At 70.9% G+C, this 56986-nt stretch carries 47 protein-coding genes, 1 tRNA gene and 1 pseudogene (2 of these 49 only partly in view); 28 read left to right on the top strand and 21 right to left on the bottom strand.

The genetic code is table 11. The annotated features are described in order from the left end of the window. Positions 1-216: the 3' portion of a radical SAM protein gene (locus ACYVOO_RS02930; protein WP_461014065.1), read on the top strand. 966 nt of this gene lie to the left of the window's left edge; the window shows 216 of its 1182 coding nt (coding positions 967-1182); its start codon lies off the left edge, out of view; it ends in the stop codon at positions 214-216. Beyond that, positions 213-821, top strand: a complete 609-nt coding sequence (locus ACYVOO_RS02925) for a 3'-5' exonuclease (protein ID WP_461014064.1) — start codon at positions 213-215, stop codon at positions 819-821. The genes ACYVOO_RS02930 and ACYVOO_RS02925 overlap by 4 nt, the downstream gene beginning before the upstream one ends. A gap of 280 nt (positions 822-1101) precedes the next feature. Here the strand turns inward: ACYVOO_RS02925 and ACYVOO_RS02920 are convergent, their stop codons facing one another. The 4 genes from ACYVOO_RS02920 to ACYVOO_RS02905 form a co-directional block, all read right to left on the bottom strand. Next, positions 1102-2802 carry a relaxase/mobilization nuclease domain-containing protein gene (locus tag ACYVOO_RS02920; RefSeq protein ID WP_461014063.1) on the bottom strand — a complete coding sequence of 567 codons (1701 nt, stop codon included), beginning with the start codon at positions 2800-2802 and terminating at the stop codon, positions 1102-1104. Then, complete coding sequence (locus ACYVOO_RS02915) at positions 2799-3458, bottom strand: MobC family plasmid mobilization relaxosome protein (RefSeq protein ID WP_461014062.1); 660 nt, start codon at positions 3456-3458, stop codon at positions 2799-2801. The genes ACYVOO_RS02920 and ACYVOO_RS02915 overlap by 4 nt, the downstream gene beginning before the upstream one ends. Positions 3459-3561: 103 nt before the next feature. Beyond that, on the bottom strand, positions 3562-4407 hold the full coding sequence (locus ACYVOO_RS02910) for a DUF2637 domain-containing protein (RefSeq protein WP_461014079.1): 846 nt from the start codon (positions 4405-4407) through the stop codon (positions 3562-3564). A 201-nt stretch (positions 4408-4608) separates the two neighbouring features. After that, positions 4609-5802, bottom strand: a complete 1194-nt coding sequence (locus ACYVOO_RS02905) for a DUF3631 domain-containing protein (protein WP_461014061.1) — start codon at positions 5800-5802, stop codon at positions 4609-4611. Positions 5803-6107: 305 nt separating this feature from the next. Here ACYVOO_RS02905 and ACYVOO_RS02900 point away from each other — a divergent pair, with 305 nt between their 5' ends. The 3 genes and pseudogenes from ACYVOO_RS02900 to ACYVOO_RS02890 all read left to right on the top strand — a co-directional run bounded on the left by ACYVOO_RS02900 (position 6108) and on the right by ACYVOO_RS02890 (position 8652). Further along, positions 6108-6620, top strand: a complete 513-nt coding sequence (locus ACYVOO_RS02900; protein ID WP_461014060.1) for a helix-turn-helix domain-containing protein — start codon at positions 6108-6110, stop codon at positions 6618-6620. A 121-nt stretch (positions 6621-6741) separates the two neighbouring features. Further along, positions 6742-7098, top strand: a complete 357-nt coding sequence (locus tag ACYVOO_RS02895; protein WP_461014078.1) for a helix-turn-helix domain-containing protein — start codon at positions 6742-6744, stop codon at positions 7096-7098. 27 nt (positions 7099-7125) lie between these two features. Then, positions 7126-8652, top strand: a pseudogene (locus ACYVOO_RS02890) (LacI family DNA-binding transcriptional regulator). A gap of 66 nt (positions 8653-8718) precedes the next feature. Here ACYVOO_RS02890 and ACYVOO_RS02885 read toward each other — a convergent pair. Beyond that, entirely contained in the window at positions 8719-8967 is a 249-nt protein-coding gene (locus ACYVOO_RS02885) for a hypothetical protein (RefSeq protein WP_461014059.1), read from the bottom strand. An 843-nt stretch (positions 8968-9810) separates the two neighbouring features. Here ACYVOO_RS02885 and ACYVOO_RS02880 point away from each other — a divergent pair. Continuing rightward, positions 9811-14403 carry an ATP-binding protein gene (locus ACYVOO_RS02880; RefSeq protein ID WP_461014058.1) on the top strand — a complete coding sequence of 1531 codons (4593 nt, stop codon included), beginning with the start codon at positions 9811-9813 and terminating at the stop codon, positions 14401-14403. A gap of 133 nt (positions 14404-14536) precedes the next feature. Here the strand turns inward: ACYVOO_RS02880 and ACYVOO_RS02875 are convergent. Then, a tRNA-Pro gene (locus ACYVOO_RS02875) sits at positions 14537-14610 on the bottom strand. Between the two features lie 70 nt (positions 14611-14680). Further along, positions 14681-15610, bottom strand: a complete 930-nt coding sequence (locus ACYVOO_RS02870) for a metallophosphoesterase (RefSeq protein WP_461014057.1) — start codon at positions 15608-15610, stop codon at positions 14681-14683. Positions 15611-15682: 72 nt separating this feature from the next. Here ACYVOO_RS02870 and ACYVOO_RS02865 point away from each other — a divergent pair, with 72 nt between their 5' ends. Beyond that, positions 15683-16147: a GatB/YqeY domain-containing protein gene (locus ACYVOO_RS02865; RefSeq protein WP_453346610.1), complete on the top strand. Its 465-nt coding sequence runs from the start codon at positions 15683-15685 to the stop codon at positions 16145-16147. Between the two features lie 229 nt (positions 16148-16376). On the opposite strand, the gene ACYVOO_RS02860 is transcribed toward ACYVOO_RS02865, so the two are convergent. After that, positions 16377-18659 carry a transglycosylase domain-containing protein gene (locus ACYVOO_RS02860; protein ID WP_461014056.1) on the bottom strand — a complete coding sequence of 761 codons (2283 nt, stop codon included), beginning with the start codon at positions 18657-18659 and terminating at the stop codon, positions 16377-16379. Between the two features lie 412 nt (positions 18660-19071). Here ACYVOO_RS02860 and ACYVOO_RS02855 point away from each other — a divergent pair, with 412 nt between their 5' ends. Beyond that, a complete protein-coding gene (locus ACYVOO_RS02855) occupies positions 19072-19416 on the top strand; it encodes a WhiB family transcriptional regulator (protein WP_453346612.1) in 345 nt (114 codons plus the stop codon). Here the strand turns inward: ACYVOO_RS02855 and ACYVOO_RS02850 are convergent. Further along, positions 19398-20837, bottom strand: coding sequence for an ArsA family ATPase (locus ACYVOO_RS02850; protein WP_461014055.1), 1440 nt, complete (start codon positions 20835-20837; stop codon positions 19398-19400). The two genes, ACYVOO_RS02855 and ACYVOO_RS02850, sit on opposite strands and share 19 nt — an antisense overlap. Continuing rightward, positions 20834-21802, bottom strand: a complete 969-nt coding sequence (locus tag ACYVOO_RS02845) for an ArsA-related P-loop ATPase (protein ID WP_461014054.1) — start codon at positions 21800-21802, stop codon at positions 20834-20836. The genes ACYVOO_RS02850 and ACYVOO_RS02845 overlap by 4 nt, the downstream gene beginning before the upstream one ends. A gap of 44 nt (positions 21803-21846) precedes the next feature. Between ACYVOO_RS02845 and ACYVOO_RS02840 the strand changes: the two genes are divergently transcribed. The 4 genes from ACYVOO_RS02840 to ACYVOO_RS02825 all read left to right on the top strand — a co-directional run bounded on the left by ACYVOO_RS02840 (position 21847) and on the right by ACYVOO_RS02825 (position 24419). After that, entirely contained in the window at positions 21847-22005 is a 159-nt protein-coding gene (locus ACYVOO_RS02840; RefSeq protein ID WP_003991873.1) for a DUF4177 domain-containing protein, read from the top strand. Further along, on the top strand, positions 22002-22466 hold the full coding sequence (locus tag ACYVOO_RS02835) for a RidA family protein (protein ID WP_461014053.1): 465 nt from the start codon (positions 22002-22004) through the stop codon (positions 22464-22466). Before ACYVOO_RS02840 ends, ACYVOO_RS02835 begins: the two co-directional genes overlap by 4 nt. 187 nt (positions 22467-22653) lie before the next feature. Continuing rightward, on the top strand, positions 22654-23592 hold the full coding sequence (locus tag ACYVOO_RS02830) for an NUDIX hydrolase (RefSeq protein WP_461014052.1): 939 nt from the start codon (positions 22654-22656) through the stop codon (positions 23590-23592). After that, the gene (locus ACYVOO_RS02825; RefSeq protein ID WP_461014051.1) at positions 23589-24419 is read left to right on the top strand and encodes an MBL fold metallo-hydrolase; all 831 of its coding nucleotides are present in this window, start codon (positions 23589-23591) and stop codon (positions 24417-24419) included. Before ACYVOO_RS02830 ends, ACYVOO_RS02825 begins: the two co-directional genes overlap by 4 nt. A gap of 119 nt (positions 24420-24538) precedes the next feature. Here ACYVOO_RS02825 and ACYVOO_RS02820 read toward each other — a convergent pair whose 3' ends face one another. Continuing rightward, entirely contained in the window at positions 24539-25213 is a 675-nt protein-coding gene (locus tag ACYVOO_RS02820) for a Crp/Fnr family transcriptional regulator (RefSeq protein ID WP_016473040.1), read from the bottom strand. 292 nt (positions 25214-25505) lie between these two features. Between ACYVOO_RS02820 and nth the strand changes: the two genes are divergently transcribed. The 3 genes from nth to ACYVOO_RS02805 are packed head-to-tail and all read left to right on the top strand — an operon-like array spanning position 25506 to position 28637. Then, positions 25506-26603 (top strand): endonuclease III, encoded by a 1098-nt coding sequence (gene nth, locus ACYVOO_RS02815; protein WP_461014050.1) that lies wholly within the window; start codon positions 25506-25508, stop codon positions 26601-26603. Between the two features lie 50 nt (positions 26604-26653). Beyond that, entirely contained in the window at positions 26654-27424 is a 771-nt protein-coding gene (locus ACYVOO_RS02810; protein ID WP_461014077.1) for an NUDIX hydrolase, read from the top strand. 13 nt (positions 27425-27437) lie between these two features. Next, the gene (locus tag ACYVOO_RS02805; protein ID WP_461014076.1) at positions 27438-28637 is read left to right on the top strand and encodes a MarP family serine protease; all 1200 of its coding nucleotides are present in this window, start codon (positions 27438-27440) and stop codon (positions 28635-28637) included. 55 nt (positions 28638-28692) lie between these two features. On the opposite strand, the gene ACYVOO_RS02800 is transcribed toward ACYVOO_RS02805, so the two are convergent. The 6 genes from ACYVOO_RS02800 to ACYVOO_RS02775 all read right to left on the bottom strand — a co-directional run bounded on the left by ACYVOO_RS02800 (position 28693) and on the right by ACYVOO_RS02775 (position 34821). Then, positions 28693-28869, bottom strand: coding sequence for a hypothetical protein (locus tag ACYVOO_RS02800; RefSeq protein ID WP_453346619.1), 177 nt, complete (start codon positions 28867-28869; stop codon positions 28693-28695). Positions 28870-28995: 126 nt separating this feature from the next. After that, entirely contained in the window at positions 28996-29931 is a 936-nt protein-coding gene (locus tag ACYVOO_RS02795; RefSeq protein ID WP_461014049.1) for an alpha/beta fold hydrolase, read from the bottom strand. Next, on the bottom strand, positions 29928-30422 hold the full coding sequence (locus ACYVOO_RS02790) for a phage holin family protein (RefSeq protein ID WP_461014048.1): 495 nt from the start codon (positions 30420-30422) through the stop codon (positions 29928-29930). The genes ACYVOO_RS02795 and ACYVOO_RS02790 overlap by 4 nt, the downstream gene beginning before the upstream one ends. 292 nt (positions 30423-30714) lie before the next feature. Continuing rightward, entirely contained in the window at positions 30715-32688 is a 1974-nt protein-coding gene (gene acs / locus ACYVOO_RS02785; RefSeq protein ID WP_461014047.1) for an acetate--CoA ligase, read from the bottom strand. A 167-nt stretch (positions 32689-32855) separates the two neighbouring features. Beyond that, entirely contained in the window at positions 32856-33710 is an 855-nt protein-coding gene (locus tag ACYVOO_RS02780; RefSeq protein ID WP_461014046.1) for a ScbR family autoregulator-binding transcription factor, read from the bottom strand. Positions 33711-34170: 460 nt separating this feature from the next. After that, positions 34171-34821 (bottom strand): ScbR family autoregulator-binding transcription factor, encoded by a 651-nt coding sequence (locus tag ACYVOO_RS02775; RefSeq protein ID WP_453346624.1) that lies wholly within the window; start codon positions 34819-34821, stop codon positions 34171-34173. 483 nt (positions 34822-35304) lie between these two features. On the opposite strand from ACYVOO_RS02775, the gene ACYVOO_RS02770 reads away from it, so the two are divergent. Continuing rightward, a complete protein-coding gene (locus ACYVOO_RS02770) occupies positions 35305-36753 on the top strand; it encodes an IS701 family transposase (RefSeq protein WP_461014045.1) in 1449 nt (482 codons plus the stop codon). A gap of 56 nt (positions 36754-36809) precedes the next feature. Here the strand turns inward: ACYVOO_RS02770 and ACYVOO_RS02765 are convergent, their stop codons facing one another. Beyond that, a complete protein-coding gene (locus ACYVOO_RS02765; protein WP_461014044.1) occupies positions 36810-39635 on the bottom strand; it encodes a SulP family inorganic anion transporter in 2826 nt (941 codons plus the stop codon). A gap of 254 nt (positions 39636-39889) precedes the next feature. On the opposite strand from ACYVOO_RS02765, the gene ACYVOO_RS02760 reads away from it, so the two are divergent. Then, a complete protein-coding gene (locus ACYVOO_RS02760) occupies positions 39890-41122 on the top strand; it encodes a polysaccharide deacetylase family protein (protein WP_461014043.1) in 1233 nt (410 codons plus the stop codon). A 106-nt stretch (positions 41123-41228) separates the two neighbouring features. Here ACYVOO_RS02760 and ACYVOO_RS02755 read toward each other — a convergent pair whose 3' ends face one another. Continuing rightward, a complete protein-coding gene (locus tag ACYVOO_RS02755; protein WP_461014042.1) occupies positions 41229-42212 on the bottom strand; it encodes an ATP-binding protein in 984 nt (327 codons plus the stop codon). 90 nt (positions 42213-42302) lie between these two features. On the opposite strand from ACYVOO_RS02755, the gene ACYVOO_RS02750 reads away from it, so the two are divergent. Next, entirely contained in the window at positions 42303-43124 is an 822-nt protein-coding gene (locus ACYVOO_RS02750) for a Fic family protein (protein WP_461014041.1), read from the top strand. Positions 43125-43486: 362 nt separating this feature from the next. Here ACYVOO_RS02750 and ACYVOO_RS02745 read toward each other — a convergent pair whose 3' ends face one another. Further along, the gene (locus tag ACYVOO_RS02745) at positions 43487-44326 is read right to left on the bottom strand and encodes an HAD family hydrolase (protein WP_453346630.1); all 840 of its coding nucleotides are present in this window, start codon (positions 44324-44326) and stop codon (positions 43487-43489) included. Positions 44327-44779: 453 nt separating this feature from the next. Here ACYVOO_RS02745 and ssd point away from each other — a divergent pair, with 453 nt between their 5' ends. The 7 genes from ssd (at position 44780) to ACYVOO_RS02710 (ending at position 50549) form a co-directional block, all read left to right on the top strand. Beyond that, on the top strand, positions 44780-45934 hold the full coding sequence (ssd, locus tag ACYVOO_RS02740; RefSeq protein WP_461014040.1) for a septum site-determining protein Ssd: 1155 nt from the start codon (positions 44780-44782) through the stop codon (positions 45932-45934). 209 nt (positions 45935-46143) lie between these two features. Further along, entirely contained in the window at positions 46144-47346 is a 1203-nt protein-coding gene (locus ACYVOO_RS02735; protein WP_461014075.1) for a TadA family conjugal transfer-associated ATPase, read from the top strand. 68 nt (positions 47347-47414) lie between these two features. Then, positions 47415-48269 (top strand): type II secretion system F family protein, encoded by an 855-nt coding sequence (locus ACYVOO_RS02730; protein ID WP_461014074.1) that lies wholly within the window; start codon positions 47415-47417, stop codon positions 48267-48269. Next, a complete protein-coding gene (locus tag ACYVOO_RS02725; RefSeq protein ID WP_461014039.1) occupies positions 48266-49261 on the top strand; it encodes a type II secretion system F family protein in 996 nt (331 codons plus the stop codon). The genes ACYVOO_RS02730 and ACYVOO_RS02725 overlap by 4 nt, the downstream gene beginning before the upstream one ends. Before the next feature lie 317 nt (positions 49262-49578). Further along, positions 49579-49716: a DUF4244 domain-containing protein gene (locus ACYVOO_RS02720; RefSeq protein ID WP_453346633.1), complete on the top strand. Its 138-nt coding sequence runs from the start codon at positions 49579-49581 to the stop codon at positions 49714-49716. Beyond that, on the top strand, positions 49703-50131 hold the full coding sequence (locus ACYVOO_RS02715) for a TadE family type IV pilus minor pilin (protein WP_461014038.1): 429 nt from the start codon (positions 49703-49705) through the stop codon (positions 50129-50131). The genes ACYVOO_RS02720 and ACYVOO_RS02715 overlap by 14 nt, the downstream gene beginning before the upstream one ends. Continuing rightward, on the top strand, positions 50103-50549 hold the full coding sequence (locus ACYVOO_RS02710; protein ID WP_461014037.1) for an Rv3654c family TadE-like protein: 447 nt from the start codon (positions 50103-50105) through the stop codon (positions 50547-50549). Before ACYVOO_RS02715 ends, ACYVOO_RS02710 begins: the two co-directional genes overlap by 29 nt. Positions 50550-50642: 93 nt before the next feature. On the opposite strand, the gene ACYVOO_RS02705 is transcribed toward ACYVOO_RS02710, so the two are convergent. Beyond that, entirely contained in the window at positions 50643-53117 is a 2475-nt protein-coding gene (locus ACYVOO_RS02705) for a DEAD/DEAH box helicase (RefSeq protein ID WP_461014036.1), read from the bottom strand. A gap of 106 nt (positions 53118-53223) precedes the next feature. Here ACYVOO_RS02705 and bldG point away from each other — a divergent pair, with 106 nt between their 5' ends. The 3 genes from bldG to ACYVOO_RS02690 form a co-directional block, all read left to right on the top strand. Next, positions 53224-53565: an anti-sigma factor antagonist BldG gene (gene bldG / locus ACYVOO_RS02700; RefSeq protein ID WP_019547857.1), complete on the top strand. Its 342-nt coding sequence runs from the start codon at positions 53224-53226 to the stop codon at positions 53563-53565. A gap of 136 nt (positions 53566-53701) precedes the next feature. After that, complete coding sequence (locus ACYVOO_RS02695) at positions 53702-54181, top strand: ATP-binding protein (protein WP_461014035.1); 480 nt, start codon at positions 53702-53704, stop codon at positions 54179-54181. 432 nt (positions 54182-54613) lie between these two features. Beyond that, on the top strand, positions 54614-56986 hold the 5' portion of the coding sequence (locus ACYVOO_RS02690) for a sodium-translocating pyrophosphatase (RefSeq protein ID WP_461014034.1). The gene runs 36 nt beyond the window's last position; 2373 of the gene's 2409 nt are visible here — the first part of the coding sequence; the start codon lies at positions 54614-54616; its stop codon lies off the right edge, out of view.

The raw sequence follows: 56986 nt of genomic DNA, 5'->3' as shown, positions 1-56986 counted from the left end.
ATGACCGAGGTCAACCGGCAAGCGCGTCAACTGGGCGCAACCGCACCCGCCGAGCTGACCGAACGCGCCATCATCGTGGAGGGCCTCGACGAGCCGCCCCGTTACTACCTCCAGCACACCCACGGCTACCAGGTCCACGACCGCGCCAAGCCCCACCACCCCCACCGGCACGGCCGCGCCGACATCGGCTGGCCGACCGAGGAAGAAGGCCCGTGAACTGGAGCACCTGGCCCCAGCGGCTGCTCGTCGTCGACGTCGAAGGCAACGGCGCCTCCCCGCCCGACCTCGTCGAGGTCGCCGCCCTCCCCCTGCGCGACGGCCAGCCGGACACCACCACCGCCGGACACTGGCTCATCCGCCCAACCCACCCCGTCACCCCCCGCGCGGCCCGCATCCACGGCCTGACCAACGACACCCTCACCGACTGCCCGCTCTGGGAAGCCGTCGCCGCGGACGTACGGGCGATGCTGGAAGGAGCGTGGATCTGCGCCCACCACGCCCACACCGACTACCGCGTCCTCTCCCAGCATCTGCCCGACTGGAAACCCGCCGGAGTCCTCGACACCCTCCGCCTCGCCCGCACTGTCCACCCCCACGCCCCCGGCCACTCCCTCGACACCCTCATCACCCACACCCGCCTCGACCTGGCCGAAGCCCCCGCCCACCGCCACCGCGCCACCTACGACGCCTACGCCGCAGCCCTGTTGCTCCTCAGCCTGGCGCAGCGCTACGACACCTTCGACGCCCTCGCCGCCGACGCGGTACCGCCCGGCCTTCCCGGCACCCCGGCCCCACAGGACGACCAACCGACCCTTTGGTGAACGTCACGCTCTCCTCTCCTGCTGCGGCTGGTCGGGCTTCCTCTCCGGTGGAGGTCGCCGGGCTTGGCGAGCGCGTTGTTCATCCGGGTGACGAAGCGGGCGTGCCCCTTCCCCCGAGAAGGGCTGCCGATGGTCTCGGCGGTGAGTTGGCATGCGGAGGACGAAGCCTGGCTCGTGCTCGACTTCGAGACGGTCAGAGGCAGGATGGCTCGGCCGCTGAGGCCCGCACTTCGGATAGTTCCTCGCCTGAAGGCCGCCTGCGCCGCCCTGACTCGGCTCGTCATCGGTGGCGCCGGGTGACCTGCGGCTTGGCCGAGACGGATCCGGAGTGGGCCGCCTGCGGGGGTGAAACGCGGTGCGTGGCGGTGGTGCTGCGGGCCTGGGCGGCTCGGGCGCGTGGGTCGGGTGCGGGGTGCTGGCTCAGGCGGTTGATGCGCCAGGTCAGCACGTTGGCCGGGGCGCGGGCGTCACTCAGGGTGCGTTCGTCTGCGGCTTGTTCGAGGAGGCGGGCGGGGGCGTGCCCTGCGGTTTTCGCGTCAGTGAGGACAGCGGTGAGGGCTTCCCACCCGGAGCTGTTGATGATCTGGTCCGCGTGTGCGGGCAGCACGTCGCGAACGAGGGCGGCGTGCCGTTCCTGCGCCTGCTGTGGCGGCCTGCGTTCGGCGAGCGCGGCCAGGGGCGCGGCTGCGGCCTGCTCGTAGGCGGTCTGGAGAGGTGCCTGGGCCTGGCGGGCGGCGTTGGCTTGCTGCTGGTGGTGGCGCTGTACGTGCCAGTGTTCGGCGGCCAGGAGGACGAGGAGTGCCGCGTCGAGGAACATCGCGAGCGCGGCTCCGTCTTTCGGTGCCGGTTCGCGCAGCACGTTGCGGATGGCGTTGCGCAGGGCGCGGGCGTGGTGGTGTTCGGCTCGGGTGCGGGAGCGGGTGGCGCGTTCGAAGGCGGTGGCGGCTTGGTGGAGGTGAGGGCGGAGCGCTGGTGGTGCGACGAGGGGGAGGGCGTCGAGGGCTTCACCGAAGGCGGCGAGGTGAGCCTGGGCCGCCGCGTCGTCGCCGTGGTCGAGGTGTTGGGGGATGCGTTCGGTGGCGGCGCTCGCCTGGTGCCAGGGGTCGGGCGTGGGCTGGCTGGTGGGCGCGGGTTCGGTGGCGTCCAGGCGTTGTCGGATCTTGGGGAGGGACAGGTCGGGGGCGAGGGTGAAGCCGGAGAACCAGACGGGCTCCCCGGCCGCGTTGGTGTCGCCTTCGACGGCGATTTTGTAGCCGCGTACGTCGCCGGACGGGAAGCGGTGGACCTGGAGGGCGATGCCGTCGGTGCGGTCGAGCAGGTCGAGGAACTCCTCGGTGCTGGTGGCAGCGGCGATCATGGTGCGGACGGTGGTGCGCAGCCGCTCCCGGGCCGTCTGCGTGTGGCGGGTGCGGTGGGCTTTTTCCTGTTCGGCGCGGGTGGGGCGTTTGGCTGCGGTGCGGTCGCCGCGTACGAGCTGGCGCAGACCGTATTCGGTCTCGACGGCTTCGAGTTCGCGGTCCGCGGTGAGGTAGTCGTTCCAGTGGCGGGCGGGGCGCAGGTCGCCGCGCACGGTGGTAGCGGCGATGTGGATGTGGTCGGGCGCGTGGCGCACCGCGATCCAGCGGCAGCCGTCCGGGCCGTTGTCGGGGGCGATGCCGGTGGCGGCTACGACGCGGCGGGCGATGGTGGCCCAGTCCTCGTCGGTGAGGATGTGGTCGCTCTCGGCGGCGCGGAGGGAGCAGTGCCATACGTGGCGCTCGGGTGCGCGGCCGAGGCGACGGGCCTGTTTGAGGTGCAGGTCGAGGTCGGCCACGAGGAGTTTCTTGGTGGCGGTGAAGTCGTCGGTGCGGCCGGGGTCGGGGGCGAAGCCGTCCCAGGAGGCGACCAGATGGGGGTCGGTGTGTTCGTTGGCGCGGCCGGGTCCGTAGAGGTAGCCGATGAGTCCGGCGGTGCTCTTGCCGCTGCTGATCTTCGCGATCACCGGTCCGCCTTGCGGCCGAGGGTCTGGGCGGCGGCCTTGGCGATGGTGCCGACGGTCTGGCGGATGGTGTTCAGGGTGTGTTCGGTCTGGGCCAGGAGGGCGGTGCCCCCAGGTTGTGGAGAGCCGCCGGAGTTGAGCGCCCGGGCGATCTGGTTGACGTTGTTGCCGATCTTGACGATTTGGCTGCGCAGGGCGTTGAGTTCGTCGATGTAGTCATCGAGCTGGGTGCGCTGGCCGGGCAGGGCGAGGTCGCCGTGGACGTGGGCCATGACGACGGCGCCGACGTAGTGGGCGGCGGCAATGTTCAGTGAGCGGGCCTCGGCGAGGATCTCGGCCTTCTCACCGACGCTGTAGCGGACATCGACGCGTTCGCGGCGCTGTACGGGCTCGCGCTGACGGCGGCGGGCGACACGGTGCAGCGCGGCTTCGTCGGCGGCACGCGGCAACGCGGCAGGTGCAGAGGCATCGACATCGGTGGGCTGTTCCGGCTCGGGCGCCCCCTGGTGCCCGAACCCCTCCGCCACCCCCGGGGCGGAGGCATCCCCGTTGGACCGGCCCCTGGACGGTCCAACGGCATACCTTGCTGCGCTGTCGGTGTCTGGAGTGGTGGCCGCGTCCTGCTGGTCTGTGGCGGGCTCGTGGTGCGGGTCGTGCATGAGTGGTTCTCCGTGGGGCGTGGATGGTGGTTGCTCAGGTAAGGGCCTGGCGATCCCGTGCTCGTGCGCGCGTGTCTGCGGGGCGACCGGAGCGGCGGAGTGGTCAGGCGGTGCCGACGGGAGCCGTGCCGGTCTCCTCGCGCTGCGGGGCGGCTTCGTCGAGTTCGGCTTGAAGGGTGTCCTTGAGCTGGTCCGCTTCCTTCCTGCCGATGGTCAGGCCCTTGTCGCGGAAGGTGTCTTCGATGTGGCGGCGTGAGGCGCGGCCGTTACGTCCCCGGGGCGCGGTGCGTGCGAGAGCGAGCCGTTCGGGCGAGACGGGGGCGTGCTCCGGGCGCTGCGCTGTGGCGCCGGGATGCGGGACGTCGGTGTTCTTGGCGGGGTGTGGAGCGCCGGGTTGTGGCGCGGTGTCGGCGGGGCGGGGAGCCACGTCGGTGGCCGTTGGCTCCGGCACGTGGCGGATGGCGCCGGTGGGGGAGGCGGCTCGGGCATCGCCGGCGGTGTTGTGGCGGCGCGTGGCCTCGGGCTCCTGAGCGCGAGGCGTGGGGTGGCGGCGGATGACGATGTAGAGGTGGACGGCTCCGGCCAGGGCGAGTGGGGCGATGGCGGACAGGGCGCCGACGGGAAGGTCGTCGAGCCGGAGTCCGTCGCCCTGGCGGGCCTGCTGGTTGAGGCGGACGGCGTGCGGGGCGTTGGCCCAGATGCTCGTCGCCGTGGCCGCGCCGACGAGCGTCCACACGTATACGCGGGAGCGGGCCGGGGCGGTGCGCAGCATGAGCAGGACGCCGACGCCGATGGCGATGAACCCGTCGATCACAAGGGGGAAGGTGTAGGTGAGCAGCCCGCGGACGTGGATGGCGATGGCCATCTGCTGGAGGGCGTCGTAGGAGAGCGCGAAGGCGAAGAGGGCGAGCAGGGCGATGCCGGCACGGATGGCGTAGGTGCCGGGCATGGTGCTGGTGGTGGGGGTGTGGCCAGGCAAGGGGGCGTCTCCGGTGGGGGAGTCGGTGGTGGTGCCGTCGCACCCGTCCCACCCGTCGCGTCGCTGGTCAGCTTGGTACGGGTGACGGGGCAGGTACGGGTGGACTCGTCGCAGGGGGCGCACCCGTCCCGCGCTGACCTGCGCGGATACGGGTGCGACGAGTGGTACGGGTCAGCCGTTGCTGGCGGGCTCGGGCTCGGGGGCGCAGTAGCGCTGCCAGGCGTCGGCGAACTGGCTGCGGGCGAAGCCCTTGGCCTGCCGCTGCCCGCCGTCGAAGCGCAGGGTGCGTGAGGCGATGCCGAAGTCCTTCAGCAGCAGTCCGAGGTGGCGGGGTGTGAGCCCGGCGGTGCCGTAGTCCGCCCACGGTGCCTCGGCGTCCTGGCACAGTGCGCCGAGCAGGTCACGCGTCGGCAGTGTGGCCGGGTCGCCGTGCCGGGCGAAGATCTGCTGGATGTCGGCGAGCAGCCGGACCTTGAAGGTCGCGTCGTCGTCCTGCTCGGCCTCGTACGCGGTCATCGACTTGCAGGCGGTACGTGCCTGCTCCGGCCAGGTGCCTCCAGCCATGTCGGCGACCATGACGAGCGGTTCCCAGGTGTCGGCGGCCCGGTCGGTCACCGGCATCTGCGGGATGCACTCGGCGGCCTCGTCCAGCAGCGGCTCCAGCCAGGCGGCCAGCCGGTCGCGCAGCCGGTGCAGGTCCGGGATGTCGCGGCGGGAGCGGAACTGCTGCACCTTCTCGCCGGGTGCCCTGCGGCGCATGCGGATGACCACGGCCCGGTCCATCACGGTGTCGGGCAGGTCACCGATCCCGGCCAGTGCCGCCATGGCGAAGGTGGAGAAGGAGGTGGGGGTGTGCTCGGGCCCCGCGATCCGCAACACCGGTCGATTGCGCTGGTGCCCCGCGTTGAGCAGACCGCGCAGCTCCTCGTGCTTATCGGCGGCCTTCGCGGAGCCGAAGATCGTGTTGGCCTCGTCCACCAGGAGCGTCGGCGGCTGCTTGCCGATGGCCCGGAAGACCACCGCCGGACTGGTGTTGACGGTGATCAGCGGCTTGTGGACGGTCTCGGTCAGGACGTCCAGGAGCCGGGACTTGCCGCACCGCTTGACCGGGCCGACGACGGCCAGGCGCGGGGCGTGCTGGAGCGCGGGCTGGATGTGGGTGGCCGCTACCCAGAGCGCGGCGGCGGTCAGGGCCTCGTCACTGGGCAGCACCACGAACCGGCGGATCGCCGTGCGCAGCTCCTCCAGGAGGGCGGCGCCCTCACCCATGTTCTGCCGCAGTCCCCGGCCGGGGACTGCGACGGGCGGCCCCAAGGCGGCGTCTTCGGCGGAGTGGGATGGCGCGTTCGGATTCGGTTCGGTCATACTGGGGATCAGCTCCTCTGCTCGCGGGTCATACGGGACGGCAATCCCGGCTCGCGGGTCGATCGCTAGGGATGGCGGTTGAGAGGTTTGCGCTTGAGCCCCCGAGCCCTGAAGCTCGGGGGCTTTTCGCATGTCATGACGGGCAGGTGGAGCACGCAGGCATGCGCCCTCCGCGTGCGGTGATCCACCACCATGCCATACATTCTGCGGTTTGCAGCATCATGATGCGTACCGCAGAAGAGGTGCTACAGTTGAGGCGTTCCGGCAATCGGCAGCGAACCCTTGCGTACGGAAGGAGTTGGGGTATGGCGGACGAAGAGCCCGAGGGCGTGCTGCTCAGCGGGGAGGAGAACGTCGCCGTCCGCATCAAGGTGGAACGCGAAGCCCGGGGCTGGAGCACCGGCGTCGTGTCCGAGCGCATGAACGAGGCCGGGTTCGACATGAACCCCTCGGCGGTCTGGCGGATCGAGAACCGCAAGCGCCGCATCAACCTCGACGAGGCCATCGGCTTCGCCGAGGTCTTCGGCATCGAACTGCGCAACCTCGTCGGTCCTCCGCAGCTCGCGGCCAAGGCCCGCGCCATGGAACTCATCGACGAGGTCGTAGATGCCTTCCGCGCCACCCAGAGAGCCAACCGCGCCCTCACCGAGGCCCGCGACGCCCTCGACGCCTATCTCGCCGAGCACCCCGATATCCGCGAGGAGGCCGAGGTCATGGTCACCCGCGCCATCGCGGAGGCGGCCGAGAAGACCATGGCGTCGATGTACGGCCCACCGCCCGGCGAGCAGGACGCCGCCGACCCCACCAACGGGGCATAGCCCCCGGAACCCACGCCCGCGCCGGGTCCGCGAACCCTCGGCGCGGGAAGCCCATCGCCATCCCTAGCGATCGACCGGCGGGCCGGTGTTGCCGCACCTACGCCCGCCAGACGAGGAACCCCTGTTGCACGACCCCGCGATAACCCCTGCCCTGCCCCGTCTCCACCGCCCCGAGGAGATCGCCGAGATCCTCGGCTGCTCCGCCTGGTGGGTCAAGGACCGCGCCCGCCGCCGCCTGATCCCCTTCACCCGCGTCGGCCGCGCCTACCGCTTCACTGGCGAGCACCTCGCGGAGATCATCCGCATGCACGAGGACCGCCCGGCTCGTCCGCAGCAGCGGGCGACAACTCCCTCCGCAACCACCCCTCCCGCGCCCCAGCCTTCGCCTTCTCCGCCGTCTGCTGCCGTTCCCACGGTGCGCCTGCGGGCCCGGCCACCTCGCCGAGCCCGTCGAGACCAGTTCGGGACCGCCGCGTAGCACGACGACGTAGAAGGGGAGGAGTACGTGGGTTTCGCGGAGAAGCGCGGAAGCTACTGGCGCGGCCGGTACAAGATCGCACCTGGCAAGCACCTGACGGTCGTCGGAGAGGACGGCAAAGCACTCAAGTACGCCACCAAGGGCGAGGCCAAGCGCGCTGCGAGCGAGGCCGAGAACAAGTACCGGCGCGGCGACTGGCGCGACCCGGCACTCGGCCAGGAGACCTTCGGCGAGTACGCCAGCCGCTGGTACGCCGCCCAGGACCTGGCCGCCTCGACCATGCAGAACTATCGGCGGCACATCGAGGAGCACCTGCTCCCCGAGTTCGAGGACAAGGCACTCGCCGGCGTCCTGCGCACGGACGTCGACGCGTGGGAGAAGAAGGAGAAGGCCGCCTACGCGGTCTCCAGCGTCAAGACCTGGCGCTCCACCCTCCACCTGATCTTCGAGGACGCGATCGACGAGGGCCTGATCACGTCCAATCCAGCGGCCAGGCGGCGCGGGCGCGGCAAGCGCGCGGGCCGCTCACGCAACCGAGGCCCGGAGAAGGTCATCACCGACGCGCTGGGCATCCTGCTGACCGCCGAGCGGGCAGCCCTGCTCTCCGGCCGCGACGACGAGTTCGTCGCCTGCATCCTCAAGGGCTACACCGGCAAGCGCTGGGGCGAGATCGTCGGCCTGGAGACTGAGTTCGTCCGGCCCGGCATGTTCCGTGTGGAGTGGCAGCTCTACGAGCTGGACACCGGCGAGCTGGTGCGCTGCCCGCCCAAGGACGACAGCTACCGGTCCATCGACGCGATGGACTGGCTCTCCGCCCTGGTCCTCAACCACATCGCCCGCACGAAGCCGACACCCTGTCCCTGCCACGGCAGGACCTACGTTTTCCGGGGCTTGGGCGCAGGGCGTACGGGCGGCCACCAAGGCGCGAAGCTCGTCGATGTCGCGCGACTCGCCGGGGTCTCCACGGGGACGGTGTCCAACGTCCTCAACCACCCCGACCGCGTACGGGAGGACACCCGGGCCCGAGTCGCGCAGGCGGTCGCCGACCTCGGATTCGTCAGGGGCGGCGTGGCGCCGGAGCACGCGGCCCACTGGCGCCGCAACGGCTTCGCCACCTGGCTCTTCACCCCGGCGGCCTCCGGCTGGTACCCGAAGAAGGCGCCGCAGGAGGCCCGCCCGGTGCCGGTCCTCGGCGAGCCGTGGCCCGGCATCCCCGCACGGGGACGCGGCGCGAGCCAGCGGGCCGACGTCTGCTGGCTGCCCATCGCCAAGGGCCTCACGCCCCACGGTCTCCGCCACAGTCACCAGACGATGATGGACGAACTCGGCACCGAGAAGGTGCTCAGGGACGAACGCATGGGTCACATCGACGGCTCGGTCTCCGCGCGCTACACCCATGTCACGCCAGGCATGCGCAAGCGCCTACTGCTCGGCCTGACCGAGCAGTAGGAGGCGGCGCTGGACGCGCGGCTTGCCATGTGCTCGTTCTCGCCGGTGTGCGTGCTCAACGAGCTTCTGCAATCGCGCAGGCTCGCTCTCCACGGCGTTACCTAGACGCGGTTGGGCTCTGCTGCCGGACCGGGCGAGCCCGGCAGCAGAGGCCCGCACCACGACCCTGCCTTACTTCCGGGTGCTGACGCCTCGTTCCAAGGATCCGACGGCGATGAGGGCGATACCTACTTCCTCGTGGCCGGTCAGGGAGAGGACCACACCGGCGGTGCAGCAGGCTGTGGACAGTCCGATCGTGGCCCAGGCGAGGGCGTTCTCTGAGCGCGGATGCTCCGCGGGGGTCTCGTCCGGCGTGTGCGCCTCGGTCGGCGGCGTTCCGTGCGGCTGCGGGTCATCCGGGTGGTCGTTTGTGGTGGGCATGGCAAACCTTCGTTTCTCGGGCGTGCGGCAGCACGCGGTGAATGGATGAAGGGACCATGGACCGGCGGCGAGTTAGCCGCGCAAGTCCGCTGGTCGTGTCCGGTGGCGCCCCGGACACGGAGGAGACTGCGCCGCGTGGGGAGCCGATTCGAGTTCTCGCGAAGTTGCCGAGAGCCGCTGTGGTGCCCTTTCAGCCTGAGCTGTTCGCCGTCTTCAATCGTGGCTTCTGACCTGCGGCTTTGTGAGTGCGGGCTCTTGAATCAGTCGCGGAATGCCGCTACGAATCCGGATCTTCGCGACCGCTTGACCAGCCCGACCGCGCTGCTATGGCCTTCGGCCGCACCGCCGCCCGGTGCACGTCCTTGTCTATCGCGCCATACAGGCCCGGGGATAAGCCGCGCAACCGGCGTGACCAGCCAGTTCGGCTTCCTAGATCATCGCCAAGGCCAAGGGAACCCAGCTGATGGGGGGACTCGGCCCGCACTCGGCCAAGAGAATCGCCCTGATGGAAGGGATCAGCGTCGACGCCAATTGCCGCGTCGGCATCGCGGCCCGCCGCACGCGTGCGTCAGCCTCCGGCGCCTTTAGCATCCCGGTCCGACAATCGAGCCTCAGGGTCAGGTGATTCCGGTCGTTCATCGGCTGTGATGTCAGTCGTTGGCTACGTGTTTCGGTGGACCGTGGCGCGCGGTCTGCCTTGTCACCGGAGGACGACTCGAGATTCTGCTGTACCGGTCTTTGGCGCGATTTCGTCGGTCCTGGCCAGACTGAGCTTCATCTGCCCTGAGGCTTTGCCGGGGCGTGGGGGCGCTCTCGGAAACAGCCCATGGGGAGGAGAACGGGGTGGACGAGGACGAGGAACTCATCAAGGCAGTGGAAGCGCTGCTGTCGGATCCGCGTACGGATCCGGGTATTGACGTCGAGACCGCTGAACAAGCCGCTCGTGCGGTGGGGCTTCTCGAAAAGGGCCTTCAGAATGGGCCCGGCGTCTACCGGCTGATGGCCGAGGGAGGGCAGAAGGGGGCCGAGACCCTGTCATCGGACCGGCTGCAAGTCCTGTCCGAGATGGTGCAGAACGCCGATGACATGGGGGCCTCCCAAGTCCGATTCATCTGGCGCCCCGAGGAGTTGTTGATCGCCCACGATGGTAAGGGCGTGCGACTGGCCGACATCCTGTTGCTCGGCCTGCCGTGGCTCAGCGGGAAGAGCTCCGACGCGGAGGCCACGGGACGATTCGGCATCGGACTGGCGACCTTGCGAGCCCTGGCGACCACCTGGGAGGTGCATTGTCATCCCTTCCACGTGAGGTTCGCAGACCTGTCGATTCAGTCGGTCGAGTCGCTGGTGATTCCCGAGCAGCTCGTGGGGCCCGAGTGGACGGTCTTCCGAATCCCTCTCGCCCCCGACGTATTGTCCGTCTCAGAGCTCTTCAAGTGGTTCGAGACCTGGAACGACAGTTCCTTGCTCTTCCTCCGGCACGTGAGGCGGGTTGAAGCCCGCAGCGACTGTCCGGCTGAGCAGGGGGCCGATGACGAGACGGCGTCGGTGATGCTCGAGCTGAGTTGGACGGAGATCGACCGGCGAAGGCTTCGCATCAATGGTGAGGAAGCGGATGTCCGGGTCCGCGAAGCCCGGACGACCAGTGGGACACCGTGGCGGGTCTACGACGCCGATGTTGCACCGCATGGCACGACCACCCGTCGGCACAAGGCGGTGGGAGCCTCCATGCCGGTTGCCGTTGCGCTGCCGGTGCACGGCCCCGAATTGGGGTGTGTGCACGCTGGGCTACCGGTGGCCGAGTTGAGAACTGCAGCTCGCGTGCACGCCCAGTTCGACCCTGTCGTCAGCCGTGAAGGATTTGCTGCCAGCCGTTGGAACGAGGGCCTCGTCCCACTCGTCGCGGACCTCTGGGCCGGTGCCGTGCTCGACGTAATCAGCGAAGTGGAACCCTCGGCTTGGCACCTTGTGCCGCTGCCGTCACTCTCGGATCCCTCGGCACCCACCCGACTACAGGACAGCATCCGTGCGGCTCTGGTCGACCGCTCCCGCACCTGGTTGGCATCCCGGCTCTCACTGCCATGCCCCGACGGGGCCAGGGAGCCACTCTCGGCGCTCGCCGTTGAGGAGCAGCAGCTCTCAGGGGTACTGGACGATGAGGACATCGCGCGACTGGCCGGGTTGCCGGCTACCTTTCCGAAGTGCGCTCGCGACGAAGCCAACCAGTGGCGCGAAGTCCTTACCGACTGGCGTGGTGAAGGCACCGCAGAACTCGCTGAAGAAGTGCGGGTCCATGACGCGTTTCTCTCGCTCGACGACACCGAGTACGACATCGACAAGACCATCCGCCTGACGGCGGCCGCCATCGAGGCGGACCTCGGCTACCTGGTGCGGAGCCGACCCTGTGTCATCACAGCTGACGGGCGGCGTCTGCAGCCGACAGCAGTCGGCCTCGCGTTCGCCGAGCACCAGGACGCTGGACCGCGCGGTGCCGGCCCGCTGGATGCGCTGAGCATCGTCGTTGACCTACATGGGAGCTACGCGCGGGAGTCGCAGTGGTCCCACCGCGTTCTCGACTGGCTGAGGAAGCAGGACTATCTCGTACGGCGCGATGACACCGCGGCCGTTCTGCGCCGTATCGAGCGGATGGGGCGTGCAGGCAAACGAATCGGCGGTGAAGCGGGCTGCGGAATCGAGCAACTCGCGTCCATCCAGATGGCTTTGGGGGAAGTATCGGCGAAAGTGCGTGAGCGACTCGGTCCCGGTATCGGACAGGCAGTACTCCTTGACGGCTACACGTACGACTCCGAGGGCAACGAGAAGCCGTGCAAGGTTCAGCCCGCACACGCCTACCTGCCCCTCGCGCTGCAGAGCACTGAAGGAGATCGCTTCCCCGCCGCCGCGGGAAAGACTCCTGGCATCCACTGGGTGCACCGCTCCTATGCGCGCACCTTGGGGTCCAAAGCAGAGTGCGGGTTGAGCCGAACGGCGTTCCTGCGCCTTCTCGGGGTGGCGGATGTACCCAGGATCAAGGAGGTCCAGTCAAGCTGGGAGACGAAGGAGTACGAGACGGACGCCCGGGTCGGCCTGTCACGTCACTGCCTCCTATCGCCAGCTGCCCGCACTGGGAAACTGCGTCGGCTGAACGCGCATTACACCCTGGACGACCGCATCAGCCCGGAGCTGGATGCTGTGGTGCAACACATCATCGCTGAGCCGAACCTGCAGGAGCGCAGGCGTCGTTCTGCGGCCTTGCTCCAGACGCTCGGCAAGCCAGGCATGATCACCTCTGAAGAAGCGGAGGTACAGGCCGCAGAGGGGCACTACCGGTGGATTGTGCGTGGCCAGACGGCAGCTCTCTGGGTGTGGCGGCTCCGGGAGACCGCCTGGCTGGAGGACAGCAGCGGGAACCTTCGTACACCGGGGCGGGCACACTTGTGCACACGCGACGCACAGGCTCTCTACGGCCAGGACGATCCGGGCTATCTGCACCCTGCGATCCATCAGGCTGTGTCAAACCGAATCGATGTCCTGACCGCTCTGGGGGTGAAGGGGGACCCCGACGTACCGCAGCTGATCAATCGTTTGCGGGAACTGCGCGAGCGCTCCACGGCTCCCGGCCCGGTGGACGACAGTCTCAGGGCCGAGGTCTATCTCGTCTATCAGGCGCTGGCCGGGCGGCTGAAGAATGAGGCGGCCGGCACGTCCCGCAGCGAGCTACGCAAGAAGGTCCGGGATGCCTTCAGCGGCAGGGACTTCGTGCTCGCAGACCAGGGATGGCAGCGGGCAGACGACTGCTTCCGGGGGCCCACGGTCCTCCGCGGCTTTCGGCCCTTCACCATCCCTGACCCCGAGTTGAACCCGCTGTGGGACGCCTTGTGGATCGAAGAGCCGAGGTGCGAGGACCTCGTTGACGTGCTGAAGGAGATTGCGCGGTCCGGAGCCCATCCTCAGGACGAGCAGCAACGCGTGATGCTGGAGGCACTGAGGTCTCTGGCCGACACGGTCACTTCGGCTCAAGGCCCAGTCTCTCTCGGCCTGCGTTCCAAGCTCCGCTGGCTGCCACTGCGCACCACCTACGGCTGGACGAAGAACCGGCCCGTCTACGCGGTGGACCACCCCGTCATCGCGCGTACCGTCGGTGAGCGCATGCCCGTTTGGCAGCCAGGCGGAGATCTGCAGCAATTCATCGGCCTGTTGGATCTCCTCAAGGTGCACAGGGTGGAGGCGTCCGACGCATGCGTCGTCACCCCTGATGGCGCGCGCCCTGATCACCGGCTCACGGATGACTTCCGACGGGCGGTAACCAGCCTGCAGGACACTCTCGTACGGGATGAACCGGCTGCTGCGGAGGTGTTCACCGGCTGGGCATGGCTGATGGAGCTTGAGGTACGGGTCTTGCCAGGGCTGAGGATCCAGCTGAACCTGGGCGAGGGGCATGAGGCGATCGAGATCGCGGTCGACGCACACATTGACCGCGAAGCCAAAACGCTCTTTCTCACTGGCCCCGAGGCTCTGGGCACCGCTCGGGGTGGAGGGCTGGCCGTAGCCTCGCTCTTTTCGGCGGAGCGGGCTCACGTCGGGCATCGCTGGCGCGATCTCTGGGAAATGGATGTGCTGCGGGCCGCCCCCGCCGCCCCGCTGGTCCCGTCCCACCAGCAAGATCACGAGGACCGCGAGCGTTTGAACTCGCAGTTGCGTGAGCGGGAACTGTCGCAGCCTTTGAGCCCCACGGCTCCGACTGGGTCGCGTGGCCCAGTGAACCCGCCCACGAAAGTCCCGTTGCCTCCGCTGGCCCCGGCGCCTCCATCGGCTCCTACGCCGCCCGACCTGGCGTCGCCACCTGCCCCGCCAATGGCTGAACGCCGCAAACTGGTCTCTCTGGCCGAACTACAGGTGCGTACCCCGCAGGCCACCCGCATCACCGCCTCGTCGCAGCCTCGCTCCGCGTCCTCCTCGGGAACGCGACACGCCGCCTCACTTCCGCAACCGCGCCGGGGCGGAGCCGCGCCCAAAGAGCGTTCTGGACCGCTCGGCTACCAGGACCGGGACAAGGAGAAGATCGTCCTGGAACTGCTTACGCGGATTCTTCACGAGCAGGGACGGACACTGGAAGATCAGCGAGGTCTGATGAGGCTGGGTGCGGACGCTGTCGATTCGGTGGACCACTTCTACGAGATCAAGGCACACGGTGGTCCAGAGCCCGCCGAAGTCACCCTCACCGGCGCCGAACTCACGCGTGCGCTGGCGGAGGGGAGTAACTACTCGCTCGTCATCGCCTCGAACCTCGAAGAGGGCCGGGGGACCCCGACGCTCCGGATCATCCCCGATCCGTTGCGCTTCTTCGAGGTCGAGGCGACAGCTGAGGTGAAGCTTAGGGGCCTACGTGACACCGATGTCGAAGCGACCGTGTGGCAATGGCCGGACGCTGGTGTGTGACAGGTATGCCCGGGAGCAGCTTGGGAGCCGGATCAAGAACTCGGCTCCCAAATGGCTCCCAAAATGGTCCCCGGAACCACTCAGGGACCCGACCCGCGATGCGGATCAGGCCCCTGACCTGGTGTTTCCTCTGTCGGGGTGGCGGGATTTGAACCCACGACCTCTTCGTCCCGAACGAAGCGCGCTGCCAAGCTGCGCTACACCCCGAAGCAACGAGGACTACTTTAGCCCAGGTGAGCGCTGAGGCGAAATCCGGTTTGCGGGGGCCGGGTCCCCCTTACTCGCGGGCCGTCAGCGTCAGCAGCGTCGCCTCCGGTGGGCAGGCGAAGCGGACCGGGGTGTAGCGGTTCGCGCCGCAGCCCGCGGAGACGTGGAGGTAGGAGGTGTGGCCGCCCGCGCGGTGGTGGGAGAGGCCCTTCACGCGGTCCGTGTCCAGGTCGCAGTTGGTGACCAGCGCACCGTAGAAGGGGATGCAGACCTGGCCGCCGTGGGTGTGGCCCGCGAGGATCAGGGGGTAGCGGTCGGCGGTGAAGGCGTCCAGGACGCGCAGGTACGGGGCGTGGACCACGGCCAGGGAGAGGTCGGCGTCCGTCTCGGGCCCGCCCGCGACCTCGGCGTAGCGGTCGCGCTTGATGTGCGGATCGTCGAGCCCGGTGAGGGCGATCTCCTGGCCGCCGTCGAGCTTGAGGCGGCCGCGGGTGTTGGAGAGCCCGACCCAGCCCGCCGCGTCGAACGCGTCCTGCATGCCCTCCCACGGGTTGTGGACGGCGCCCACCACGGGCGCGTTCCCGTTCAGCCCGTGCCGGCCGGTCGCCTTCTCCAGCAGGTACTTGGCGGGATTCTTCGGCTTCGGCCCGTAGTAGTCGTTGGAGCCGAAGACGTACGCACCGGGGAACTCCATCAGCGGCCCCAGCGCGTCCAGCACCTCGGGCACGCCCTCGGTGTCGGAGAGGTTGTCGCCGGTGTTGATCACGAAGTCGGGGCGGAGACCGGCGAGGGACTGGAGCCAGCGCCGCTTCTTGTTCTGCCCGCTGACCATGTGGATGTCGGAGACCTGGAGCAGCCGCAGATCGTGCATGCCCCGCGGCAGTACGGGCACGGTCACTCTCCGCAGGCGGAAGGAGCGGGCCTCCACCCCTGCCGCGTAGCCGACGCAGGCCGCGCCGAGAGCCGTCATTGCGAGAGGTACTCCGTATCGCGCACGCATGGGTCCATCGTCGCAGACGTGGCGAGCACAATGCGGTGGGTGACCGACAGGCTTGCTGGCATCCTTATGGGCATGACCACGCTCAAGTCCCGGCTCCAGGACGACCTCACCGCAGCGATCAAGGGGCGCGACGAACTGCGCTCCGCGACCCTCCGTATGACCCTCACCGCGATCACCAAGGAGGAGGTCGCGGGCAAGGAGGCGCGCGAACTCTCCGACGACGAGGTCCAGCAGGTGATCACGCGCGAGGCGAAGAAGCGGCGCGAGGCCGCCGAGGCTTTCGCGGGCGGCGGCCGTGCCGAGCAGGCCGAGCGGGAGCGGGCCGAGGGCGAGGTGCTCGCGGACTACCTGCCCCAGCAGCTCGGGGACGAGGAGCTCGACGCGATCGTCGCCGAGGCGGTTGCCGAGGCGAAGGCGGGCGGCGCCGAGGGGCCGCGGGCCATGGGTGCCGTCATGAAGATCGTCAACCCGAAGGTGGCGGGCCGGGCGGAGGGCGGCCGGGTGGCCGCCACGGTCAAGAAGCAGCTCGCGGGCTAGTTCCGGCTACCTCGCGGGCTGGTTCCGGGTACGGGACGGGGTTCGCCTCCTCCCGTACGGTCCACCCTCCCAGGGCACGGCCCCCGCACCCCGCCGCATGAGTAAGGGGCACCCTCCTCTTGAGGGTGCCCCTTACTTACGTGCCGTGCCCGGAGCGGGGGCGGAAGCGGCACGGCTCGGCCCCTCCGCCCGCGCACCCGCCCTGCGGTCAGTGCCCAGCGGTCAGCGGCTAGCGCCAGCCCCCGTTGCCGTTGCCATTGCCGTTGCCGCCGATGTCCCAGCCGCCACCCGGGCCGCCGTCGGCGCCGCCGTTGCCACCGCCGCCGATGACGTCCGGCGGGATGCTGACGTCGGGCCACGGGTCCTCGGGCTTCTCGGCGGGCGGCTTGTCGTCCGCCGCGCCGCCGTCGTCATCGTCGTCGCGGCCGCTGTCCGGGGTCTTGTCGCGGCTGCTGCCCTTCTTGTCGTCCTTGATGGCCGAGCCCTTGAACTTGGGCGCGGGCTTCCCCGACAGCGCTCCGGTCATCGCGTCGCGCCAGATCGGGCCCGGGACCTCGCCGCCGAAGACCTTGTCGTGGTACTCGCCGCCGATGGTGATGTCGGTCATCTGGGTGCGGTGTGCGGGGTCGCCGACCCAGACGGCGCCGGACATGTTCGGGGTGTAGCCGACGAACCAGGCGGCGTAGCGCTGGTCGGTCGTGCCCGTCTTGCCCGCGCTGTCGCGTCCGGTCAGACCGGCCTTCTTGCCCGTGCCGTCCTCGACCACGCCCCGCAGCAGGGAGCTGACGGTGTCCGCCGTCTTCGTCGTCATCGCCCGCTTGCACTTCGTCTTCGGCACGGGCAGCTTCTTGCCGCGCGCGTCCGTGATCGACTCGATGGCGATCGACGTGCAGTGCACGCCCCTGTTCGCGAAGGTGGCGTAGCCCTCGGCCATCGTCAGCGGCGAGACCTCCTGGGTGCCGAGGCTGATGGAGGGGACCTGGTCCATCTCCTTGCCGTCGGCGCGCTCGATGCCCATCTTCTTGGCCAGGGTGGTGACCGGGCAGACGCCGATGTCGCTGATCAGGGAGACGTAGTAGGTGTTGACCGACTTCGCGGTCGCCTCCTTCATGCGGTACGGGCCGACCTCCGAGCGGTTCTCGTTCTCGACGGGCGCGCTGCCGCTCCATTTGCCCTTGCAGGTGTTGACGGGCGACGGGTACTGCATGCGGTACGGGGAGGCGTAGCGCTTGTAGGGGCTGGTGCCCCTGTCCAGGGCCGCAGCGGCGATCACGGGCTTGAAGGTGGAGCCCGGCTGGTAACCGGCCCCGCCGCCCATGTCGCCGTCGACGGCCAGGTTCATCTCCGTCTCGTTCTTCTTGTAGCCGTACGGCCGGGACTGGCCCATCCCGAGGATCTTGCCGGTGCCCGGCTCGACGATGGCCGCGGCGGTGGCGACCTTGTCCGACTTGTTGACGTGCTGCTCGATCGACGCCTGGATCGACTCCTGCGCCTGCGGTTCCATGGTGGTCTTTATCGTCAGACCGCCCTGGTCCCAGCGCTTGGAGCGCGCCTTGCGGGTCTTGCCGAAGGTCTCGTCGTTGAGGAAGACCTCGCGTACGTAGTCGCAGAAGAACCCGCCGCCCTTGACGGCGGTGATGCAGCCGTTCTCGGGGGTGCTGACCTTCAGGTCGATGGGCTTCTTCTTGGCCTCTGCGGCCTCCGCCTTGGTGATGTCGCCGAGGTCGGCCATGCGGGCGAGCACGGTGTCGCGCCGCTTCTTGGCCTCCTCCTCGTTGTTTATCGGGTCCCATCTGCTGGGGGACTGGACGATGCCGGCGAGCAGCGCCGACTCCTCCAGTGCGAGGTCCTTGGCGGGCTTGGAGAAATAGCGCTGGGCCGCGGCCTCGACGCCGTATGCCTGCTGGCCGAAGAACGTGATGTTCAGGTAGTTCTCCAGGATCCGCTTCTTCCCGAGCGTCTCCTCGACCTGTATCGCGTACTTCAGCTCCTTGATCTTCCGCCCGATCGTCTGCTGGGTGGCCTGGGCGACCTTGTCGGGGTCGTTCCCGGCCTCCTCCACGAAGACGTTCTTGACGTACTGCTGGGTCAGGGTGGAGGCGCCCTCCTGGACCTGGCCCTGCTGGGCGTTCCGGTTGACGGCGCGGAGCACACCCTTGAGGTCGATGGCGCCGTGCTTGTAGAAGCGCGCGTCCTCGATGGCGACGATGGCCTTGCGCATGGAAGGCGCGATGTCGTCGAGATCCACCACGGTGCGGTCGCGCGAGTAGACCTTGGCGATCTCCCCGCCGTCCGCGTCCAGGATGGTGGTGCGCTGGCTGAGCGGGGGGCGCTTGAGGTTGGCGGGGATCTCGTCGAATCCCTCGACGGTCCCCTTCGCCGCGAGCCCCAGGCCACCGGCCGCTGGCAGCGCGATCCCCGCCAGCACGGCACCGGCGAGCACGCTGACCCCGACGAACTTGGCGGCTTGCTGCGGCCCTGACAGCCCTCCGCCCGAGCGCTTCTTACCCATGAGGGGCAGCCTACGTGTCGAATCCCCGGACAGGGGACCATCTGTTCGCCTAGGCTGTCGGATGTTCACCCCTCCACACCTGTCACATCGGCCTCCCTTCGTCACATCTTCCTAGTCACTCCAGTGAGTGATGAGAAGTGTCCGTAATGGCGTGAACTGTCGGTATGCGCTAGCCGCGCGTTCCGTTTGGCGGAGTCGAACTGTCCCGTCCCACCCCATAAGACTTTTATGTCACCGGCTCACTCCGTTGGGTGATCTGCCGCATACGCATAGTCCGTTCGGGCCATTCAAGATTGGGCCCGAAGGGGGTGTTGCGCCCTGCCCCGCTTCCGTAACGTCCTCAACTGGCAACGGTGAATATGCCGTTCACCGCCGTGGGGGAGCCTCGATTCGGGAGAGGACGGCACCGGCTATGAGCTGGGTAACCGACTGGAGTGCGCAGGCAGCCTGCCGCACGACCGATCCGGATGAACTGTTCGTACAAGGGGCGGCCCAGAACCGCGCCAAGGCGGTCTGCACCGGATGTCCGGTGCGTACGGAGTGCCTGGCCGACGCCCTCGACAACCGCGTGGAGTTCGGTGTCTGGGGTGGCATGACGGAGCGCGAGCGCAGGGCACTCCTGCGCAGGCGCCCGACGGTCACCTCGTGGCGACGCCTCCTGGAGACGGCGCGTACGGAGTACGAGCGCGACACGGGCGTGCTCCCCGTCGACGTCGGTCTCGACGACGAGGAAGAGGACTACGCCGTGGCGGGGTGATCCGGCCGGTCGGGCCGGTCCTCCGAGCGCGATTGACGGGCCAGGCGGTCGCCGATGGCACGCAGCCCCGCCAGGTCGTGCACGTCCCCCGGCAGTGCGCCCACCTCCACGACGGGCACTTCAGGATGCAGCGCGGCGAAGCGGTCGCGCGTGCGCCGTTCACGGGCCAGCAGCCGCATGCGCTCCGCGTGCAGGCGCAGCAGGCCCGCGGCGAGCTGCTGCGCGGACGCGTGTGCGTGTGCGGAGACGGCGGATGCGTGTGTCCCCTCGTCTGCGTGTGTCTCCTCGTCGTCCACCGCGTCGTCGGTCTGACGGGCTCCGGGGCGGGGGGAGTCGCCCTCGGGAGCGGCCGACGGGACGCTGTGCCCCTCACCATTCCCGTGGCCGAGATCCACAATGCCGCCCTCTTCAAGATTTTCCGCGGCGGCCAGTGCCCGCTCCGCGCTCAGCCGCGACGCCTCGCTGCCGTGCATGCGGTTGAGGACGAGACCGGCCAGCGGCATGTCGTCGGCGGCCAGCCGCTCCACGAAGTAGGCGGCCTCGCGCAGCGCGTCCCGCTCGGGCGCCGCGACCACCAGGAAGGCTGTGCCGGGGGCCTGGAGCAGCCGGTAGGTGGCGTCGGCGCGGGTGCGGAAGCCGCCGAACATGGTGTCCATCGCGGCCACGAAGGTCTGCACGTCGCTGAGCAGCCCGGCGCCCAGCAGCTTGTTCAGCGCGCCGGTGAACATCGAGAGCCCGGCCATGCCGAGGTTGACGAACTTCATGCCCGCCTTGCCGCCGACCTTCGCCGGGGCCATCAGCAGCTTGATGAACCTCCCGTCCAGGAACGAACCGAGCCGCTTCGGGGCGTCCAGGAAGTCCAGCGCCGAGCGCGAGGGCGGGGTGTCCACGACGATCAGGTCCCACGTGTCCTGGGCCCGCAACTGCCCCAGCTTCTCCATCGCCATGTACTCCTGCGTACCGGCGAAGCCGGCGGACAGGGACTGGTAGAAGGGGTTGCCCAGGATGGCGCGGGCGCGGTCCTGGTCGGCGTGTGCCTCGACGATCTCGTCGAAGGTCCGCTTCATGTCGAGCATCATGGCGTGCAGTTCGCCGCCCGCCGACTCGTCCACCCCGGGGACCTTGCGCGGGGTGTTGTCCAGCTCGCTGAGACCCATCGACTGGGCCAGGCGGCGGGCCGGGTCGATGGTGAGGACCACGACCTTCCTGCCGCGCTCGGCCGCCCGTACGCCCAGGGCAGCCGCCGTCGTCGTCTTGCCGACGCCGCCCGAGCCGCAGCAGACCACGATCCGGGTCCGCGGGTCGTCCACCAGGGGATCGACGTCCAGCCGGGGTTCCTGGAGGGCTCCCGAAGCGGCCTCCTTGTGCTCCTTGTGCTCCCCGTGCTCCTTGTGTGGTGTCGCGGGGGTCGCGGGTGTCATGCAGCCTCCTTGTGTGGCCACTGGTCGCGCAGCTCGGCGGAGAGCTGGTACAGGCCCGCCAGCTCGACGCCGTCGGCGAGCAGCCCCAGCTCGTGCACCGGCAGCCCCAGCTTCTCCAGCTCGCTGCGCTGCGCGCGCTCCAGCGCGACGCGCTCCGCGTGGGCGTGCGCCTGGTCGAGCAGGGGCCGCACGAGGGCGCCGCCCTGGGCGAGGCCCGCCTGCGCGAGGGCCTCGGATATCTCCTCGCGGCGCCCGTCGGCCGCTGCCACGAGGTCCTGGTCCAGCAGGTGCGGGCGCACCATGTTGACGATGACGGAGCCGACCGGGAGCCCGGCGCCCCGCAGCTCGGCCACCCCGTCGACGGTCTCCTGGACGGGCATCTCCTCCAGGAGCGTCACCAGGTGCACCGCGGTCTCCGGGGACTTCAGCACCCGCATCACCGCCTGGGCCTGGTTGTGGACGGGGCCGACCTTCGCGAGGTCGGCGACCTCCTCGTTGACGCCCAGGAAGCGGGTGATGCGCCCCGTGGGCGGCGCGTCCATGACCACGGCGTCGTACACGCGCCGGTCGCGCTTGTCCTTGCGGCGTACGGCCTCGCACGCCTTCCCCGTCAGCAGTACGTCGCGCAGCCCCGGCGCGATCGTGGTGGCGAAGTCGATGGCGCCGAGCTTCTTCAGCGCCCTGCCCGCGCTGCCCAGCTTGTAGAACATCTGGAGATAGTCGAGCAGCGCCTTCTCGGGATCGATGGCCAGGGCGTACACCTCCCCTCCGCCGTGTGAGACCGCGATCTTGCGCTCCTCGTAGGGCAGTGCCTCCGTCTCGAAGAGCTGCGCGATCCCCTGGCGCCCCTCGACCTCGACGAGCAGCGTGCGCTGCCCCTCCTCGGCGAGCGCCAGTGCGAGTGCGGCGGCGACCGTCGTCTTCCCGGTCCCGCCCTTGCCCGTGACAACATGCAGCCTGCTCACGCCCGGGAGCCTAACCACCGGGGCGACGGGCTACGCTCGGCACCATGACGAAGTGGGAATACGCGACCGTGCCCCTGCTGGTGCACGCGACCAAGCAGATTCTGGACACCTGGGGCGAGGACGGCTGGGAGCTGGTCCAGGTCGTGCCGGGACCGAACAACCCCGAGCAGCTCGTGGCGTACCTCAAGCGGGAGAAGCAGTGAGCGCGGCCGAGGACAGGCTGGCCGAGCTGGGCCTGACCCTGCCCGAGGTCGCCACCCCGGCGGGCGCGTACGTACCGGCGCTGCGCAGCGGCCCGTACGTCTACACCGCGGGCCAGGTCCCGCTGGTGGCGGGCGAGCTGCCGTTGACCGGCAAGGTCGGCGGCGAGGTCACCCCGGAGGAGGCGAAGGAGCTGGCGCGCACCTGTGCGCTCAACGCCCTCGCCGCGGTCAAATCCGTCGCCGGTGACCTGGACCGCGTCGCGCGCGTCGTCAAGGTCACGGGCTTTGTCGCCTCTGCCCCGGACTTCACGGGCCAGCCGGGCGTCATCAACGGCGCGAGCGAGCTGCTGGGCGAGGTCCTCGGCGACAAGGGCGTGCACGCGCGCAGCGCGGTCGGCGTCGCGGTGCTGCCGATGGACGCGCCCGTCGAGGTCGAGATCCAGGTCGAGCTGACGGACTGACGGACCGGGGCTGCCGGACCGGCGGGCTGACGGACCGTACGGCCGGTTCCGGTTACGGGTTTGGACCCGGTTCCGGTTCGGGTTCCGGTTACGGCGTCCCTCCGGGGACCGTACGGGTGACGGCCTCCCGCAGCGACGGGACGGAGTCCCCCTCGAACATCGGCGCGGGGACCCGTAGCATCCGCCCATGTCGTCCACCACCAACGGCCAGTGGTACCCGCAGGAGTGGCCGGAGCGCATCCGGGCCCTCGCCGCGGGGGAGATCACTCCCGTGCCGCCGCGGCGGGCCGCGACCGTCATGCTCCTCCGGGACACCGACTCGGGCCCCGTCGTCCACATGCTGCGCAGACGCGCCTCCATGGCCTTCGCCGGAGGCGCGTACGCGTATCCGGGCGGCTCCGTCGACGCGCGCGACCAGAGCGACCAGCGTGACCTCGGCTGGGCGGGCCCGACGCGCGCGGAGTGGGCCGAGCGCTTCCGTACGGACGAGGCCACGGCCCAGTCCATCGTCTGCGCCGCCGTCCGCGAGACCTTCGAGGAGTCCGGCGTCCTGCTCGCGGGCCCCGACCCGGAGACGGTCGTCGTCGACACGACGGGCGAGGACTGGGAGGCGGACAGGGCGGCGCTCGTCGCGCACGAGCTGTCCTTCGCCGATCTGCTCGCCCGGCGCGGGCTCGTGCTGCGCGGTGATCTGCTGGGCGGCTGGGCGCACTGGATCACCCCGGAGTTCGAGCGGCGCCGCTTCGACACCTGGTTCTTCGTCGCCGCGCTCCCCGAGGGCCAGCGCACCCGCAACGCCTCGACGGAGGCCGACCGCACCGTGTGGACCCGGCCGGCCGACGCGGCCGACGGCTACGACAGGGGCGAGCTGCTGATGATGCCGCCGACGATCGCGACGCTGCGCGAACTGATCCCCTACGGGACGGTCGACGAGGTGCTCGCCGCCTCGGCGCACCGGGATCTGACGCCCGTGCTCGCGAAGGCGCGCATGGAGGGCGACGAGATCGTGCTGAGCTGGCCGGGGCACGACGAGTTCACGAAGCGGGTGCGGACGCACGCCTCCGGTGCGGAAGCCGGTACGGGCGGGGAAGGCCCTGGCGACACGACGAGGAACGGGACCGCATGACCGACGCCGCCGCACTGCCAGGACAGCCGCGGGGCGGTGCGCTCACCGGGATGGGCACCGCGCGCGCCACCTGCGTCCTCGCGCCCAACCCGTCGCCCATGACGCTCGACGGCACCAACACCTGGATCGTCGCCGAGCCCGATTCCGACGTCGCCGTCGTCATCGATCCCGGCCCCCTGGACGAGGCGCACCTCAAGGACGTCGTCGCGACGGCCGAGCGCGCCGGGCGGCGGGTGGCGCTCACCCTGCTGACCCACGGCCACCCGGACCACTCGGACGGCGCGGCCCGCTTCGCCGAGCTGACGGGCACGTCCGTACGGGCCCTGGACCCCGCCATGCGGCTGGGCGACGAGGGGCTGGCCGCGGGGGACGTCGTGACCACGGGCGGCCTGGAGCTGCGCGTCGTGCCCACTCCGGGGCACACCGCCGACTCGCTCTGCTTCCACGTACCGGCCGACGCGGCCGTGCTGACCGGCGACACGGTCCTGGGGCGGGGCACCACCGTCGTCGCGCACCCCGACGGGCGGCTCGGCGACTACCTGGACTCCCTGCGCCGCCTGCGCTCGCTGACGGTGGACGACGGCGTCGGCACGGTGCTGCCGGGCCACGGTCCCGTGCTGGACGACGCGCAGGGCGCCATCGACTTCTACCTCGCGCACCGCGCCAAGCGGCTGGCCCAGGTGGAGACGGCCGTGGAGAACGGGTACGTCACCTCGTCCGAGGTCGTCGCGCACGTCTACGCGGACGTGGACCGGTCGCTGTGGCCGGCCGCCGAGCTGTCCGTGAAGGCGCAGCTCGACTATCTGGGGGAGCACGGGCTGATCTGAGGCCCGCGTGCCGGGGGCGGAGCCGCCCGCCCGCACGGACGCGCGCACCAGTAGGCAGAAGTAAGGGGCGCCCTCCCAGGAGGGCGCCCCTTACCTACGTCCTATGTGACCGGATCAGGTCAGCGCGAGCGCTTCGCCAGCCGCTCGATGTCGAGCAGGATCACGGCGCGGGCCTCAAGACGGAGCCAGCCGCGGCCCGCGAAGTCGGCGAGCGCCTTGTTGACCGTCTCGCGGGAGGCGCCGACCAACTGGGCCAGCTCCTCCTGAGTGAGGTCGTGGACGACGTGGATGCCTTCCTCCGACTGGACTCCGAAGCGGCGCGACAGGTCGAGGAGCTGCTTCGCCACTCGCCCCGGAACGTCGGAGAAGACCAGGTCGGACATGGAGTCGTTGGTGCGCCGCAGACGGCGGGCGATGGCCCGCAGCAGCGCGGAGGCGACCTCCGGGCGCGCATTCAGCCAGGGCTGAAGGTCGCCGTGGCCCAGTCCGAGCAGTTTGACCTCGGTGAGCGCGGAGGCGGTCGCCGTCCGTGGACCCGGGTCGAAGAGGGAGAGCTCGCCAATGAGCTCACCCGGCCCGAGTACGGCCAGCATGTTCTCGCGGCCATCGGGGGAGGTGCGGTGCAGCTTCACCTTGCCCTCGGTGACCACATAAAGACGGTCGCCCGGGTCACCCTCGTGGAACAGGGCCTCCCCGCGGGCGAGCGTCGTCTCGGTCATGGAGGCGCGCAGCTCAGCGGCCTGCTCCTCATCGAGCGCCGCGAAGAGCGGCGCGCGCCGCAGAACGTCGTCCACGAGTTCTCTCCTTGTCGACCTGCCCATGGAGTGCGTCGGTCCCATGATGCCGGACGGTAAAACAGTGCGATCAATCACAAGTTTGACGCACGTGACGCACAGCCCCTACGGCAGGGGGCCGATTGGACCGTTAATTGCCTTCGTGCGGGGCGAATGTCGGTGGTCCCCTTTAGTCTGGCCGAGTGTCCAATACCCCGGTGAGCGCACGGAGAAGGGGGCCGGGCGGGTGACGGCGAAGGAAGATTCCGCTGTGGGCGAACACGCGCCCGCAGAACAGGCAAAAGGGGCAAGCGTGGCGAAGAGTGCCGCCGATCAGGGGGCCCGTAAGCCCGCGAAGAAGTCCGCGTCGGTGAAGAAGACGGCTCCGGCCAGCGAAAACGCCAAGAAGGCCGCCCCGGCCAAGAAGACCACCTCCGCGAAGAAGGCCGTCGGCGCGAAGAAGACCGCTCCCGCGAAGAAGGCGGCGGCTCCGGCCAAGAAGGCGGCCCCCGCGAAGAGGACCGCCGCGAAGAAGACCCCCGCGAAGGCGGCCAAGCCGGTGAAGGCCGCGAAGCCCGAGTCGCGGGCCACGATCGTGCGCCGGGCGCGCCGCATCAACCGCGAGCTGGCCGAGGTGTACTACTACGCACACCCCGAGCTGGACTTCGAGAACCCCTTCGAGCTGCTCGTCGCCACCGTCCTCTCGGCCCAGACCACGGACCTGCGGGTCAACCAGACGACGCCGGCGCTCTTCGCCGCCTACCCCACCCCCGAGGACATGGCGGCGGCAGAGCCCGAGCGCCTCGAAGAGCTGCTCAGGCCCACGGGCTTCTTCCGCGCCAAGGCGAAGTCCCTGCTCGGGCTCTCGGCCGGGCTGCGGGACGAGTTCGGCGGCGAGGTGCCCGGGACCATAGAAGAGCTGGTCAAGCTGCCCGGTGTGGGCCGTAAGACCGCCTTCGTCGTGCTGGGCAACGCGTTCGGGGTCCCCGGGCTGACGGTGGACACCCACTTCGGGCGGCTCGTGCGGCGCTGGCGGCTGACGGAGCAGACCGATCCGGTGAAGGTGGAGGCGGAGATCGCCGACATCCTTCCGAAGAGCGAGTGGACGATGTTCTCGCACCGGACGATCTTCCACGGCCGCCGCATCTGCCACTCGCGCAAGCCCGCCTGCGGTGCCTGCCCGATCACGCATCTGTGCCCGTCGTACGGCGAGGGCGAGATGGACCCGGAGAAGGCGAAGAAGCTGCTCAAGTACGAGATGGCGGGGCAGCCGGGGCAGCGTCTCAAGCCCCCGGCCGACTTCCCAGGGCCGCCCGCGCCGCCCCTCGGCGCGTCCACGACCGCCTCCGCCGCCTCCGCGTCCACCGTCGTCTCCGTGTCCGCCTCAGCGGGCGCCGGAGCCGCCGAGTGAGCGGAGCCCGCCCCCGTTCCGCGCACGACGGCACGCACGGCACGTACGGCATGCACGGCCCGTCGGACGGCCCGCACAGCCCCGGCGCCGGTCCCGGTGACGGCCGCGACGGCCACGGGCCCGGCCGCTCTCCGGCCGACGTGGGTGCCCTGGGCGACGTCGAGGTCAGCGACCGGGACCTGCCCGGCTGGCTGGCCCCCGTGGCCCGAGCGGCCCGCACCGTCGCGCCCGAGCAACTGAGCAGGTTCCTGCCGCCCGCGGACGGCGGCGGGCGCCCCTCGGCCGTCCTCGTGCTCTTCGGCGAGGGCCCGCGCGGCCCCGAGCTGCTGCTCATGGAGCGGGCCTCCAGCCTGCGCTCCCACGCGGGCCAGCCCTCCTTCCCCGGCGGCGCGCTCGACCCCGAGGACGGCGACCCGCTCGGCGAGGGCCCGCTGCGTGCCGCGCTGCGCGAGGCGGAGGAGGAGACCGGGCTCGATCCGGCCGGGGTGCGGATCTTCGCGACGCTCCCCGCGCTCTACATCCCCGTCAGCGGCTTCGTCGTCACGCCCGTGCTGGGCTGGTGGCGCGAGCCCACGCCCGTCGCGCCCGTGGACCCGGCCGAGACCGCGCGCGTGTTCACGGTGCCGGTCGCCGAGCTGACGGACCCGGCCAACCGCGCCACGTCCGTCCACCCCTCGGGCCACAGGGGGCCCGCCTTCACCGTCGGAAACGCGCTCGTCTGGGGGTTCACGGCCGGGGTGATCGACCGGATTCTGCACTACGCCGGATGGGAGCGCCCGTGGGACCGCGAGAAGCGTGTCCCGCTCGACTGGCACGCATGAGACGGTGGCTCTCGTGAATGTGCTGGACATCGTGCTGTGGCTGGCCGCCGTGTGGTTCGCGGCCGTCGGTTATCGCCAGGGTTTCGTCGTCGGTGTGCTGTCCGTTGTCGGGTTTCTCGGGGGCGGGCTCGTCGGCATCCTCGTGCTTCCCGTCGTCTGGAAGGCCGTCTCCGACGGGGCCTCTCCCGGCACGTTCGGTGTCGTGGTGGCGGTGGTCATCGTCATCGTCCTGGCCTCCGTCGGCCAGGCGGGCACCACGCATCTGGGCAACAAGCTGCGGCAGCACATCACCTGGAACCCCGCGCGCGCCCTCGACGCGGCGGGCGGCGCGCTCGTCAACGTGCTCGCGATGCTGCTGGTCGCCTGGCTGATCGGCGCCGCCCTCGCCGGTACGTCGCTGCCCACGCTCGGCAAGGAGGTGCGCGACTCGCGGGTGCTCCAGGGCATCTCCCGGGTGATGCCCGAGATGGCCAACACCTGGTTCACCAACTTCTCCTCGGTGCTCGCGCAGAACGGCCTGCCCCAGGTCTTCTCGCCCTTCTCCAACGAGCCCATCACCTCCGTGCCCGCGCCCGATCCGGAGCTGGCCAAGAGCCCCGTCGCCGCGCAGGCCAAGCAGAGCATCGTCAAGGTGCTGGGCACGGCGTCGAGTTGCGGCAAGGTCCTGGAGGGGACGGGCTTCGTCTTCGGGCAGCAGCGCGTGATGACGAACGCGCACGTCGTCGGCGGTGTGGACGAGCCGACGGTGCAGATCGGCGGCGAGGGCAGGCTCTACGACGCGCGGGTCGTCCTCTACGACTGGGAGCGGGACATCGCCGTCCTCGACGTGCCGGGGCTCCAGGCCCCCGCGCTCCGCTTCACCGACGACGACGCCTCCAGCAGCGACGACGCCATCGTCGCGGGCTTCCCCGAGAACGGCGCCTTCGACGTCCGCTCCGCGCGCGTGCGCGGCCGGGTCGACGCCAACGGCCCGGACATCTACCACCGGGGCACCGTCCGCCGCGACGTCTACTCGCTCTACACCACCATCCGCCAGGGCAACTCCGGCGGACCGCTGCTCACGCCCGAAGGCGAGGTCTACGGCGTCGTCTTCGCCAAGTCCCTCGACAACCCCGACACCGGCTACGCGCTCACGGCCGACGAGGTACGCGAGGACATCGCGAAGGGACGCACCGCACAGCGCGAGGTCGATACGGAAGGCTGCGCGATGTGACGCGGTGACTCGGTGACTCGACGCGCGGGACCGCTACGTGAGCGTCAGCCGGGACTCAGCCGCGCGAGTGCCGCAGGCGTGCGCCGAACCAGCGCGCCCTGCGGCGGAGCAGGTGGGGAATTCCCGGATCGGGGTTCTGGGGATGGTGGCGGTCCATGCGCTGGGCAGGGACCTTCTCCCTCAGAATGCTGCGGTTACGTGCCACGTCACGGTAGTCGTGCGTCCAGCCCATACAGCGCACTGTGCCCGCGCCCCATGGTCAGTAACCGCTTCGGGGGCATCCAATCGGCCTATGCTGGGGGCATTTTTACGGCCCTGTACGGCCACCCATCGCGGCTACGGGAACCCCGCTGGGGAACTAGCGGTCGGGCTCCGGGTCCTTGAGCCAGCTCACCAGCTCCGCCGTGAACGCCGCCGGATCCTCCTCGTGCGGCCAGTGTCCCAGGCCGTCGAAGAGCCGCCAACGGTACGGCGCCTCGACGTACTCCACCGAGCCCGCCGCGCTCCGGGTGCGCAGTACCGGATCGAGTGAGCCGTGCAGGTGGAGCGTCGGCACGCGCACGGGGCGCTTCATGCGCCGGTTGAACTGGATGCCGTCGGGCCGCGCCATCGAGCGCACCATCCAGCGGTACGGCTCGATCGAGCAGTGCGCCGTCGAGGGGATGCACATGGCGCGCTGATAGCGCTCGACGGCCGCGTCGTCCAGGTGGTCCGACATCTTCGGGCCCGACCACTCCCGTACGAGCCGTCCGACCAGTGCTCCGTCGTCCGCGACGAGTTGACGCTCCGGCACCCACGGCCGCTGGAACCCCCAGATGTAGGAGCCCGCCGAGGTCTGCCGCAGGTCGCCCAGCATCGAGGCGCGCCAGCGCCTCGGGTGGGGCATCGACGCGACGGCCAGCCGCCGGATCAGCTTGGGGCGCATGACGGCGGCCGTCCACGCGAGGTAGCCGCCCAGATCGTGTCCGACCAGCGCCGCGTCCGGCTCGCCGAGGGAGCGGATGACGCCGGTGACGTCGAGGGCGAGGTTGGCCGGATCGTAGCCCCGGGGCGTGCGGTCGCTGCCGCCCACGCCGCGCAGGTCCATCGCGACGGCGCGGTACCCGGCCTCGGCGAGCGCCGGGAGCTGGTGCCGCCAGGCCCACCAGTACTGCGGGAAGCCGTGCAGCAGCAGCACCAGCGGCCCGTCGCCCATCTCCGCGATGTGGAACCGTGCCCCGTTGGCCGCCACGTCCCGGTGGGTCCAGGGGCCTTCGGGTCGTACGACTGTCGCGGGGCTGTCGGGGAGCGTCATACGGACGAGCGTGTCACATGCTCGTCTGCGGCGCGGACCGTCGAACCGTTCGGCTTCACGAGGACCTGACCGTCCGAGTCCGCGCGGGCCGCGCGGGGGTGCGGCTTGACGTTCGAGAGGACGGCGGCGGTCTGCTTCGCGGAGGCGATGGACTTCTCCGGGGGCTTGATCTTCTTGAACTTGACGACCGCCGCCAGCACCAGGATCAGGGCCAGCACGATGAAGGCGCCGCCCACGATCAGGAAGGACCAGGCGAGGCCGAGCCCCAGGTTGTGGATGCCGTAGGCGGCGGCGAAGCTCAGCACCGGGAGCGAGAAGAGGAGCAGCACGCCTGCCGCGATCCCGGCGCCGCCGCCGATCGCCCCCCGCTTCACGTCCTGCCGGATCTCGGCCTTGGCCAGCGCGATCTCGTCGTGCACCAGCGCGGACATCTCGGCGGTTGCCGCGGCGACCAACTGGCCGAGGCTGCGGCCGTCGTCGGCTGCGCTCATCGGTATCTCCCTCTTCTCTTGACCCGTGCTGCTCGATGCTCTGCTGTCACTCTGTACCGCCACTCTGTACCGCTCAGGGTGACGTGTCACGCCGGGGGTGGGCGTATGCCCCCGTGCTCCCTCAGCATGCCGGATCATCGTCCGTCACGCGTCGGCCCGCGGCCACCTCGACGGGCCGTACGGGAACGGCGGCGCTACGGGGGTCCCGTACGGGACGGGTGAGGGGCGCCCGGCCGTGCCGGACGCCCCTCACTTTCAGCCCTCAGCCTGGACCGTCGGGCCCAGTTCTCGCTCAGTCCTCGCTCGACGCGCTCGGCAGCTTGTCCTGGATCAGGTTCATCACCGAGGAGTCGGTCAGCGTGGAGACGTCGCCCAGGGCGCGGTTCTCCGCCACATCGCGCAGCAGGCGCCGCATGATCTTGCCCGAGCGGGTCTTGGGCAGCTCCGCCACCGGCAGGATCCGCTTCGGCTTGGCGATCGGGCCGAGCTGCTTGGCCACGTGCGAGCGCAGCTCCTCGCTCAGCCCCTCGTCCTCGGCCGCCGTGCCGCGCAGGATGACGAAGGCGACGATGGCCTGCGTCGTCTGCGGGTCCGTCGCGCCGACGACGGCCGCCTCGGCGACCTTGGGGTGCGAGACGAGGGAGGACTCGACCTCGGTCGTCGAGATGTTGTGCCCGGAGACGAGCATCACATCGTCCACCCGGCCCAGCAGCCAGATGTCGCCGTCGTCGTCCTTCTTGGCGCCGTCGCCCGCGAAGTACTTGTTCTCGAAGCGCGACCAGTACGTGTCGAGGAAGCGCTTGTCGTCGCCCCAGATGGTGCGCAGCATCGACGGCCACGGCTCGGTGAGCACCAGATAGCCGCCCCCGCCGTCGGGCACCTCGTTCGCGTCGTCGTCCACGACCGTCGCGGCGATGCCGGGCAGCGGGATCTGCGCGGATCCCGGCTTGGTGTCGGTGACGCCGGGCAGCGGGCTGATCATGATGCCGCCGGTCTCCGTCTGCCACCAGGTGTCCACGACGGGCGTGCGGTCGCCGCCGATGTGGTGCCGGTACCAGACCCACGCCTCCGGGTTGATCGGCTCGCCGACGGAGCCGAGGACGCGCAGCGAGGACAGGTCGAACTTCGCCGGGATGTCGTCGCCCCACTTCATGGAGGCGCGGATCGCGGTGGGCGCGGTGTAGAGGATGGTGACGCCGTACTTCTGCACGATCTCCCACCAGCGGCCCTTGTGCGGGGAGTCGGGCGTGCCCTCGTAGAGCACCTCGGTCGCCCCGTTGGCCAGCGGCCCGTAGACGATGTACGAGTGGCCTGTCACCCAGCCGACGTCCGCCGTGCACCAGAAGACGTCGGACTCCGGCTTGAGGTCGAAGACGGCGCTGTGGGTGTAGGCGACCTGCGTCAGATAGCCGCCGGTCGTGTGGAGGATGCCCTTCGGCTTACCGGTGGTGCCGGAGGTGTAGAGGATGAAGAGCGGGTGCTCGGCGTCGAAGTTCTCCGGCGTGTGCTGTTCGCTCTGCCGCTCGACGACGTCGTGCCACCAGACGTCGCGGCCCTCGGTCCACTCGATGTCCTCCTGGCCCGTCCGCTTGACCACCAGCACGTTGCGGACGTTCTCGGTGCCGGGGCGGGTCAGTGCCTCGTCGACGGCGGGCTTGAGGGCGGAGGCGCCGCCCTTGCGGTAGCCGCCGTCGGCCGTGACGACCACGCGGGCGTCGGCGTCCTCGATGCGGGTGGCCAGCGCGTCGGCCGAGAAACCGCCGAAGACCACCGAGTGCGGGGCGCCGATACGGGCGCACGCCAGCATCGTGACCACCGTCTCCGGGATCATCGGCAGATAGACGGCGACGCGGTCACCGGCCTTGACGCCCAGCTCCGTGAGCGCGTTGGCGGCCTTGGAGACCTCGCGCTGGAGGTCGGCGTAGGTGAGGGAGCGGGAATCGCCGGGCTCACCCTCGAAGTGGAGGGCCACCCTGTCCCCGTTGCCCGCCTCGACGTGGCGGTCGACGCAGTTGTACGCGACGTTCAGCTTGCCGTCGGCGAACCACTTGGCGAAGGGCGGGTTCGACCAGTCGAGTGTCTCGGTCGGCTCGGTGCCCCAGCTCAGGCGGCGCGCCTGCTCGGCCCAGAAGCCCAGCCGGTCGGCCTTCGCCTGCTCGTACGCCCCCGCGGTGACATTGGCGTTCGCCGCCAGTTCGGCGGGTGGCGCGAACCTCCGCTCCTCCTTGAGCAGATTGGCCAGGTTGGCCGAGCTTTCGTTGCTCACGACTTCTCCCTTTCCCAGGGTGTCCGCATGTGTCCCAGGCCATAGCTCATCAGCCGGTACACCCCCATGACAAGGGCCCTCGGAGAAATTGGTTTAGACCTGTCAGGTCTGTCGTGGGGTACGGGTCCTGCGGCCTCGCGACTGCCCGGTGCGGGGGAGGGGGCCCGTCAGGCGAGGGTGCGCGCCAACTCGGCCGCGTCGTCGAGGCCGTTCGGGGTGCGGGACCCGGGGGCGGCGCCGGAACCGGGGCCGGGGGCGGGGCCGCCGCCAGGGGCGGACGCGGTGCCGGTGCCCGTACCGGTGCCGCCCCCGGTGCTGTTCCCGGCCGTCGTGTCGCCCGTCGCCGCCGCTATCGCCGCCGCCGTCGCGCTGCGGTCCCGCGCCACCTCGATCGACGCCATGACACGGGCGCCCCTGTCGGGCGCCATGTCCAGGCGTCCGAGCACCGCGGGCACGGCCACGGACGGCATGATGCAGTGGTAGAGGCTGGAGGCCCGCTCGCACACGTCCTCGTAGTCGGAGAACGTCTGGGACATCCCCTGGATGCCGGCGAAGGCGCCGACGATCATTTCGGCGGTCTGCTTCGTGGAGACGTGCGGCAGCAGTTCGCCGCTCTCACGGGCCATCTCCAGCTGCCCCCACACCTCTTGGGACCAGCGCAGATACGGGAGGCGCCGGTCCGGGGCGCCCCGGCCGCCGCGCTCGACGGTGAGCCGGACGCTGCCGCGTACGAGCGGGTCGCGCTTCAGCAGATGCCCCACCAGCATGCCCTGGTCCAGCATCCGCTGGAGCTTCAGCGGCTGTTCGGGAGGCGTCGGGACGGAGCTGACCTGCACGTCCAGTACGGCCTGTGCCAGTTCCTTCTTGGAGGCGAAGTGGAAGTACAGCGCCCCCTTCGTCACGCCCGCCGTCCGCAGGATGTCGGAGATCGTGGCGGCTTCGTACCCGATGTTGCCGAACACCTCGGCGGCGGCGCGCACGATCGTGGCCTTGGTCCGCGCTGCTCGCTGTTGCTGTGGCATGCCCTCTCCGTCTCTCGCCGCATCTGACACCAGCGGGGGTGCTCAGAACCGCACGGACAGTATCCATGGTTCGCTCGTAAAAGACCGTGCGGTTCATATTCTGGCAGCTTCGTCGCACCGGCCTTACGGGTGCGGGGCGCCATGACACGCTCGCCACAGGTTCCACACCCTGATGGCACGGGTCGTGACCGGAAACCGCGGGGGGCTGCGGGGGGCTGCGGGAAACCGCATGGAACCGCCACGCATCGCCTCCGGAGGTAAACAATCCGTCAATCCGGTTTCGTCTTGCGCACGCAGAGTGTCCTGTCCATGCGGGGGTGTCGGGGTGCGCCCGGGGCGCGTGGGGGACGCGTGGGTGTGGGCGCGGGTCCGGGCCGGGGCCGGGGAAGACGCCGTCGCCCCCGCGGCGGGGGAGGGCGCGGGGGCGACGGGCGGCCGGGCCGCGAACGGCCCTCGTGGTTCAGGCGGGTGCGAGCGCGAGGGCGTCGGACCAGTCGGCCTCGGAGCCGGCGGCGCGCAGCGGCCAGGGGCTCTGCTCGGCCATCAGCGCGGGCAGCGACAGCTCCCACAGCTCGCTCAGCCACGTGTGCACCTCGACGCCCGGTTCGAGCTGGTGCGGCTGCGAACCGGAGACGAGCGACATCGCCAGCGCCGCCACCGAGTGGGGCGCGAGGTCCCGCCGCAGGCTCTGGTCCTTCTCGGCCTCCATGGCGACCTCCATGAAGCACTCCTGCCAGTTGGCGAAGGAGTGCACCGACGGGTCGGAAGGAGTGCAGCGCTCGCGGGTCAGCCGCACGCCCGCGCGGGTCGTCTCGTCGTGCGCGAGCTGCTGCGCGGTCGCGTGCGTCATGTCGATGAGCGTCTGGAGCGCGGGGACGTCCCTGGCGCGCAGTTGCTCCATGCGGGCGCGTGCCGTCGAGCACGCCAGGAGCTGGACGGTGTCGGCCAGCTCGGCCTTGCTCGCGAAGTGGAACGACAGGGCGCCCTTGCTGACTGCTGCCATGCTGCTGACCTCGGAGAGCGTGGCCCGTTCGTAGCCCACGCGGTCGAACATCGTCGCAGCCGCCAACGTCAGGGCGGTCCTTGTGCGTTCGGCCCTTTCTTGCCTCATGTGTGGATTCCTTCAGCCGATCCGGCACGTGGTCGGCGAGCCGGTGGGGACACGGGCAGGGAATGATCAACGTCCTGTCAAGAATAAAAACGGCATGTACGGTTTGTCAACGGTCGGTCACTGTCCGGATGTTGCCCGGAACGCTCGGAAACCGCAAGGGGAGGCAAAGTGGTTGATCTTTGCAGTTCAGAGGCGTCTTTCTCTGTGAAATGCCTGTGCGTTGGCTGTGTGAGGTGTAGTCGCGCAAGGACGCGTGGTGACCAAATCGGCGTTCCACTGATGGTCAACGTCGCGTCCCATACCTGTAAAACAGGCATCTCGGTTTGTTAGAGTCACGAGGAGGCCACGCTCGCCGGGGCGCGACCGCATCCGAACTCCCTTCGCAGACGGGGACGTCCGAAACAGAAGAAGACGTCCGAGTCCGGACCCGAGGGAGTCCCCCGACCGCTTCGCTCATATCCGGCCGCAGGCAAGGGGGAGTGCGTGAGTAAGCCCGAGTCCCGTCTCCAGCACACGGTGCCGTCAGCCGTCGCCGACGAACTGGCCTCAGACGTCTTCGCCTCCCTGCCCAGAAGTGACCAGCGCCGCAAGGCGCGTCAGTACGTGCGCGGCCTGCTGGAGGCCGAAGGGCGCAAGTCCATCCGCAAGATCGCCGCGCTCACGGGCGAGCGCGCGGCCGAGCAGAGCCTCCAGCACTTCGTGAGCTGCTCCACCTGGCCCTGGGACGTGGTGCGGGCGACGCTCGCGCGGCGCATGGAGGCGGTGGTCCGCCCCTCCGCCTGGGTGGTGCGGCCGTTGGTGATCCCCAAGGCCGGATCGCGCTCCGTGGGCGTGGGCCGCAGGCTCGTTCCCGAACTGGGCCAGGTCATCAACTGCCAGCGCGCGTACGGCGTCTGGCTCGCGAACGACGCGGTGAGCTGGCCGGCCCACTGGCGGCTCGACCTCCCGGCCTCCTGGACGGACGATCCCACGAGCCGCCGCGAGGCCGACCTGCCCGACTGGGCCGCCGCCGAGAGCCCGTCCCTGGGCATCGCGCGGGCCGCCGTCGAGATGGCCGAGGGAGGCTGGGGCCTCGCCCGCCGCCCGGTGGTGCTCGACGCGGGTGACGGGGGCGACGACGGCACGGGCGCCGCGGTGCTCGCAGCGGCTGGGCTGCCCTTCATCGCCCGGATCAGCGGCACGGCCGGGGTCGTACCGACCGACGCGCCGGTTCCTGGGCGGGGGCGCGGGCTCGTTCCCGCGCACGAGGTGATGTGCGCGGTGCGCGGGCTGCGGCGGCCCGTGGAATGGCTGGATCCCGAGGGGGCTCCGCTGCGGACGAGCCTGGCGGCCAAGGTGCCGGTGACGGTGCGGAACCTCGCGCCGTACGCGCGGACGGGCGTCCTCGCGGGAGCGGGGCCGGGGCCCGGGGCGGGAGCGGGTTCCGGTGGGGTTTCCGGTGTGCGCTACGGCGGTGGTGCGGGGTCCGCCGACGGGCGGGTTCCGGGGCCGAGACGCGGGCACGGGCGCGTCGCGGGAGCCGGGGGCGGGGCCGCCGCCGTGCCGGGTGTCGTTCCCGGGCGGGCCGTTGGGGCGATGGCGCGGCCCGGACTCTGCCTGCTGGGCGAGTGGGAGCACCCGTACCGCTGGCCCGTGCGGTTCTGGCTGACCGATCTTGTGGGCGTACCGGCGGGTGTGCTGCTGCGCCTGACGAAACTCACCCGTCGCGTCGACCGCGACCTCACCGAAGTGGCCGACGCCGTGGGCGTCCGCGACTTCGAAGGGCGCACCTTCCCTGGTTGGCACCGCCACACCACATTGACCTCGGTCGCACACGGGGCAGCGGTGCTGGCGACGGCGCGTGGGGCGCGGGTAAGGAGCGGGGCCCCTGGACCCCGCTCCTTACCCGGCATGCTGTCACTGCCCGGCGCGGCCCAGGGCCGTACGGGCTGACGGGGCTGCTCGGGCCCGGGCTGACCGGACTGGCCGGGCCGACCGGGGCAGGGCCGTCATCGCGGCTCCTTCGCCTCCAGGGGGCCGGGGTGCTCGGGGCGTTCCGGAGGCTCGGGGTGCTCCAGGCGTTCCGGCTGCTCCAAGGGGCCCGGGTGCTCCGGGTGTTCCGGGCGGACGGGAGCGAAGACGACGCCCCCGGGCGCGTCGGTACCGGTGCCGTCCAGTACGTACGCCTGTGCTCGTGCGACATCGAAGTACATCCCGTGCAGCTCCAGCGAACCCTCCCGCAGCCGACGGGCCACGCACGCGTGCGCGCTCAAGTGCTCCAACTGCTGCATCACGTTGTGCAGGCACAGCGCCTCGATCTCGTCCGCGATGTCGCGGTCCTCGATGCGCGGGCCGCAGCCGGAGCTGTCGGCTCCGCCCTCGGCGCCCCCGTCGCCGGGTGTTCCCAGGCGCTTCAGGCTGGGGTGGCCGTGGCGCAGCCAGCGGCTGAGCGGTGAACCGGCGCCGTCGGACGCCTCGTCGAGGCGGAGACCGGAGCCGGAGCCGGGGCCGGATCCGGAACCCGGCCCCGGACCGGAATCCGGGACACCCGTGGTGTGCAGGGCCTGCATCGCCCCGCATCCGGAGTGCCCGCACACGGTGATGGACTCCACCTTGAGCACGTCCACCGCGTACTCGATGGCCGCCGCCACCGATTCGTCCCCCGACTCCTCGCCGGGCGGCGGCACGAGGTTGCCGACATTGCGCACGGTGAAGAGGTCGCCAGGGCCGCTGGAGGTGATCATGCTGGTGACCAGCCGGGAGTCGGCGCAGGTCAGGAAGAGCTGCGAGGGCTGCTGCCCCTCCTTCGCCAGCCGCGCCAGCTCCTCCCGTACGAGCGGGGCCGTGATGCGCTGGAAGTTGCGCACCCCGCCCAGCAGTTGCCCGCGCCTCGGCGTCGCGGCCTGCTGCTGGCCGGATCTCGGCCTGGTGCAGTGGTGGTTGCGCCAGGGCGTCCAGGGGGTGCAACTGTGCGCGGACGCCGGCTCCGCGATCCGGTGGCCCGTGCGTCCCGTGATCTCCACCTCCCCGCCCTTGGCCGTGTGCGCGCCCCGCCAGTCCTGGAGGGATTCGTAGGCCGCGTGATCCATGAACGAACCGTCCAGCTCCACCACTGCTTTTTCCCCTTCCGGTACCTGTGCCAGTGCCCGGCTCAGCCGGGGCACCGCGAGAAACGTCAACTGCCCGCGCACCCGCACCCGGTGTTCCCCTCCCGGGACCTGCTCGTGGGTGATGCGCGTGCGCGTCAGCCGGTGCAGCGCCGTGGCCACGGCGACCGCGATGCCGATCACGACGCCCTGGAGGACGCCCGCGAGGACGACGCCGGTGATCGTGACGGCGTAGACCAGGAACTCGCGGTTCCTGTGCACGTTCCTGATGTGCGCGAAGCTGACCATCTGGATGCCGACCACCATCACGAGGGCGGCCAGTGACGCCAGCGGGATCAGTTCCAGCGCCCCCACGAGCAGCAGCGCGGCCAGCGCCACCCACACCCCGTGCAGCACCGTGGATCTTCTGGAGACCGCTCCGGCCCGTACGTTCGCCGAGCCCCGCACGGCGCCGCCCGAGAGCGGAAGCCCGCCGAGCGCGCCGGAGACCGCGTTCGCGATGCCCTGGCCGCGCAGCTCCTTGTCGAGATCGGAACGTGGCCCCGTCGGACCCGGGCGCTCCGCCTCCAGCTTGTCGACGGCGACCGACGAGAGCAGTGACTCCAGGCTCGCCACCAGCGTCACCGTCAGCACGGCCGCCACCAGGCCCAGCAGCGGGCCTTGCGGGCTCTCGGGCAGCACGTGGCTGCGCCATGACGGCAGGTGCACCTTGGGCAGCGCGGGAGCGGCCACCGCCGCCACCGCCGTGGCGAAGACCACGGCTACCAGCGCCGCCGGGACACGTCTGGCCCTGTCGCCCGCGCGCCCGGGGAGCCGTGGCCACAGGAGCAGCACCGCGATGGTCAGCAGCCCGATGGCCGGTGCGGCGGGCGACAGCCCCGAGAGCTGGGCGGGCAGCGCGATCAGGTTGGTGATCGTGTTGCCCTCTGGCTGGCCGCCGAGCACCACGTGGAACTGGGCGACGGCGATCGTGATCCCGATGCCCGCGAGCGTGCCGTGCACGACGGCGGGGCTCACGGCGAGCGCGCCGCGTGCCACCTTCAGCATCCCCAGGAACAGTTGGACGATCCCGGCGAGCACGGTGATGGCGCAGGTGGTGCGCCAGCCGTAGATCTGGATCAGCTCGGCCGTGACCACCGTCAGCCCCGCGGAGGGGCCGCTGATCTGGAGCGGTGTCCCGCCCAGCAGCCCGGCGACGATCCCGCCCACGGCTGCGCCCACCAGCCCCGACTGGAGCGGGGCCCCGACGGCGATGGCCAGGCCGAGGGAGAGGGGGATGGCGATGAGGAAGACGGTGATGGAGGCCGAGAGATCGCGGGCGAGCCCGGACCGTCCCGTATGGCCTCCGTTTTCGGCTCCGCTTCCGTCTCTGTGTCTGTCTCTGTTCGCGGCTTCGTGTTCCGTGCCGGGGGAGGTCTCCGGCGGCGCGTCGGGCGTGCGCCGTCCCGGCCATCGCGAACGCGCCGCACGTGCCTGCGTACGGGCGGCCGCAGCCGCACTGGCGGAGTCGCGGGAGGCCCACGAGTACGGCGAACCGTGGTCGTGATCGTGTTCGTGGGCGTGATCCGGGCCATGAACGTGGTCGTGGCCGTGGCCGTGGCCGTGGTCGTAGGCGTGCGGGAGGTCGTTGGTGCGGGTCCCGGCGGCAGGGCCGTTCCGGGAAGCACAGGGGTCGGGGGTGCGCCGACTGTGGGCGGCAGTAGCGCGCACAGGGGTACAGGCGGACATCGTGTCTCCTTCGCGGCGGCACGGTGTGTAACCGTCTGACTACTCTCAAGCGTTGGTAAACGAACCGTAATGCCATGTAAAGGCCGGAGGGAACCCCTGTCGGCCCATACGGGAGGCCGTTCCACCCAAGGAGTGAACAGTCATCCGGATGCCCTTGTCGTATTTATTCATCTTGGGTGCTATGTCACGTTTTATGTGACCGCGTTTGCCGCTGGTCGTGGAATCGGCGGGCACGGCAAGGGAGAGGTGGGCCGATGACAGCCACGCGAAGCCGGGTCGCGGCAGTGACCGCCGGAGTGGCCGCCGGACTGGCACTGACCGCGACGATCAGCGGCTGTTCGGGCGGCGGGTCCGGGGGTGACGGCGGTTCGGCACCGGAGGAGAAGCCGGAGCAGCAGACCCGGACCATCGGCGACGGCTCGATGTCCGTCACGGGACGCCAGCCGCACCAGCCGAGACCCAGAAAGCTGCGTCCGGGCGAGAGGCCGCCGCAGTTCGTGGTCTTCTCCTGGGACGGTGCGGGCGAGGACGGCAAGAAGCTCTTCTCGCGCTTCCGCGAGATCGGCAACAAGTACGGCGCCACCCAGACCTACTTCCTGAGCGGGATCTATCTGCTGCCCGAGGGCAAGGCGCGGCACTACGACCCGCCGGGCCACCGCAGGGGCGCCTCCGACATCGGCTACCTCAAGGACAGGAACGTCAGGGCCACCCTCCGGCAGGTGCGCGAGGCGTGGCTCGACGGCAGCGAGATCGGCACCCACTTCAACGGGCACTTCTGCGGCCCCGGCGGGGTCGGCGACTGGTCGGTCGACCAGTGGAAGAGCGAGATCGACCAGGCGAAGTGGTTCGTGGGGAACTGGAAGTCGACCACGGGCTGGGAGGCCCTCGACGCGCTCCCCTTCGACTACGAACGCGAGCTGGTCGGGGGCCGCACCCCCTGCCTGGAGGGCCGGGACAACCTCGTCAAGGCGGCCCGGCAGATGGGCTTCCGCTACGACTCCAGCGGCAACGGCACCCAGGTCTGGCCTGGCAAACGCGGCGGCCTGTGGGACCTGCCGCTCCAGCAGGTCCCGATGCCGGGCCACGGGTACGAGACGCTCGCGATGGACTACAACTTCCTCGCGAACCAGTCCGTGACCGTCGACGGGCCCGTCGAGAAGCGCCCGTACTACAAGCGGCAGATGCGCGGCGGCCTGCTCGCCGGGTTCGAGCGCGCCTACGAGGGCAACCGCGCCCCGATGATCATCGGCAACCACTTCGAGGACTGGAACGGCGGTATCTACATGGACGCCGTCGAGGACGTCATGAAGACCGTGTGCCGGAAGGCGGACGTCCGCTGCGTCTCCTTCCGGCAGCTCACCGACTGGCTCGACGCGCAGGATCCCGAGGTCCTCCGCAAACTCCGCACCCTGGAGGTCGGCGAGCGCCCCGAGAAGGGCTGGGCCTCCTTCCTCGCGGGCAGCCGTTCGCATCTGATGTCGCGCTGACGGCCCGCCAGGGGCCCCGGGATTCCCAGGGCTCCCGGGGGCCGGGCGCCGCTGTGAAGCGGCGCCCGGAAGCCGTCGGGGACGGGCAAGGGAGGCGCGGGGCCCGTCAGGCGGGCTGCGGCTCGGGCTCCTCGCGCAGGACGAAGGACGGGTCGACCTGCGCCGCCAGGTCGGTTCCCGTCCGCTCGTTGCCCCAGCTCTCCGCGTTGCGCAGGTGGAAGTGCACCATCTGCCGCGTGTAGCGCTCCCAGTCGCGGGCCTCGTAGGCGCCGTCCGCGGCCTCCGACAGGGCCTCCAGCGCGCGCCGGTTCCCCTCCTCCAGCTCGGCGAACGGGCGGGGGCGGCCCTTCTCCATGGCGCGGACCCAGTCCGAGTGGCCGACGGTGAGCAGCAGGTCCTCGCCGACCTCCTCGCGCAGGAAGTCGGCGTCGTCCTGGCTCTGCACCTTGTTGCCCACGACCTTCAGCGCGACGCCGAAGTCCCGCGCGTACTCCTTGTACTGCCGGTAGACCGACACGCCCTTACGGGTGGGTTCCGCGACGAGGAAGGTCATGTCGAAACGGGTGAACATGCCGGACGCGAAGGAGTCGCTCCCCGCGGTCATGTCGACGACGACGTACTCCTCCCGCCCGTCCACGAGGTGGTTCAGGCACAGCTCAACCGCGCCCGTCTTCGAGTGGTAGCAGGCGACGCCGAGGTCGGAATCGGTGAAGGGGCCGGTCGCCAGCAGCCTGATGCCGCCCCCTTCGAGGGTGACGGGGCGCGCGCAGGCGTCGTAGACCGGGTTGTCCTCGGTGATCCGCAGCAGCCGTGAGCCCTCGCCGGGAGGCGTCGTCTTGATCATGGACTCGGCGGAGGCGATCCGCGGGTTGGAGCCGCGCAGATACTCCTTGATCAGCGGCAACTGGGCCCCCATCGCCGGAAGCGCCGCCGACTCCGCCTCGTCGAGCCCGAGGGCCGCACCGAGGTGCTGGTTGATGTCGGCGTCCACGGCGACGACCGGGAGGTGCCGTGCGGCCAGGTGACGGATGAAGAGCGAGGACAGCGTCGTCTTGCCGCTGCCGCCCTTGCCAACGAAAGCGATTTTCATGAACAAGAGCGTAGTCATCGCGGGCGCTCCGGGCTGACGCTCGGACCGCGAAGTCCACCCGATCGTGGGTGGCCACGTAATGTCGTACGCATGAGTAGCACCGCTGATCCCCTGGCGCCGCTGGGCGCGCTCCCCGGCGTGAACGACGCCGTGGACTCCGTACGGAAGGCCGTGGACAGGGTCTACGGGCACCGCGTCATGCGCCGTCGCAGCAGTGAGGTGACCGCCGAGGCGGCACTGCGCGGGGCGCGGGCCTCGGCCGCGCTTGACGGCGCCGACTGGGAGCTGGAGGAGGTACGGCGGCGCACCGACTTCGGCGTCGAGGGCGAGCCCCGTACCGTCGGCGCCGCGCTGCGGGTGACGGCGGAGTCCGGCCAGCTCCTCGACGTGTGGCGGCAGTCTCCGCTCCGAGTACTCGCGCGTCTGCACCTGGTGGCGGCCGGGGGCGTCACGGAGGAGGAGCGCGTGGGCAGGCCCAGGCTCGCGGGCGAGCCCGTGGAGGACGCCCTCCTGGAGGCCGCACCGCCCTCGGCCGACGAGGTCTCGGCGCGGCTGGAGGGGCTGGCCCAGCTCGTGGTCGGCGGCTCTTCGGCACCGGCGCTGGTGCTGGCGGCCGTGGTGCACGGGGAACTGCGGGTGCTGCGGCCCTTCGGCTCGTACAACGGGCTGGTCGCGCGCGCGGCCGAGCGTGTGGTGCTGGTGGGCAGCGGACTCGACCCGAAGTCGATCTGCCCGGCCGAGGTCGGCCACGCGGAACAGGGGCGCGAGGCGTACGTGCGCGCGCTGAACGCCTACGCGGCCGGGACGCCCGAGGGTATGGCGGAGTGGATCGCGTACTGCGGCCGGTCCGTCGAACTGGGCGTGCGCGAGAGCACGGCGGTCTGCGAGGCGCTTCAGCGCGGCGCTGCGTAGGGCCTGGGCTGGGCGCCTGGATGTCTGGGGGCCTGCGGACCTGGCGGAAGGGGCCCGAGGACAGAAAATGCGGCGGCACTGCTTCGAAGGCGGTGCCGCCGCTGGCATGTTCACCGGGTTACCAGTGCGTGCTCTCCATAGTGTCCGTCATCGGGCCGGAACGTTGCCCGGTTCCCGAGGGGACGTGCCCGATACGCGGGCTAGGCGTCGCGTGGGTGCCCTGTGTTCATGCGTACGGTCCGTGGGCCTTGGTGCGTGAACGGGATCCTCTCGGATGCCGTTGGTCTCGCGGGCCGCTGATTCCTTTGTACTGCGTGAGGAGAGCAAGCGGAACCCCTCGACGCAGTTCTTTACTTTCCGCTTCAAAAGCTGCCGAATCGGGCACGCCTTCGACTCGTGTACCAGACCAGCCCGGCCGTCGCCGCCGCCGCTCCCACGGCAGCGGCGGTGACCGCGAGCGCGGGCCGGGAAGGCATCGACAGGCTGGGAATGCGCTGCTTGAGGCGCACCGGGCGGGAGAAGGAGAGGACGGGCCACTCCCGGGTGAGGGCCTCCTTGCGCAGTGTCCGGTCGGGGTTGACGGCGTGCGGATGGCCGACGGACTCCAGCATGGGGATGTCGGTTGCCGAGTCGCTGTAGGCGTAGCAGCGGCTGAGGTCGTAGCCCTCGGACTCCGCGAGCGCGGCGATGGCCTCGGCCTTGGTCGGGCCGTAGGCGTAGTACTCGATCTCGCCCGTGTAGCAGCCGTCCTCGACGACCATGCGGGTCGCGACGACGCGATCGGCGCCGATCATCTCGCCGATCGGCTCCACGACCTCGGCCCCCGAGGTGGAGACGATGACCACATCGCGTCCCGCGAGGTGGTGCTCCTCGATGAGGGAGGCGGCCTCGTCATAGATGATGGGGTCGATGAGCTGGTGGATGGTCTCGGCAACGATCTCCTTGACCTGCTCCACGTTCCAGCCGCGGCACAGAGCCGAGAGATACTCCCGCATCCGCTCCATCTGGTCGTGGTCGGCCCCACCCAGGAGATATACGAACTGGGCGTAGGCGGTGCGCAGTACGGCACGGCGATTGATCAGGCCACCTTGGTAGAAGGACTTGCCGAAGGTGAGCGTGCTCGACTTCGCAATGACCGTCTTGTCCAGGTCGAAGAAGGCGGCTGTACGGGGCATCGCTAGGTTTTCCACGATGGCGAGCATAGGCGCCAACCATTCGGCGTAAGGTGGGGCGCGTGGGTTTGCCTGAGAAGGCTCTCGGGTACACCATGGAAGTCACGGATCGTTCGCGACCGTGCTAACCCGGCCCGACTCCTCCCCCCCCGAGTCGGCCGTGGAGACGACCCCCGCTCTCCCCCCCGGCGGGGGTCGTCGCATGTCCGGGGGCATTTTCCGGAATCCATGCCTCTGGATCCCTCCTTCCGTGATCTTCGTGGACGCGCTCTGTGGATCCATGAGAACCGTCACCCAGCGTAATCGTATTGCTGCTCTCCGGAAGTCACCGGGATGAGTGAAGAAGTTATTCACAACCCCCGAGTTGTTCACGGTTTTGGACCATGATCCTCAAGTTTTTCGCGTTCGCCGCACAGTGATTCCCGGCAGCACCCACGGGTGTTTGCGGAAGCGAGGGTGTCATGTGTGAAGGGGGAGCGGATCGTGGCCGAAACCATTCTGATTGTCACGGAGGACGAGGAACTCCTCGATGATCTGCTGCGGTTGTGCGCGGCGGCGGGAGCCGAGGCCGAGGTGGCGCACGGTGCCCCGGCCGACCGCCTGAGCTGGGCGGGCTGGAGCGGAGCCGCCGCGTGGGAGAAGGTGCCCCTGGTCCTGGTCGGTGACGACTGCGCGGGCGCGGAGGGGCTGGGGTGCGCCTCGGGTGGTGGGCCACGTGGAGCACCGCGCAGGCCGGGCGTGTTGCTGGTCGGCCGGGACCTGGACGATTCGGGAGTGTGGGAGCGCGGTGCCCGTATCGGCGCGGAGGGCGTGGTCCTCCTCCCCGATGCCGAGAGCTGGCTCACCGGCCGCATCGCCGACGCGGCCGAGGGCGTGGGCAGGCCCGCGCTGACGGTCGGGGTCCTCGGCGGACGCGGCGGTTCCGGAGCCTCCACCCTGGCCTGCGCCCTCGCGGTGACGGCCGCGCGCGAAGGCCGTCGCACCATGCTCGTCGACGCCGATCCACTCGGCGGAGGCATGGACGTGCTGCTCGGCGGCGAGCGCGCCGAGGGGCTGCGCTGGCCCGCGTTCGCCGAGTCGCGGGGACGGCTCGGCGGCGTCGCGCTGGAGGAGTCGCTGCCGAGACTGCACGACGTGAGCGTGCTGAGCTGGGACCGGGGAGAGTCTGTGCTGATCCCGGCGGACGCGATGAAGTCCGTGCTGTCCGCCGCGCGGCGGCGCGCCGGGGTGGTCGTCGTCGATCTGCCGCGCCGGGTGGACGAGACGGTCGCCGAGGTGCTGGCACAGCTCGATCTGGGACTCGTGGTCGTGCCCGCCGAGCTGCGCGCCGTCGCCGCGGCCCACCGGGTCTCCTCCCGCGCCCGGCTGGTGCTGCGCGATCTCCGGGCCTTGGTGCGCACTCCGGGCGGCCCCGGCGGCCCCCGGGGTTACGGGCCGGGGCTGGACGAGGAGGAGGTCGCGCGGCTGCTGGGGCTCTCGCTCGCGGGTGAACTCCCCTGGGAGCCGGGCCTCCTGGACGACGTCGACAGGGGCGTGCCTCCAGGCGCACGCGAGACAGGCGCGCTCGCCCGCTTCTGCCGCGAGTTCTGGGCCCAGGCCCTGAACGGCGGCGTGAGCGACGGAGGGGTGGCGGCGTGAACGGGCGCACGGAGTGGCGAGGCGGTCCGGAGGGCCAGGGGGTTCGGGACGGGCAGGAGGGCCCGTCGGGCTTCGGCGGTCGGCGTCACAGCGGCGGTCACGGTCACGGCCGCGGTCACGAGGCGCGTCGGGTGCTCGCGCGGCGCCCGGTGGGCGTGGGCGCACCGGAGCGGTATGCGGCGGCGGAGACCCTGCTGGACTCGGTGCGGATGCGGCTCGCCGAGTCGGGCGCGGAGCCGACACCGGCCAGGGTGGCCGCCGCGCTGCGCTCCCAGGGCCGTCTGCTGGGGGACAGCGCGGTGCTGGGCGTGGTGGAGGAGCTGCGCTCGGAGATGGTGGGCACGGGCCCGCTCGAACCGCTGCTGGCCGATCCGGAGGTCACCGATGTGCTGGTGACCCGCGCGGACGAGGTCTGGGTGGACCGCGGCCGGGGCCTGGAGCGTACGGAGGTGCGCTTCCGGGACGCGGCGTCCGTCCGACGGCTGGCCCAGCGCCTGGCCACAACGGCGGGCCGGCGGCTGGACGATGCCAGGCCCTGGGTCGATGCCCGCCTGCCGGACGGCACCCGGCTGCACGCGGTGCTGCCACCCGTCGCCGTCGGCTGCACGTGCCTCTCGTTGCGCGTGGTGCGGCCACGGGCCTTCGGCCTGGACGAGCTGGTCGCGGCGGGCACGGTCCCACCAGGGGGCGACGTGCTGCTGCGGGCGGTGCTGGACGTGCGGCTCTCCTTCCTCATCAGCGGCGGTACCGGCACCGGCAAGACCACGCTGCTGAGCACCCTGCTCGGGCTCGTCGGCCCGGAGGAGCGGATCGTGCTGGCGGAGGACTCGGCCGAGCTGCGCCCTGACCACCCCCACGTCGTCTGGCTGGAGGCACGGCCCGCCAACCAGGAGGGGGTGGGACGTGTGGGGCTCGACGATCTGGTGCGCCAGGCGCTGCGGATGCGGCCCGACCGCCTCGTCGTCGGAGAGGTGCGCGGCGCCGAGGTCACCGATCTGCTGGCCGCGCTCAACACGGGCCACGAAGGCGGGTGCGGCACGGTCCATGCCAACGCCGCGTCCGATGTGCCCGCCCGGCTGGAGGCACTGGGGACGACGGCCGGTCTGGACCGCGCCGCCCTGCACAGCCAGTTGGCCGCCGCGCTCGATGTGCTGGTGCACCTCGTGCGGGACCGCGCGGGGCGGCGGCGCATCGCCGAGATCCATGTGCTGGAGCGCGATGCGAAGGGCCTGGTCACGACCGTTCCCGCCGCGCTGTGGGGCGAACGGGGCTTTGTGGCGGGGCGCGGCTGGGAGCGGCTGCGTCGGCTGTGCGGCCGGGGCACGGGCGAGGGCTTCGGGCCGCACGAGGGGTTCGGCCCTGGCGGGGTTCTCGGGGCCGTTGACGAGGCCGAAGGGAGGCGGCGGCCGTGACGACGCTGACGAACACGGAGACGGCACCGGTGTACGCGGCGGTGTGCCTCGGGGCCGCCGCCCTGCTGATGGCCGGGCGCGAGGACGGGATGCGCAGGGCCCGGTTGCTGCTCGCGGGCGGTGGCGAGGCGGGTGCGCGTACGCCGAGGGTGCCCATCTGGTGGACCGCGTGGGCGCCGCGAGTGCGGGCGGTGTTCGGGGAGCGGGCGGGCCACGAGTGGTGGTTTCTGCTCGGGGGAGCGCTCCTGGGACTGCTCGGGGAGTCCTGGCTCCCGCTGCTCGCCGGGCTGGTGGCGGTGCCCCTGGTGCGCCGTCGGTTGCGGGCGCGGGAGCGTCGGCGGCGCGCGGAGAGCCGCGAGTCCGCTGTGGTGGAGCTGTGCGCCGCCGTCTCCGGTGAACTGCGGGCGGGGCGGCAGCCGGACCGCGCCCTGCTCGTGGCGGGCGCGGAGGCGCTGCGGAGCCTCGGCGAGGCGGGGGCGCCCATCCTCGCCGCCGCCCACTACGGCGGGAACGTCCCCCATGCGCTCGACCACGCCTCCAGGGCGCCGGGCGCCGGAGGACTGCGCGGGGTAGCGGCCTGCTGGCAGGTGTCCGTGGAAGGGGGCGCGGGCCTCGCGGAGGGCCTGGACAGGGTCGCCGCGGCACTGCGCGCCGAGCGGGACCAGAGAGAGGAACTGCGCGCCCAGTTGGCAGGCCCGCGCTCCACGGCGGCGGTGCTGGCACTGCTTCCGGCCTTCGGATTGCTGCTGGGCAGCGCGATGGGCGCGGATCCGTTGCGGGTGCTCCTGCACAGTCCCGCCGGACTCGGCTGCCTGCTCGTCGGCGGGCTCCTGGAGTGGGCCGGGCTGGTGTGGGTCGCGCACCTGGTGCGGTCGGCGCAGGGCACGCCCGGAGGCGGCGACGCGAAGGGGGAGGTGGCATGAGCGGCGCGGCGAGCGTTGGCCGGACGGCGGATGTCTCCGGTGCTCCGGGGCCGAGTGCGCGGGGCGCGCTGAACGTGGCCGGTGAGCTCACCGGGGCGGGCGTGACGGTGTGGTGGATCGCGGTGCTGGTCTCCGTCGGCTGTCTCGCGGGCGCCTCGCTGGGCTGGTGCCGCGAGCGGGGCGGACGGCGCAAGGCGGGGCGCCTGTTCGCGGGGCCGGCGCACGGGGAGCCGGTGAGTTCGGGTCGTCGGCCAGGAGCGGGCGGCGCTGACGAAGGAGAGGGAGCAGCCGAGGCGGAGCCGTCGGGCGGGGCCACCAGGACAGGAGCCCGCTCCTGGGCCGGGCGGTTTGCGGTACGGGCCGGGCTGCGAAAGGCGATGGACCGGTGGCCCTTACGGGAGGGGGCCGCCGCTGCCGGGGCCGCCGCTCTCGGGGTGGTGCTCGTCGATGGGGGCGTCGGGTGGGCGCTCGGGGGTGCGGGCGCGTGCGGGGCGTGGTGGTGGTCGCGGGCCCGGCTGGGGCAGGGGGACGGGGCTGAGGCGGCGGCGGAGGCACGGGTGACGGAGGGCCAGCTTCCGTTGACGGCGGAGCTGTTGGCCGCCTGCCTCGCTGCGGGGTCAGCGCCGGGCGCCGCGGCCGAAGCGGTGGGCCGCTCCCAGGGCGGGCCGCTGGGAGAGCGCCTGGTGAGAGCGGCTACGGAGCTGAGGCTCGGGGGCGAACCGGCCGATGTGTGGGGCCGTTTCGGGGCGTTTCCCGGAGGCGCGCAGCTCGCCCGCTGTCTGGAGCGGGCCGGAAGCGCGGGGGTTCCTGCGGTGGAGCCGGTGACGCGGCTGGCGGCCGAACTGAGAGCGCGCGGAGCCCGCGCGGCCACGGCCAGGGCCCGTCGCGCGGCCGTCCTGGTCACCGGACCGCTCGGCCTGTGCTTTCTGCCCGCCTTCCTGGCGGTGGGCGTCGCGCCCGTGGTGATGGGGCTGGCCCGCTCCCTGCTGTGAGCGGACGGGCGGATGTGAGGGCGGTGCGGACGTGCGGACGGCCGGGTGGCCCGTCGAAAACCACCGTCGCTCGGCTCGGCGATCCCGGGCGGGAGCGAAGAGAGAGGCCGGAAACCAGAAAGGGGGAGCCGACCCGTGGGGCGGAGGCCCGTGCGGAGAGGGACCGGTGGCAGGGAGGAAGCCGCTGGGCTAGAGGGACCAGCGGTCAAAGCGAGACACGGGACGAGAAGGGGGACGTGATGAATGCCAAGGGGGAAGCGGTGCGGACGGGGTTCCGGCGGCGCCTGCGCGGACGTGGAGCGTCGGGGGACGCGGGGATGAGTACCGCCGAGTATGCGGTGGGAACCATCGCCACCTGCGGGTTCGCGGCTGTGCTCTACAAGGTCGTCACCAGCGGGGCGGTCAGCGCGCAGATGCAGCAGCTCATCGAGAGGGCGCTCAGTGCTCAGTTCTGACGGCGGGTTCGGCCGCGCTAGGGGCGGTGCCGTCGATCGGGGGTCCGTGACGGCTGAGGCCGCCGTGGTGATTCCCACGCTGGTGCTGCTGACCGGGGTGCTGCTGTGGGGCGTCATGGCGGCGGCCACCCAGATCCAGTGCGTGGACGGGGCACGCGCGGGCGCCCGTGCGGCGGCGCGGGGCGAGACGGAAGGGGGAGTGCGGGATGCCGTGCGTTCGGCGGCGCCCCACGGAGCACGGGTGACGACGGCGAAGGAGGGCGACCTGGTGCGGGTACGGGTGCGGGCGCGTACGGCGGGGCCAGGGGCGTTGACGGTCGAGCTGGACGCGGACGCGGTCGCTCTGGACGAGGCGAGTGTGGGCGCGGGCACGGAGGGGGCGGGCCATGACGCGGGACGTGACGGGGAGCGCTGACCGGGGTTCGGCGACGGTGTGGGCGGCCCTGACCGCCGTGGTGCTGTGCGGAGTGCTCGCGGTGGTCCTGGGACTGGGGCAGGCCGTCGCGGCTCGCCACAGAGCGGGTGGCGCCGCCGATCTCGCGGCGCTCGCGGCCGCGGACCATGCCCTGGAGGGCGAGGCCCGCGCCTGCGACGGGGCACGCAGGGTGGCGGTGGCGCAGCGGACGTGGCTGGCCCGTTGCGCGGTGCGGGGTGAGGTGGCCGATGTGACGGTGGGGGCGCGGTGGGGGCCGTACGCGCCGGAGGTGCGGGCACGGGCGGGGCCGCCCACGCCCACCCCGTCGCCCACCACCCCGTCGCCCACAACCCCGTCGCCCACAACCCCGTCCCGCTCCGAGGCACTGTCCGGCCCGCCCCGCCCCGCACCCCCTTAGCCCGGCACCGGTTCCAGGGCCAGCACCAGGCCGAACGCCCTGGTCCCGTGCCCCGCCCGCCCCACAGCCCGGCGCGGGGGCCAGGAACAGGAGTCAGGGGCCGGGCGGGGGCTCGGGGGCGGAGGAGTCGGGGGCGGAGGAGAGGAGTTCAGAGAGGAGGCGGACGGCGCCGCGCTTGTGGAGGGGGTCGTTGCCGTTGCCGCACTTGGGCGACTGGATGCACGAGGGGCACCCCGCCTCGCACTCGCAGGCGGCGATGGCGTCGCGGGTGGCGGTGAGCCATTCGCGAGCCGTACGGAAGGCGCGTTCGGCGAAGCCCGCCCCGCCGGGGTGGCCGTCGTACACGAAGACCGTGGGAAGGAGCGTGTCGGGATGGAGGGGTACGGAGACGCCGCCGATGTCCCAGCGGTCGCACGTGGCGAAGAGGGGCAGCAGGCCGATGGAGGCGTGCTCGGCAGCGTGCAGGGCCCCGGGAACGATCTCCGGGATGACCCGGGCGGCGTCGAGCTGGTCCTCGGTGACCGTCCACCAGACGGCGCGGGTGCGCAAGGTGCGCGGCGGGAGGTCGAGCTTCGTCTCGCCGAGCACCTCGCCGGTGATGACACGTCGGCGCAGATAGGACACGACCTGGTTGGTGACCTCGACGGTCCCGAAGCACAGCCGCGCCTCCCCCCAGGGGATCTCGGTCTCGGTCTCCAGGACGGCGACGGAGGTGGTGTCGCGGGCCATCGTCGTCCAGGGCGGGCTGGCCTCCTCCACCAGCGCGGCGGAGTCCTCCAGGTCGAGGTGCTTGACGACGTAGGTGCGGCCCTGGTGGAGGTGGACAGCGCCGTCGTGGACGGTGGTGTGCGCCGCCGCCGCGTCGACGGTGCCGAGGAGGCGCCCCGTGGCCGCCTCGACGATCTGTACGGGGCTGCCGCCCGACCCCCGGATGTCGGTGAGGTCGGCCGCCCGCTCCTTGCGCGTCCAGTACCAGGAGGCACCCCTGCGGCGCAGCAGCTTGCGCTCTTCGAGCTGGGCCGTCAGTTCGGGGAAGGCGGGGCCGAAGAGCGCGGAGTCGGCCTCGGAGAGGGGGATTTCGGATGCTGCCGCACACAGGTGCGGGGCGAGGACGTACGGGTTGTCGGGGTCCAGGACGGTGGTCTCGACGGGCTGCTCGAAGAGGGATTCGGGGTGGTGGACGAGATAGGTGTCCAGCGGGTCGTCGCGGGCGACGAGTACGGCCAGCGCCCCCTGCCCCTTCCGGCCCGCGCGCCCGGCCTGCTGCCAGACGGAGGCCCGGGTCCCCGGGTAGCCGGTGATCAGGACCGCGTCGAGACCGGAGATGTCGATGCCCAGTTCCAGCGCGCTGGTGGCGGAGAGGCCGAGCAGTTCGCCGGTGTGCAGGGCCTGTTCGAGGGCGCGGCGCTCCTCGGGGAGATAGCCGCCGCGGTACGCGGCGACCCGTGAGGCCAGGCCCCGGTCCACGGCGGCGAGCCGCTCCTGGGCGATGAGGGAGATCAGCTCGGAGCCGCGCCGTGAGCGGACGAAGGCGACGGTGCGCACGCCCTGGACCGCCAGGTCGGTCAGCAGTTCGGCGGACTCGGCGGTGGCGGTACGTCGGACCGGGGCGCCCCGTTCGCCCTCCAGCTCGGTCAGCGGGGGCTCCCAGAGCGCGAAGACCAACTCGCCGCGCGGCGAACTGTCTTCAGTGATCTCTGTCACGGGCAACCCGGTCAGCCGGGCGGCCGCCTCACCGGGGTCGGCGGCCGTCGCGGAGGCGAGGAGGAAGACGGGGTCGGAGCCGTAGCGGGCGCACAGCCTGCGCAGACGCCGTATGACCTGGGCGACGTGGGAGCCGAAGACCCCGCGGTAGGTGTGGCACTCGTCGATGACGACGTAGCGCAGGGCGCGCAGGAAGGAGGACCAGCGGGCGTGGGCGGGCAGGATGCCGCGGTGGAGCATGTCCGGGTTGGTGAGGACGTAGTTCGCGAAGAGCCGAACCCATTCGCGCTCCTCGACCGGCGTGTCCCCGTCGAAGACGGCGGGCCGCACGGCGGTCCCCAGCGGGGCGGCCAGATCGGCGATGGAACGCCGCTGGTCAGCGGCGAGAGCCTTGGTGGGGGACAGGTAGAGCGCCGTGGTGCCCCGGCCGTTGGGCGCCTCCGAGCCGTCGAGGAGGGCGCTGAGGGTCGGCACGAGATAGGAGAGGGACTTGCCCGAGGCGGTGCCCGTGGCGATGATCACCGACTCGTCGCGCAGGGCGTGCCGTGCCGCACGGGACTGATGTTCCCATGGTTGTTCAATGCCCGCTGAGCGAACGGCTTCGATCACTTCAGGCCGGATCAGGTCAGGCCATTCCGCATGGCGACCGATCCGCGGGGGCAAGTGCTCCGTATGGGTGATGCGCTCAGCGCGTTCCGCCCCCGCGGTGAGACGGTCGAGCACCGTGCGGGGGTCGTTGTGGGAGACCTTGCGGGAGGGCACAGCACGTGAGCGTACGCTCGTGGACCGTTGGCGCTGTCCGGCGGCCACTGACACTGTGGGTGTCACCAGCGTGACGGACAATGCCCGCAAGGCGTCGTGCACGCAGGCTCGTAAGTGATTGAATGCCTCTGCGGCTGCCGATCCGTACCCTGCCTCGGCCGGGAGGCTTCGGGGGCGGACGACTCGATAGCAAGGTGCTGGAGGATCCGTGGACCTGTCCCTGTCGACCCGGACCGTAGGCGATCGGACGATCGTCGAGGTCGGTGGCGAGATTGACGTATATACCGCGCCCAAGCTGCGCGAGCAGCTGGTCGAGCTTGTGAACGATGGCAGCTATCACCTCGTAGTGGACATGGAAGGCGTGGACTTCCTGGACTCCACCGGCCTTGGGGTGCTCGTCGGAGGACTCAAGCGTGTTCGTGCCCATGAGGGCTCACTGCGTCTGGTCTGCAACCAGGAGCGCATTCTCAAGATCTTCCGGATCACCGGTCTCACCAAGGTGTTCCCGATCCACGGCTCCGTCGACGAAGCCGTAGCGGCCACCGACTGACGTCCGTCCCCGCCGTCCGACGGCCACTGGGCCGCTGGGCGGCGGGCGCGACGACGGACTGGACACCGGACGCCGGGGCCGGGCCCTCTCAGCCCGTCCCCCGCGAGTGAGCAAGGAAAGACCCGAGGGGGATGGCATGGCCACCGTGGAACTCCGCTTCAGCGCGCTGCCTGAGCATGTGCGGACGGCGAGGCTGGTAGCCGCCGCCGTCGCGCGGCGCGCCGGAGTGGACGAGGCCGTGCTGGACGAGGTGCGGCTGGCGGTGGGCGAGGCGTGCACACGCGCCGTCGGGCTGCACGTGAGCAACGGTGTGGAGAGCCCGGTGCGGGTGGCGCTGATCGAGGAGGAGAAGAAGTTCTCCATCGAGGTCGGCGACGAGGCCCCGGCAGTCCCCTCGGCCGTGACGGTGGGCGGCGACGGCACGCTGGTGCCCGGCGCCCGTAACGGGAGCGGCGGCGACGGCTCCGGCCACACCGGTGACGAGGACGAGGCCGACGGCGAGATGGGGCTCGCGGTGATCAGCGGGCTCGTCGACGACGTCGAGGTCACCGCCGACGAGAACGGCGGGCTGATCCGGATGAGCTGGCCCGTCTCCCCGGAGCCCGTGCTCCCCTGAGCTCCCTCTTACACGCGCGTCCGCCCCGTCCGGCCTCCGGGCCCGGGTGGGGCGGACGTGTGTTTGCGCCCCGATCTTCCCGTACGGATGTTCCCCGCTCCGACCCCAGCGGCCCGCCGGGCGCACTCCGTGCGTAACCTCTCGCGCCCCTGACGCCCCACCAACCCCACGCGTCCCGGGCGCTTTTCCGGGGTATCCGGGAATTTTTCATGACCCCAGACGATCATTCTTTACAGTGTCAGCGAATTTGTCACCCTCCCTCATGCGAGGGAATTTCCTGGGCCCGATCCTTTTGATCCTGGCCGTTGCAGGCGAAATACCACTGTGGCGCTCTGTTTTGATCTAGTGCTGATCCCTACAATCCGTCCACATCTTTGCAGCAGGAGCTGAGCGCCCTACCGCGCGCCCCTGCCCCAACGTCAAGGAGGACGAATGGCGGGGCATCTCACCCCACTTCAGAACCACCAGTATCTCGCCGACGCCGTACTGACGAGCGCCAACCGTGGCCTCGTCATCGTGATCGCCGTCGTGGCCCTCGCGGCCCTCGGCGTCGCCATGGTGCTGGTACGACAAGTGCTCGCCGCAGGCGAGGGCACAGACCGCATGAAGGAGATCGCCGCTGCCGTGCAGGAAGGCGCGAACGCCTACCTCGCACGGCAGTTGCGTACGCTCGGCGTTTTCGCCGTCGTGGTCTTCTTCCTGCTCATGCTGTTGCCCGCAGACGATATGAACCAGCGGCTAGGCCGTTCGTTGTTCTTCCTGGTCGGCGCGGTATTCTCCGCGGCCACCGGCTATATCGGCATGTGGCTCGCGGTACGCAGCAATGTTCGTGTTGCCGCTGCGGCACGTGAGGCGACACCTGCCGAGGGCGAACCCGCACATGATCTGACGAGCGTTTCGCACAAGGCGATGAAGATCGCTTTTCGTACGGGCGGCGTCGTCGGAATGTTCACGGTCGGGCTCGGACTTCTCGGCGCGGCCTGCGTGGTGCTCGTCTACGCGGCCGACGCGCCCAAGGTCCTGGAAGGCTTCGGTCTCGGCGCCGCGCTGATCGCGATGTTCATGCGTGTCGGCGGCGGCATCTTCACCAAGGCGGCGGACGTCGGCGCCGACCTCGTCGGCAAGGTCGAACAGGGCATCCCCGAGGACGACCCGCGCAACGCGGCCACCATCGCCGACAACGTCGGCGACAACGTGGGCGACTGCGCGGGCATGGCGGCCGACCTCTTCGAGTCGTACGCGGTCACCCTCGTGGCCGCGCTCATCCTGGGCACCGCGGTCTTCGGCGACGACGGCCTGGCCTTCCCCCTGATGGTCCCGGCCATCGGTGTCATCACGGCGATGATCGGTGTCTTCACCGTCGCCCCGCGCCGTGCCGACCGCAGCGGCATGACCGCCATCAACCGAGGCTTCTTCATCTCCGCCGTGGTCTCCCTGGTGCTGGTCTCCGCCGCCGCCTACGTCTACCTCCCCTCCAGCTACGCGGACCTGAGCGGCGTCTCCGGCTCCGACGCGCAGGAGGTACTGGGCCACAGCGGCGACCCGAGGGTCCTCGCGATCGTCGCCGTCGCCATCGGCATCGTCCTGGCCGCCGTGATCCAGCAGTTGACGGGGTACTTCACGGAGACGACCCGCAAGCCCGTGCGCGACATCGGCAAGACCTCGCTCACCGGGCCCGCCACCGTCGTCCTCGCGGGCATCTCCATCGGCATGGAGTCCGCCGTCTACACCGCGCTGCTCATCGGGCTCAGCGTGTACGGCGCCTTCCTGCTCGGCGGCGGCACGGTGATGCTGGCGCTGTTCGCGGTGGCGCTGGCCGGCACCGGTCTGCTGACCACCGTCGGCGTCATCGTCGCCATGGACACCTTCGGCCCCGTCTCCGACAACGCGCAGGGCATCGCCGAGATGTCAGGCGACGTCGAGGGCGCGGGCGCCCAGGTGCTCACCGACCTGGACGCGGTGGGCAACACCACCAAGGCCATCACCAAGGGCATCGCCATCGCCACGGCCGTACTCGCCGCGGCGGCGCTCTTCGGCTCGTACCGCACGGAGCTGGTCTCCGCGCTCGACGAGGCCGGGGAGAAGACCGGGAAGATGATGGAACTGCTCGACATCGCGCAGCCCAGCACCCTGGTGGGCCTGATGTTCGGCGCGGCCGTCGTCTTCCTCTTCTCCGGGCTGGCGATCAACGCCGTGTCCCGCTCCGCGGGCTCCGTCGTCTACGAGGTGCGGCGCCAGTTCCGGGAGAAGCCCGGGATCATGGACTACACCGAGAAGCCGGAGTACGGGCGCGTCGTCGACATCTGCACCAAGGACGCGCTGCGCGAGCTGACCACGCCGGGCCTGCTCGCCGTGATGGCGCCGATCTTCGTGGGCTTCACCTTCGGCGCCGGTGCGCTGGCCGCCTTCCTGGCGGGCGCGATCGGTGCGGGCACCCTGATGGCGGTGTTCCTCGCGAACTCCGGAGGCGCCTGGGACAACGCCAAGAAGCTCGTCGAGGACGGGCACCACGGCGGCAAGGGCAGCGAGGCGCACGAGGCCACCATCATCGGCGACACGGTCGGCGACCCGTTCAAGGACACGGCGGGCCCCGCGATCAACCCCCTGCTGAAGGTGATGAACCTCGTCGCGCTGCTCATCGCGCCCGCCGTCGTGCAGTTCAGCTACGGCGACGAGGCGAACGTGGGCGCCCGGGTCGTGGTCGCTGCCGTCTCCATCGCCGTGATCGTCGGCGCGGTCTACGTCTCGAAGCGGCGCGGCATCGCCGTCGGGGACAGCGACGGTGACGAAGGCAACACGGAACGG

The organism is Streptomyces daliensis, assembly GCF_054782395.1.
This window is presented reverse-complemented; position numbering and strand designations above follow the sequence as displayed.

Coding starts and splice junctions, on each gene's coding strand:
- ACYVOO_RS02720 (WP_453346633.1), top strand. CDS start 49,579: ATGAGTACCGCCGAGTATGCGGTGGGAACCATCGCCACCTGCGGGTTC.
- ACYVOO_RS02915 (WP_461014062.1), bottom strand. CDS start 3,458: ATGCACGACCCGCACCACGAGCCCGCCACAGACCAGCAGGACGCGGCC.
- ACYVOO_RS02755 (WP_461014042.1), bottom strand. CDS start 42,212: ATGAAAATCGCTTTCGTTGGCAAGGGCGGCAGCGGCAAGACGACGCTG.
- ACYVOO_RS02695 (WP_461014035.1), top strand. CDS start 53,702: ATGGCCACCGTGGAACTCCGCTTCAGCGCGCTGCCTGAGCATGTGCGG.
- ACYVOO_RS02870 (WP_461014057.1), bottom strand. CDS start 15,610: ATGCGTGCGCGATACGGAGTACCTCTCGCAATGACGGCTCTCGGCGCG.
- ACYVOO_RS02905 (WP_461014061.1), bottom strand. CDS start 5,802: ATGACCGAACCGAATCCGAACGCGCCATCCCACTCCGCCGAAGACGCC.
- ACYVOO_RS02855 (WP_453346612.1), top strand. CDS start 19,072: ATGAGCTGGGTAACCGACTGGAGTGCGCAGGCAGCCTGCCGCACGACC.
- ACYVOO_RS02800 (WP_453346619.1), bottom strand. CDS start 28,869: ATGGGCTGGACGCACGACTACCGTGACGTGGCACGTAACCGCAGCATT.
- ACYVOO_RS02910 (WP_461014079.1), bottom strand. CDS start 4,407: ATGCCCGGCACCTACGCCATCCGTGCCGGCATCGCCCTGCTCGCCCTC.
- ACYVOO_RS02825 (WP_461014051.1), top strand. CDS start 23,589: ATGACCGACGCCGCCGCACTGCCAGGACAGCCGCGGGGCGGTGCGCTC.
- ACYVOO_RS02710 (WP_461014037.1), top strand. CDS start 50,103: ATGACGCGGGACGTGACGGGGAGCGCTGACCGGGGTTCGGCGACGGTG.
- ACYVOO_RS02730 (WP_461014074.1), top strand. CDS start 47,415: ATGGCCGGGCGCGAGGACGGGATGCGCAGGGCCCGGTTGCTGCTCGCG.
- ACYVOO_RS02860 (WP_461014056.1), bottom strand. CDS start 18,659: ATGGGTAAGAAGCGCTCGGGCGGAGGGCTGTCAGGGCCGCAGCAAGCC.
- ACYVOO_RS02765 (WP_461014044.1), bottom strand. CDS start 39,635: ATGTCCGCCTGTACCCCTGTGCGCGCTACTGCCGCCCACAGTCGGCGC.
- ACYVOO_RS02795 (WP_461014049.1), bottom strand. CDS start 29,931: ATGACGCTCCCCGACAGCCCCGCGACAGTCGTACGACCCGAAGGCCCC.
- ACYVOO_RS02780 (WP_461014046.1), bottom strand. CDS start 33,710: ATGCCACAGCAACAGCGAGCAGCGCGGACCAAGGCCACGATCGTGCGC.
- ACYVOO_RS02760 (WP_461014043.1), top strand. CDS start 39,890: ATGACAGCCACGCGAAGCCGGGTCGCGGCAGTGACCGCCGGAGTGGCC.
- ACYVOO_RS02900 (WP_461014060.1), top strand. CDS start 6,108: ATGGCGGACGAAGAGCCCGAGGGCGTGCTGCTCAGCGGGGAGGAGAAC.
- ACYVOO_RS02840 (WP_003991873.1), top strand. CDS start 21,847: ATGACGAAGTGGGAATACGCGACCGTGCCCCTGCTGGTGCACGCGACC.
- ACYVOO_RS02830 (WP_461014052.1), top strand. CDS start 22,654: ATGTCGTCCACCACCAACGGCCAGTGGTACCCGCAGGAGTGGCCGGAG.
- ACYVOO_RS02790 (WP_461014048.1), bottom strand. CDS start 30,422: ATGAGCGCAGCCGACGACGGCCGCAGCCTCGGCCAGTTGGTCGCCGCG.
- ACYVOO_RS02885 (WP_461014059.1), bottom strand. CDS start 8,967: ATGCCCACCACAAACGACCACCCGGATGACCCGCAGCCGCACGGAACG.
- ACYVOO_RS02725 (WP_461014039.1), top strand. CDS start 48,266: ATGAGCGGCGCGGCGAGCGTTGGCCGGACGGCGGATGTCTCCGGTGCT.
- ACYVOO_RS02750 (WP_461014041.1), top strand. CDS start 42,303: ATGAGTAGCACCGCTGATCCCCTGGCGCCGCTGGGCGCGCTCCCCGGC.
- ACYVOO_RS02745 (WP_453346630.1), bottom strand. CDS start 44,326: ATGCTCGCCATCGTGGAAAACCTAGCGATGCCCCGTACAGCCGCCTTC.
- ACYVOO_RS02865 (WP_453346610.1), top strand. CDS start 15,683: ATGACCACGCTCAAGTCCCGGCTCCAGGACGACCTCACCGCAGCGATC.
- ACYVOO_RS02775 (WP_453346624.1), bottom strand. CDS start 34,821: ATGAGGCAAGAAAGGGCCGAACGCACAAGGACCGCCCTGACGTTGGCG.
- ACYVOO_RS02850 (WP_461014055.1), bottom strand. CDS start 20,837: ATGACACCCGCGACCCCCGCGACACCACACAAGGAGCACGGGGAGCAC.
- ACYVOO_RS02810 (WP_461014077.1), top strand. CDS start 26,654: ATGCACGGCCCGTCGGACGGCCCGCACAGCCCCGGCGCCGGTCCCGGT.
- ACYVOO_RS02735 (WP_461014075.1), top strand. CDS start 46,144: ATGCGGCTCGCCGAGTCGGGCGCGGAGCCGACACCGGCCAGGGTGGCC.